The organism is Nostoc sp. S13 (assembly GCF_029379315.1).
GTDB lineage: Bacteria > Cyanobacteriota > Cyanobacteriia > Cyanobacteriales > Nostocaceae > Nostoc.
In genome coordinates this window covers 1-40,664 of sequence record NZ_JAQYWQ010000063.1, presented here as the reverse complement: position 1 = coordinate 40,664, position 40,664 = coordinate 1, and the positions used below count along the sequence as shown (strand labels likewise).

Genomic DNA, 40,664 nt, shown 5'->3' with positions numbered 1-40,664 from the left:
AAACCTCTCCGTATTCTCTCTTAGTCTTGTTCAGAAATCAAATAGGAGTCCTATAGTCTATGCCTGGATGTTGGTGAGATGGGTAGTTGGGCTACTTTTAATATTTTCTGGAATCTTGTATCAAAATCCAGGAGATTTGTACAAAGTTATGTGGGTGCTTTTTTGGATGGTTCCACCCGCCCTTACTTCCCCAGTTTTATCAGTACTCTGGGGCGGTAATCTTTATCCCTCGGCTATCTTATCAAGGACGTTATCAATCATCGCTCCAGCTGCACTGATTGTGACATTTGGCTTGGCAAAACAATTACCAATTAACAGTTCAAGCCTGATATTTTTCGGTGTGATTCTAATTGTTGGTTTGGCAATACCGGGAGCTTTGGCCCAAGTGTGGCGTGACAAATCTCCTGTTGAATCAAATCACCACAGTAAGAATTGGAAATTTATTGGAGTGCTTGCTGTCGCATTAATGGCTTTGGCAACTGGGTTTCAGTTTACACCATCAACATTCCTGGGCGATTTATTTTTCTCAACGGATGCAACGCGATCGCTAGCTTGTCTACAACAACTAGCAGTGGCAACATTAATCTTTATCTTAATGCGCGTCTTTATTGACGCGATGATCCTGACACAACTAGAAAAATTCCGCCAAGCTGTCTATGATTGTTTGGGGAAGGCCAAAGATGCAGTATTTGAATTGATGGATGCAGTATTGACAAGTCCGAGCATCCCATCATTTGTAAGCTTGTCACAAAGCCCAGTATTTCGGCGGCAATGGTCAAGTATTTATGCAGCACTGCATGATAGTCGTCTACCGAAAATGTTGCTGATGAAGCTACTGGTACAAGAGGTAGCGACAGATGAACAGCCATTTCTAGCAGGAGATCATAGCTTTTGGGCACGACCAGAAGCGAAGACACTAAAAGAAAGAACTTTTTATGGAAATAGAGGGGGAAGCATAAGGATCGGACAAAGTTACAGTACAGAATGGCACTAAGTTAAGCTGAAGGGTATACAGCGTAAGGATTGCAGAGGAGCAGGGGTGCAGGGGCGCAGAGGGGAATTTATAAATATCCGAACGCAAGCTTAAAACTTCTTCTTTCTCCCCTGCTCCTCTGCTCCTCTGCACCCCTGCTGCCTCAACGATTTTCCCTTTTCTTAGTGCCATTCGTTACAGTACATTAGCCTGGATACCAGAGGCGGATGGGAGTTGGGCATTGCCGTTGAAACATGAACGGATAACCAGCTTTGAAACGCCCACAAGTAAAGCCGCATTCCAATTAAAACTTGTAACCCGTGAGTTAGGAAAAAGACCACTTGCCGCTTATGACCGAGGCACTTGTCTTTGCCAAATTTGTCCAGGCCACGGAGGAGATTAACGCAGACCTGTTGTTGCGTTTAGCATCTAACCGATGTGTATGGGGTACACCCGGTACTTACAAAGGACGAGGCGCACCTTGTAAGCATGGTCATAAATTTAAGCTCAATGACCCCCAAACTTGGCCAGAGGTAACTGAAACTCTAGAAGTTGAAGACCCGCAAGTTGGTCGAGTTAAAGTAATGCGCTGGAGTGGGTTTCATTTTCTTCAATCCCCAAACCGGGCAATGGAAATCATTCGCGTCGAGGTTATCCAACCAGTTGGACGCAATCGTAAGTTCCAACCCTTATGGCTAGCTTGGTTGGGTCAGACAATGCCTCCATTAGAGAATCTCTGGCAAAAATACCTACGCCGCTTTGCTCTAGAGCATTGGTATCGATTTGCCAAGCAGAGGTTATATTGGACACAGCCTCAATTGAGTTCTACTCGGGCGGCAGAGCGATGGAGTGACAGTAAAGCCCCTGCTAACTTGGCAACTCTGGTTCGCAAGAGTTGCCTGTATTGATTCCCCCTTGCCCTGGCAATCGACTCAGGATAAACTCTCTCCAGGACGTGTAGCACAAGCCTTTCCTCTAATTTTAGCCACTATTGGCACTCCTGCTCAACCCCCGAAAACTCGCGGTAAATCACCTGGGCGTGCCCAAGGGCATCAGCCACCTCAACGTCCCCGTTATCCCACTGTCAAAAAACACTCATCTAAAAAACCTAAAACCGAAGAATCACTTAAGAACGCTGATCTAACTGCTGCTTAGTTTCTGCTTCTTTTTCAAAGATTCAACTTAACTCAGCCTCTAAAAGAAGTTAGGTAACTTTTTCTTGCTTTCTATTCATTGCTGCTAAATGCCAATTAGTCCAAACTCAAGTAAACTATCAATATATAACATCAATTTATTTGTTGCATACCAAGTGTCCATCAAGACAGCTTGAAATGGTAAAGCCTTATGATACACAAGGTTTTGCAGCATCTCTATCACATGAACTATCTTTGTTTTTCCATCTCTGTCTGGGTCATAAATACGATAATCAACTACCCAAAACTTTCCAATCTCATGATTGACATATACAGCAGTTTCCGCTATTGTGAGGTACGTGTTTAGTGCTGAAAGGGTCGAAAAATAGGGAATGTGGAGAGGTAGAAACTGTACTTCATAACAGCAGGAAGCGCTGTATACAATTGATTAACCCAATTCCTTGAATAAGGGACTTCCAAGGAATAAAATCACCAAACAAAAGAATGATAATCATTCTGATGGGGGGAAGGAGAAGCAGCCGTCGGCTGCTTCTCCTTCCCCCCTTTTGTAGTAAATTCAATTTTGAGTGGAATTTTTGGGTGTTGGAAGTGTTGTTCTCTTGACTTGATACGGTAAATATATAATAAAAACAGCCATCTAATTGGCGCTGCTTGTGAGTGAATGTGAAAAAGTCTGCGAGCGGTTTTATAGCTCGGGCTTTGTGAACAATGGCAGCACATTATCGCTTATGAACAAAGGATTACAAAATGAGCAAGAACACCGCACTTGTTGTGGGCGGGAATGGCATCGTCGGCGGCAATATCGTTCATTATCTGGAAAACTCGAATCGATGGGATGTCATTGCCACATCACGCTCATCGCTGGATTACGAAACGACCGCATACGTTATTCAGCTTGATCTCACCGATCCCACGGGAATTTCAAAACATGAAACTGCGCTCAAGGGCGTAACTCATGTGTTCTTCGCCGCCTATATTGAACGTAAGACACTAGCCGAGCAAACCTCAGCCAATTTAGCCTTACTGAAAAATTTGATCGACGGGCTTGAGCCAATCGCCACTGGGCTTAAGCATGTTAGCTTCATTCAGGGCGGCAAAGCCTATGGAGCGCATCTCGGACGCTATAAAACCCCGGCGCGCGAAAACGATCCACGCCATTTCCCACCCAATTTCTATTACGACCAGGAAGATTATTTGCGGAATAAATCGGTAGGCAAGGCATGGAGTTTTACCGCATTGCGTCCTGATATTGTGATTGGTTTCGCGGTTGGCAATCCCATGAACCTCGCAACCATCATTGCCGTCTATGCCAGCTTCTGTAGGGAACTGGGCGTTGCCTTCCGCTTCCCAAGCACCCTTGCGGCTTATAACGCCGTCGTAAACATCACGGGCGCAGACATTCTGGCGCAAGGCATGGAATGGGCAGCGCTTCATGACAAAACAGGAAGTGAGATTTTCAACATCACCAATGGCGACGTGTTCCGCTTTAGCGAAGCCTGGCCTAAAATTGCAGGCTATTTCAATGTGGAAATTGCCGAACCTCTTACTTTCTCACTGGCCGAATATATGGCTGATAAAGAACCTCTATGGGCTAGCATGGTGAAGAAGCATGGGTTGCAGCCCCATACGCTGGCCAAGCTGGTGCAATGGCCGTTTGGCGATTTTATTTTCAAGAACGAGCATGATGCGTTCTTCGATGTCAACAAAGCACGGCGCTTCGGGTTTCATGCAATGAATCTTGATAGCGTCGATCATATGCTGGCGACGTTTGATAAAATGCGAGTAATGAAAATCATTCCTTAAGCAGAGGTTTGGCATGCATACCTGGAAGGGGAACTTCGACATAGGAGACTTCCAAAAAATAAAATCAGCAACGAATAGAATGATAATCATTCTGAAAAGGGGAGGGAAGGAACAGCCATTGGCTACTCCTTCCCTCCCCTAGTTGTAGTAAATTTAACTTAGATTCAAATTTTTGGGTGTATAAGAGTGTTGATACAATTAACTGATTCATTGAAAAATCTTCTCAAAGAAACAGCAACTCAATTAAAGGGTGCAGCAAGACGGCGTTTTCAAGCCCAAACTGTACTCGGATTAGGTTATGGTGGACAACTACTAGCTCAAGAGGAGTTGGAGTGGGATAGAAATACTATTCGTAAAGGGATTAAAGAATTAACTAATGGGATTACTTGTGTAGATAATATGAGCGCGAAGGGGCGTTATAAGGCAGAGGAACATTTACCAAGTCTGTTAGAAGATATTAAAAAGTTAGTGGATTCCCAAAGTCAAACCGACCCCAGTTTTAAGAGCCAGAGACTGTATACGCGCCTAACTGCAAGCCAAGTAAGAAAGCTATTAATTGAAAAATTCGGTTATAATGATCAACAGTTACCGACCGAAGAAACAATTCGCATCAAATTGAATTATTTAGGTTATCGGCTGAAACGGGTAGCTAAAGTTTTACCTCAAAAAAAATCCCGGAAACTGACGCAATCTTTGAGCGGCTAGCAATAGTCAATCAATCAGCTACAGATGATAAGAGCGTTTTACGTCTCAGTCTTGATGCGAAAGCTCGTATTAATATTGGCTCCTTTGATCGAGGTGGTAGAAACCGACTGACCATTAAAACTGACGACCATGATTATAATTCAAAAACAACCATAGCTCCTTATGGCATCTTTCTTCCAGAGTTAGATGAACTATTTTTATACTTTACAGAGTCCAAAGTGACAAGTGATTTTATTGTTGATGTGTTAGCGGATTTTTGGAAAAGTGAGAGTTGGCGATTTCCAGATATCAAAACACTTATCTTTAACCAAGATAATGGTGGAGAAAATAATTCACGACGCACCCAGTTTATGAAACGTATAGTAGAATTTGCTCATGAATATAAATTAAATATACGTTTAGCTTACTATCCCCCATATCACAGCAAATATAATCCGATTGAGCGAACATGGGGTATTTTAGAAAAATCTTGGAATGGCAGTATTCTAGATGAAGTTGAAACAGCTTTAAACTTTGCTCAAAATATGACATGGAAAGGGAAACACCCTGTCGTTAAGTTAGTAAGTCAAACTTATGAGACTGGAGTGAAGCTGACTAAAGAAGCGATGTCTGTCATCGAACAACAAATCGAGCGTCTCACCAATTCGACACATGAGAAATTCCCTAATTTAGGTAAATGGTTTATTGATATTTGTTGTGAAACCACCTAAATTTAGTGAATTTTTATAAAAGCTTGAGACTAAAAAAAATCAATAATAATTCTCATTATGCATCTGAATCTGCCTACAGAGTGCAAAGTTTTTCATGGATGCTTGAGGCGGTTGCCGACGGCAACCGCCTCTTCCCCCTCATAATGATTATCATTATTGTTTAGATTTTGACTCTTGATTTTTGTTGAGTAATTTATTCCTTGGAAGTCCCTAAATAAATCCCACAAAAGCCACTAGAATAATTGCTTTTGTGGGATTTAGCGATCAAATTCACTCAAAGCTGCTTTGAGAATAACAATCTTCATCTATGCCTAATTTCCAGTGCTTAAATCATTTGTCGAAAGCAACTATATTTCTCATCCCCTTGCTGATAATTGATCCAGTACATTCACAAACAGTAGCTTCAAGCCAAATCCGAACTATACAAGAACCTTGGAAAGTTCCTAGACCTTTACCTCAAAGACTTGACCCGACAGTACCATACCCTTCGGCACCACCAATAAGAGAAAATACGCCTTCAAATCAGCAAATCATCAAAGTGGCGAGTTTTGTCTTTAAAGGTAATACAGTAATTAGAACCCAAGAACTAGAAGCGGTAGTTGCTTCTTATTTGGTCAGAGAAATTACATTTGATGATTTGCGCCAAGTTGCTAAGGCAATTACAAAATTCTATGTGGATAAAGGTTACATCACTTCTGGGGCTTTTTTGCCGATTGCAGAAAATCAAGGAATTAATCCTCATGGGGCAGTAATTACCATTCAAGTTGTAGAAGGGCAGCTCGATAAAATTGAGATTATTGGCGGCGGACGATTGCACAATTACATTCGTCAGCGATTACCAAGCACGGTTGAAGTAGTCAATGAAAAAAACCTACTAGAGGCTTTGCGACTCTTACGACAAGATCCTTTGCTCGAATCAATATCAGCACAATTAGATAATGGTTCTTCAGTAGACAGAAGTATTTTGACTGTCAAAGTTACGGAACGTCAGTCATTCACGATTGAGACTGCTCTAGACAATTCTCGTTCACCTGCTACCGGAAGTTTTCAGCGTCTCTTTGAGATCAAAGATGCTAATTTGCTTGGTATCGGTGACAAGTTAAGTGTTGGCTATCGAAATACAGACGGGAGCAATACTTTCTCAACTAGTTACTCTGTCCCCCTCAATCCACAAAACAGTACAATCGAGTTTTCATACATCAACTCTTCGGACAACATTATCGAAAATCCTTTTAACTCTCTAGATATTTTGTCTAATGCTCGTGGCTATGAGTTGAGTTTTCGACAGCCGCTAGAGAGCAAAGCCACTGCCACATCAACGCAAGAATTTGCTTTAAAACTCACGGCAAGTCGTTTAGAAAGTGAGTCATCTTTGTTGAATATACCTTACCCCTTAAATACTGGGGCAGATTCTAATGGAAAAACCCGCATTTCTGCGATTAGATTCTCGCAGGAATGGCTCTCCCGTAGCAATCAAGGAAGTTTCTCACTGCGTTCGCAATTTAGTTTTGGCATTGGTGCTTTTGGTGCAACTATCAACAATTCTGCTCCTGATGGTCGTTTTTTTGCTTGGCGGGGTCAAGCTGGGTGGGTCAGGAAATTGGGCATCGCTGCCCAATTCATTGCGATCGCAGACCTTCAGTTAGCTGATAGACCTCTGGCCTCACTCGAACAAATTACGTCAGGAGGTGCAGGTTCAGTACGGGGTTATCGTGAAGCCACTTTCTTAACTGACAATGCATTTTTATTTTCAACCGAGTTACATCTAGCAGCTTGGACACAATCCAATCAGCAATTTTCTATTATTCCCTTCTTTGATTTGGGAACTGCTTGGAATAATAATACTGTCGAAACACCAAACTCAGCAGGGACTTTAGCATCCATCGGCTTGGGTTTACAGTACCAAGTAGGAAATCGTTTCAATGCCCGTTTGGACTATGGCTTTCCTTTAATTAACGTTGACACCAATTCAGATAAGCGAACATGGCAAGAAAACGGAGTTCTTTTTTCTATCAATTACCACTAGAGAAATGGACAAATCTTACAGAGGGAATTTTCTCCGACCAAAAACAATTAATTCAGCCATTACTCCAACAATTATTGAGTCTCAATAATCAATTCGATAATTTCCCAGCCATTGACTCTATCTACGCTCGTTTAAATTTGGCTGAGAGTTTAATACAAGTTGCTCAAAACGCTAAGTTAAATAAACTCAGTTCTTCACAAGTACAGAATCCACTATTAACTGCCCTATCTATTTCTCATCAAGCACTTGAAACTGCCGAAAAATTAAACAATACACGCGCTAAATCTTATGCTTTAGGAACTATTGGTAAAATTTATAGTTGCTTAGAACAGCCACTGGAATCTCAGAAATATTTAGAACCAGCAATGGAATTAGCCCAATCAGTAAAAGCTTGGGACATTGCCTATCAGTGGCAGTGGAGATTAGGACGTTTATATCGACAACTCAAACAAACTCAAAAAACTGATAAAGCATACGCATCTGCTATTAACAGTCTTGACCAAGTTAGAGGTAATATTCTAGCGATGAATCCGGATCTCCAGTTTGATTTTAAAGAAAAAGTTGAGCCTGTATATCAAGAATACATGGAGTTCCTATTCTCTCAAGAAACCAATTCTCAACGAGCAGTTGCCATTCAAGATAAGCTGAGAATTGCGGAAATAGAGAATTTTCTCCAATGTGGAAGATTAACTACATTTTCTGCTCCTGCTAATAGCCAAGACTTATTTAATTTTCCACCCATTATTTTTTTTATAAAATTAGAAAACCAAATTCAAGTAGTGGTTCAGACTTCCAAACAGTTTCATCAGTATCAAATAGATAACAAATTAGCTCGTAATTCTATCGATAATTTTCTCAGGGTTATTCACAATCAAGAATTCGTTAAAGTTCAAAGTTACGATTATATTACTTATGCTCACAATCTTTATAATTTGTTAATCGCCCCCATCAGACAGTATTTACCAAAATCAGGAAATTTAGTCTTTATTCTCGACAGCTATTTTCAAAATATCCCTTTTGATATGCTCTATGATGGCAACAAGTATCTCACTGAATCATACGCTATTTCAAATGCATCCAGCTTACAACAATTACAAGCTCAATTTGAAAAACAAAAACAAGTCAAGGTTTTATTTGCTGGCATCTCTGAAGCTGTCACTCTTTCCGAAAAAACTTTAGTCACGGAAAGTTTTCAACCTCTTCCTCAAGTCAATCAAGAGGTGAAAAATATAAAAAAAAGTATAAATTATGTGTCAGTGTTGCTTAATGATGAATTTACTAATCACAATTTCCGAGAAAAATTTGAAACTGATTCATTTCCTATAGTTCATCTGAGTACCCATGCTCAGTTTAGCTCAGATCCTGACAACACTTTTCTCTTAACTTGGAAAGAACTCCTTAAAGTCCAACAATTAAAATCTTTGTTAAAAAATAAGCAATCTCCTATTGATTTACTTGTTTTAAGTGCTTGTGAGACTGCTAAAGGAGATCGGCGTTCAGCTTTGGGAATTGCTGGCATTGCTGCACAAGCTGGAGCGCGGAGTACCTTAGCTACTCTTTGGTTGGTAGATGACGAATCTACTGCCCAACTCATCTGAGAGTTTTATAAGAACTTGAAAAATGGTCTTACTAAAGCTGAGGCATTAAGACAAGCACAATTAAGCCTGATATCCAGCAATAACTACTCTCACCCGTACTATTGGGCGGGTTTTATTCTTGTTGGTAGCAGCTGGCTTTGAGCTATAGCCGCAATTTTTGATCCAGCTTCTGCCAAGGCTAATTCGTCGGGATTGTTAACTTTTTGGGCTAACACGATCGCACTTTTGTATGCACTACTAGCAGCAAATACTGAATTCCCCTGTAGGTAGCGTTCGCCTAACAATCGATAAATAGCTGGGTTTTGGGAACTTACTTTAGTTCGTGCAGATAACACCACAATCGACTCATCTATCAATCCTTGTGCATTGTATACAGCATCCATATCGATCGCCAATTCATCTGGGGACTCTTGGAGAGTTTGAAGACGTTTGATTGTTGTCGCTACCTGCTGCGCTCTGTCTTCTGGTAATAACAGCAAGATGCTCTGACCTGCTATGAACTTTTCTCCTCGCTTGGCAATTATGTTTACATCATAAACATTTCCCGCCTGCAATCCTGGCTGGTCTTTCGGGTAGGGTAATTGCGTATTTGGAACTGACAACGACCAACTTACTCCTATGCCCTCTACTTGCACTATGTAACTACTAGCTCCCGGTGTCGTAGCCCAGGATAACATCGGACGGGGATTGATACTCGTAACTCCATAAGGGGTAATTAATTTCGGCACATCTGGATCGTCATTTGGGCCTTTAATATTGATGCAATTGTGTTCATTTTGTAGACTACAACCACTTCTTTCTCTCGCAGAAAAGGGTAAGCATTGAGCGCCAATAGTGCCAGCAGAAACTTGTAAAATACTTCCCCTTAAATAGCAAAAAACTTCAACTGTACCCCCCGGTTCTGGATTTATTTGAGCTGACTTACAAACTTTGCTCAAGCTTGCCCAATGGCGATCGCCTTCGATGATTTTGGCAATTGGCTCACATCCACCAAATTGTAAATTTGGCGTTGTTATCGGTTGAGTTTGTCCTGATGTGCCCAAATTTAAAATTAATAATATTGACGCAATTGCTGCTACTTGAATTGGGATACACTTTTTTGTTCTCTTTACTGATCTTAGTACAGTCCGCATCACATTTATCAGATATTCTCTAATCAAATAATTTCACCACATTCAAGGATTTTAGTCAATTTTACTGAAAAATCCTCTGTAATATTTCTTGCCTCCATCCTTGCACTTCTGGCAGAGATGAATTTACACTATTTTCCATTAAGCAAATCTCCCAGTACGCTTGTGCATATTTTAAATCACTTAATGCTTCTTGTGTCTGTGCTAACAAGCAATAAGCATCTACTCTTTGAGGATCTAATTTAACCGATTTTTGTAAATATTCTTTTGCTTCTGCATAACGCTGCTGCTTAAATCTCGCCCAGCCTAAATTTTTGTACAACCCCGCTTGCCATTTAGGATAAGAAGTGTTTTTTAATCCTTCAACTGCAAGTGTTGCAGACTCTGAATATTTCCCTTGTCTATTTTTCAACCGTGATAAATTGCTGACAGCATTCATTGCTTGGTTCTTGCTGTATTGAATTGCTAATTTGTACTGCTGCTCTGCTAGGTCGTATTTATCTTGTTCATCGTAAAAATTTCCCAAATTATAGTGTACTTCCCAACCTAATGGTCTTAAATTTAAAGCTTTTTCATAGTTTTTGCTTGCACACTTGAAGTCTTGTATCTGCTGACAAGCTACTGCTAAATTATTATATGTTTTCTCATCTTTAGAATTGTATTTTGCCGCTAATTCATAATATTTTTTAGCTATTTTCGGCTCATCCTGTCGCGCAGCTTTGTAAAAATAGTAACTAGATAAAGCTAAATAACTTCCTTGACAAATACTAAAAAGTATGAACAAAAGGAATCCGGTTCCTAACCATTTAAATAGACTAGATTGAAAAGCTCGGTTTAGCTTCAACTTAAACGGTAATTCCTCCAGACGCTGTAAAATGACTTGTGTAGATGGTGGACGTTTCCCTGGAGCCGGAGACATTAATTCATCTAAGAAGTCAGCCAAGGGTTTTTCAATCTGCCGTGCTTTATTTCTCCAAATAAGTCTTGTTGTTTTTGGGTCGGTTGGCAGATTAATTACATGAGTTCCAGTTACTAAATATGCTAATGTTCGCCCTAAAGCATAGAAATCTGATTGCGGTAACGCTTGCCCGTTAATTTGTTCTAAGGGAGTAAAGCCAGGCGTTACAAGTGCTGTAATTTCGTGATGACCAAGCCCCATATCATTTCCCCCACTTCCGCTAACTTTCGTTAGATAAGTACGAGTTACTTGTCGGACTGCACCAAAGTCAATTAAACCCAACTGACCATCAGGTTGAAGAATAATATTAGAAGGTTTAATATCTCTATGAAAAAAACCACTTCGATGTACTTCATCGAGAATTTTTACTAGTTGTATAAGCCAATCCAGAGCCAAAGCTTGAGAGATTCTTCCATTAGCTTTCGCCCATTCTTCTAAGTCCTGTCCCTCAAATTTCTGCATAACTAAGCAATGCAGTGTCCTGTAACTTTTTTCAGGAATAACAGTCAATAAATCGTCTATCACTCTAGGAATCCCTGGATGGTCGAACAATTGAAGCGTCAGCGTTTCTCGTTCTAATAACTCGATTTCTTTAGATTCCTGCGATTTCAAAACCTTCATCACCTTATGGATGCCTTGATCATCCACTACTTCAAAAATTTCTGTATTGTAACGAAAGTCTAAAGGGCGTAATGGCTTAATTAACCTAAACCTCTGCTCAATCAGCAGTTCCGTCCCGCAATCAAGGCATTTTTCACTATCATCGGGGTTTTGCCTCTGTTTACACTTAGGATTGATACAATAAATCACCTTTGTAAGTTATGATAATAGATTAAGCTGCTGATTTAGAATTTTTCAATCCATAACGATATCCTTTAGAAGTATATATAGAAATGTACTTTCTTACTTGAGGTTGTAAAGTCAAAAATATTTCTTTCTCAGCACTAACTTTTCGTTCAATTAAAGAACGTTCATCTAAGGACTCCAGAGCTTCGATTATTTCCGTAGTCGTTATTAGATATTCATTTGGTTTCTGTCTTAAGTGATTCAGCAATTGATTAAAGGAAATTGAATCAACTGGTAAGATAGTTAGCTCTTCTGACAAATAAGTTAAAATCTCCTTTTCTAAATCAGTCAAGCGTCCATTTCCTTTAAACATCCTGTCCAAATTATCTTGAAATATATCTGTAATTAACGTCGTTTTATATCTCAAAAATTCTTTAACACTTCCACCAAAAAAGTTCTTAATTCTCTGAGAAACCATTTCTAGAGATAAAGGATTTCCACGATAAATTTCAACTAAATCTCCCCACTCATCCTCGTCAGCTAAACCTTTATTTTTGAGAATTAATAACGATTCTTTTCCCACTAATCCTTCAACCTTCATACTTCTAGCTGGCTGACCCTTGTGTTCTAAGCGATTAATATCAATAAATGGTTCACGGCTAGTTAATACTACACAGCTTTGATGTTGTTTCTCTATTATGCTTCTAAAAAATCCTTCATAATCTGCATATTTATCACCATAAGGGCTGGAATCAGTATTCCTATCTCCCTGTAATAAAGCTTCTGTTGAATCTAAAACCACCAAGTAGCGACGTAATTCGAGTTGTTTAAAAAACATTAAAGCCCTATCTTGAGTGGATTCGGGCAAGTCTAGCTTCTGATTTTCTGAATCAGCCAGAAGCTTAAGGAGATCGGCAAGCAACTCTGGAAGTAACGGACTATAGGAAACTGACTTCCAAATAAAACTATCAAATTCAATCGACGCCACACGCATAACTTCAATCAATTTAGCGATTAAAGCACTTTTGCCGATTCCTGGCTGGCCTATAAGTGCTACACAACGTTCCTGAGTTAACAATTCTTTTAACATGGCCATCTCAGGCGTCCGACCGTAAAACTTAGATACGTTAGGCAGATGTCCCCCAATAACGGCGAGACCAGTAGATGCTTCATCCGAGATGGCTGACCTAAGATCAAGCATTTGTTCTTCTAAAATGCGACGCAACCGTTTCTTTGTAACTTTTTCTCCGTTACCGAGTATCCCTGTCAACAACACCCACAACTTAGGTGCTACACGACGCTGCAAAAAATCAAAGTTACAAGGTACGTTCTCCGCTATCTCTTTATAATCTAAATCGAGCCAAGCAGCCTCAATTACAATTTTTTCAGCCTTCTCTAGCCACCTGCCTTCTTTTGCAAACACTAAGTCATCTATCACTTTGATAACTTGTTTAACATCCACCTTTTTACAAACTCCTTTACGTGTTGCTTAAAGATCAGCATTTATGGTGCTACAGGCAATTTCAACTATAACAAAAAGTTGAGACTTTTTGCTATATGCCATGTTAAATACATATTTTATTAAATTTGGTAAGACAAGTTGAACCTGAAAAACCCGCATAGTCATACAATCCTGCCGTAAAGTCAGTAGTCTCAAATGGGTCAGTCGTTAGGGCAAACGTATCTAAATTATTCTTGACCACGACCAAGATTAAGAATCAACGAAAGAATCAGTATTTCTCACTTGGTTCAGTTTGCATAACTCAAAACGATGCCTGCGGCGGGCTACGCCAACGCCTAAAGCTTTATCAATAAGCTTAGGTTATTGAGATTAGTTTAGCCTCTCTTGAGAATATACTGCTCTTGTTAACATGAGGTGTCCCCACTGGGTCAGTCGTATCTTACATTTTGCTGATATACTAACGAAAATATTTGGTTGTTCAGCGACTTTTCATCCAAAATTAACCATAAGATCAAAACTTAATGAGATCACAAACAAGTAAAAGTTCTGTATGATCAGGTTTATACCTAGTTAAAGAGGAAGAGGCAAGTGAATCCACGTCAATACCAAAATTTAAAGGACAAAGTGCCACTAAGGAGTAGCACTTTGCCCTAAAGTCAAACAATTTCATATTTTCAGAGCAGGGGTTGATCTCGAAGGAACAAAATAAGTGGTGGTTAAAGTTTGGCTACTAAGATTACCAACAAAAATGTCCGACTGAGTTTAATCCGCGCTGCTTCCCCCATTATACATGGGTTTTCACCAGAACGGCTATTTTTTGGTAGCATATTTTTGGCTGTTTAAATTCTTCAGGGTGAAATGTTAAATTTAATTAATAAACATTCAGAATTTTGTAGCTAAAAAAAGTAGCAGCGCGAATAACAGTTACCAGTTACCAGTTATCAGTCAGAGTCTTTGATAACTGTTAACTGTTGACTGATAACTGATAACTGATACAGCCCCCTCTGAAGCTTGTAAACCGAGTTATCAGGGAAAAATATCGTGAAAAATGACTTATGCCCAATACACCTTGGTGTCGGGGTTAGGGTGACATCAAAATTTGTTTCAAACACCTCTCCTAATGATAATGACAGGAGAGAAATATGCTGACACTTGATAGAGAAACCAAATCAGCAGTTGATTACGACTTACTTAACAGCAGTATCAAAGACACCTTCGCTACTCTTGACCAATTTGAGTTGCAAGCAGTAGAACTCTTTCGCATCATGCATGACGAGCGGATGTACACAATCGCTGGGTACAAAAATTTCTCAGAATATTGCCAAGGCGAATTGCATGTATATGGTGGCTATCGGCGTATAAATCAACTCTTAGGAGCATCAAAAGTTATTGTCGCCGCAGGGGAGTTGGGGTCACAGATTAAAAATGAGCGCCAAGCCCGTCCTCTTTTGAGGTTAGCCAAAGAACCAGAAAAACTTATTGCTGCTATAAGACTGGCTCTTGAATCAAACCCAGACCCAACTGAATCAGATTTTGCAGCTGCGGCTAATATTGTTGCTCCAATGCCAAGAGGAAAAAAGCCATTCCATTCAGAACCATTGGTTCCCAAAAATCAGGAACCATTGGTTCCCAAAAATGTCAAAGTCACAATTTCATCACCAGAACATCCCCGTTATGGAGAATCAGGAGTGATTTGTGCAGACGCACCGAATAATTCGCAGCAGATTGTGACTTTTCCTGATGGTGAAAGGCTGTTGATAAACAACACTGATTTGGATGCCGCGATTGTGTCCGATTCGACTGAGCGCACATATCCTAAAGAATACACCGAAGCGATCGCAGCCCTCAAAGAGCAACACAAGCTTGAGTTAGAGCGCCTCTCTCAGGAATTGAGAATTGGACTACAAGCAGAAGTTAATGCTAGAGCCGAAGCCCAGGTAAGTGAGCAAATCCAATCCTTGCAAAATCTATACAAGGAGCAGAAAGAGCAAAATATCCAGTTGCAGCAGCGATTGGATGAAATGGAAGGGTTGAGAAAGCTAGAAACTGAGAATCAGCAACTCCACCAACGTATCCAGGAACTAGAACACGCCTTACAGGAACGCCCTCAACAGCAGTGGGGAAATACCATGACCCAGCAAGCGACTAAAGCGTTGAACAAGCAAGTGAAACTTGCTTTTGAGAAAACCATTGACCTACGCGAGCTAGCTCAAGAAGCGCCCAAAGAAAATGCAACTGAATGTCTACGGCTCATGGGCATGGCACTGAAAAACCTAAGCGTTGCCATGAACAACACCCAAGCTCTTGAGGCGGCGGCTCTCATTTTGGGTACTAGTCCTACACAATCAGCTGTTGCAACAAGGACAGAGCAATTACAACTATTACCCCAGGCTATTAGGGAAATTAGGCAAGTACTTGCTCGTCTTCAGTTTACATGGCTTGACTTTTGGGCTGTGGCTGAAAAATACGAACTGATAAAAGCAGACTACTGGGCAGAACTTACTACCAAGGAGACTGATTTAATCACACAAGCTCGAAAAAACAGTGAATAGTTAACAGTTAACAGTTAACAGTTAAGCTAATCGTCATTTCTCCCCTCCAGGTTGATTTGCTTGTAGTAAGGACAACTCTACGGGTTCAGATCCCGCAGTACAGAAGGAGCTTTTATGCAACTTAAATGCTCCGTCCTTATCGCTGCTGATGCGGATACTTAATGACTGATAACTAATAACTGATAACTGATGATGCGGATACTTGATGACTGATGAATGCGACATTGCACCTATGCCGCTCACATTGTCATGGAACAATAAAGGTATTGAATGTGAATACAAATAAAAATGCTTTTAAGTGTGGCAACTTTGAGATCAAAGAGCCTAAACCAGATCGCAAGGTATCAGTTGAGCATCAGCGACACCAATGTGTTTACCCAAACAATCTCACGGCGGCTGAATACCATGATCTGACAGTTGGTAGTGCCATTCATCCAGCACTGATTGAGAGGAACTTCTTCCACATTGAAGGAGAATCAGTTTACGACTACCTGTTCATCTCCGACAAAATCCCACGCAAAAATGCAGGCAGAGTCACCGATGCATACATCAGGCAATATCAGCATCTATTACTGGGTGGAACCTGGATTCAATCACTTGACCCATTGAATAATTGGCTCCCAATGGAGTGGAGACGCATTAAGCCCAACTTCCCTCGAATTGATTGGCAATCACAGAAACCTGTTAAGTACGAGTCACCCCCCAAGACAGCTAACCGAGTTACTTACTTCGATATTCCCAACTGTATTTTGAATCTAGTTGCACGGCGCTACAACATCCCTGATATTCAAAAAGTGCTTTTTGCAAAACGTGGTCACAAGCTGCATATTAAAAGTCGAAGAAAAAACGCTCTCTATGCTGCAAACTTCCGGAATTCGCTCTCATACGCGCAGTGTAGTTCTCTTTTAGGACTGTGCAGACAAGACTATCTCAATCCCCTAATGTTTTGGTTATGGGTAAAGCAGCACAAACTGAATTTAATCGACTCTCAGCACAAAGATATACAAATTACCTTCTGGGAGTGGGTAAAACAACAGAAAGAGATTCCGATTATCTTATGCGAAGGGGAGAAGAAAGCCGCTTGCTTGCTTTCGTTAGGGTTTGTGGCGATCGCACTCCCTGGAATTTGGAACGGGCGCGTGGGCAAACAAGATTTTGACGAACGGTTGCATCCTGACTTAGTACCAATGGCTCAGGCGGGGCGCAAGTTCATTATACTATTTGACCACGAAACGAAAGCTAAAACCCGGTGGTCAGTTTTTCAAGCTACTGTTCGCACAGCAAAAGCAATTGAGTCTGCTGGTTGCGAATGTGTTGTTGCGCTGTTACCAGGGCCAGAAAAAGGCGTTGATGATTTCGTGGTTGGTCGCAGTGTTGATGCTGATGCCTTACTAACTGCAATCATAGACGATGCCAAATCACTCAAAGATTACCAGCGCTCCTATCGGGCTAAGAAATGGGGACTTTCTAAGTACCAGCCTGATGTCACAGTCAATATTAAATATTTGACCCAAGCACTCTGCATTCCTGAACTCGAGGAAAAATGTTCATCTGTCCCACCACTTTATGATATTGCACTTGAAAAATTATTCAGTCCAAATCTTATACCTACGGACTGTGATTTAGATAAAGGGAAAAAGGAAAATGTTGAATTAATAGATTCTGATTCCCTTAATCCCAAACCCAGTACCCAAAATCCCAAAAAATCTTTCCGTTTTCCTGAAATTGGACTGGTTGTACTCTGGAGTGACATGGGTACTGGCAAAACTCAACTCATGCGTTGGTGGCGTGACCAAAACCCCGACGCGCGGTTCCTTAACAATGGACATCGCGTTAACTTGTTGAAAAATCTTGCCGAACGCTTGCAGACTGCCATGTATTCAAACTTGGGTTACACCGGGTTAGCCCAGGCTCAAGCTCTTAGTATTACTATTGACAGCTTGCATAAACTCAATACTCAGTCTCTCACCTACGGTTGCATCTTTATTGATGAAGCTTGCCAGTATCTCACACACCTACTACATAGTAATACGTGTAAGGAGCATCGGGCAGCAATTCTGGAAGTCCTTGAATATATAGTATACAATGCGCCCCTGGTCGTCATCGCTGATGCCCACATGGATGACCTGACAGTGGACTTCTTTCTTGCAATGCGACCGCATGGTGAAATTCCTTACATCGTCAAAAACGAGTGGCGCAATGGAGGACGCACTATCTATTGGTATGAAGGCAGTAATTCTAGCGCCCTAGTTGCCCAGATTTCAGCCGCCTTGATGCAAGGTGAGAAACTCATGGTTGCCAGTGACTCCAAGCGTTTCATCAAAAAACTCGACAAGTCCTTCACTATTAAGTGCGAACAATCTGCGAATTCTGACCAATCACATACACCCCAAGAATGGCGGATTTGGTCTATTCATTCCGATAATTCGGGAAGTGATGAAAATGTCGCTTTCATCAAAGATATCACCAACGCCGTCAAAAACTTCGATGCTTTGTTCACTTCTCCCAGTCTCGGTACTGGTGTCGATATTTCCGAGTATCATTTTGATTTAGTCTTTGGTGTGTTTCATGCTGTCAGTCAAACTGCTACCGAATGCGCCCAACAGCTTTACCGCTATCGCCCGAAAGTCCCCTTTCATATTTGGGTGGCAAAGCGTCCCCCATTTGGTTACAAGGATACAAATCCAACCAAGATTAAAGAACGGCTCCTCCAAAGCAATCAAGTGACTGCTTTTCTCTTGCGGATTGACCGTCAAACAGGCTTAAGGGGAGCCGAGAAAGACTGGGCGCTTGAGGCTTACTGCCAAATTTTGGCTAACCGCAATTATTCTCTCAATAATCTGCGTGATGATTTGCGTGAGCTTCTTACCGAAATGGGCAATACATTTATATGTGTGGGTAGCGATTCGGATTATGAATCACAAGAGAGCCTCAAATTTGCAGCAGATGCAATGGATAGCGCCCACAATTCTCATGTTGCCAAGGCGAATGATATTACCAGTTCTGAATATCGCGCCCGTCAGAGCAAAGATTACTTATCACAAAGGGAAATTTTTGAATGCGAAAAAAAACGCATTTTTGATTCTTACGGCATCGAAGTAACCGAATCACTCGTAGAAATGGATAAAGGTGGTCGCTTAATTAGAGCAATTGCTGGACTTGAGGCCATTTTAGCCCCACCCGAAGAATCAATTGTTGACCCCAAAACTGGGCAAAGTTATCCTACTCCACCAACAATTGTCACCCAAAAAGACCGCACCGAGCGCGACAATCTACCTTTGTGCATCGACTGGGGCAATTACTCAGCACGGTGGCTTGCTAGATTTAACCTGGGGCTGCATCAGATTCTTAAATGTTTAGTGAGGGGTGATGAAGTTACCGCCTCGGATGCCACCTTACTTAAGATGACAGCGATAGCCAAAAATTGTGCTGCTCACGTCAAAGCAATTCTTGGGTTTACCATCCCCAGTGACTGTAAGCCTATTTGGTTGCTAGCAACAATGGTAGAGCAGTTGGGGTTAAAGTTGACCTGCCGCAAGCAGGGTAAGCGGGGCCAACAGGTGAAAATTTACTCACTATCAAAGTCGGAACTGGACTTTGCACTCCAGGTAATTGCTCATCGCGTCGCAAAGCGTAATCAAAAAGAAAATCGAACTGATTATGCAACCCAAACCACTGCTGTGTATAGTGCAAACTTGAATCAGCAGCCCGTATCCATCCCTCCCCTTCATGCTATAGGGAACCCCCAGAAAGGAGGGGAGGATACTACCGAATTTGAGTCGCCTCCGACCGATCGCACTACCCTACTTCATTGCGTGGAAATACTTCGCTCTGGTATAGCCTTGGGAGTAGACGCGATTAAAGGCATTCTCAAGCGATGGACTGGGGATTTACGGTGGGAGACGGTGCTGGAACTTGAAGCGATCGCTCTTGATGAACTGCGACTTGTGGAATCTCAAGTTCCTGAATTTTATGAATGGCTATCGCTTGAAGTGTTGCCGATGTCGGAGGCTGGCTAGGGAAAAAATCTTTTTGGCATTTGAAAGCTGTTTTTTGTTTCGTTGACGGTAGCAAGCAATTGATGCCACTGGTTTCAATTTGTGCTGTATTTGAACGAAGTCATGCAAAATGTCAAAGATCCATCAAGTTGAAAGCGCTACTGTCATTAGGTCTAGCTTTGAGATAGCGATCGGTGATGGCTAAATTGGCATGACCCAAAGTTTCTTTCACCAGTACCGGATTAGTCCCGCGCTCAATCGCGTGAGAACCGTGGGCATGACGTAACCAGTGAGCAGAAACCAGTTCGCTTAATCCGGCTTCTTGTGCAATTGCTTTGACAATCGGGTGCAAGTTTTGACGGTCGAGATGTCCCCCTTTTTGACTTCGGAACACTGCGTCTGTAGATAAAGCTTGACCTTTGAACTCCATTAGTTCCGCCCACAGCTTCGGCTTAATGAGAATTGTGCGATTTTTGCTCCCCTTGGCTTTTCTCACGTACACCTGTCCACTATCACTGCGGGGTGTCAAATCTACCCAAGTTAACTCACAGATTTCACTTGCCCGTAACCCTGCCTGATACAAGAGTTTGATAATTAACAAATTACGTAGGGCTGTGTACTGTCGTTTGGGAGTTTTCGCCAACGTTAAATGCTTATTAGCTGCCCGTACCAACAATTTAATATCAGCTTCATCAAGATAGCGTTCGTTGATTACATCTGGCAATTCACCCAGTTTTAGTGCCATACCCACATTAAAAGGGAGATATCCAATTTTATGAGCGAAACTAATCAAGCTTTTAGCACAAGCTATGTATATCCGCTTTGTGTTTTCTGCATTGCCCCTAAAGTCAGTGGCGTATTCTACCAAGTCTTCATAGGTCACTTTTTTGAGGGGTTTGTCCAAAAATTCCAGAAATCGCCTAATGTATCGTCGGTAAGAGATGATAGATGATTCTGCTTTTCCCTCCAACCACAGCGCAATCAACTTCGCCTCCGCCTGTGCTACTGGCAAGGAAGCAATCGCCTTTCTATGCGCTGTTATGTGGACTAGAGAGAGCGTCATTTTTATTACTCCCTTAATAATCAGACACAATAGTAGTTTCGTCTGGTTTTATAGTGTCTGATTTTTATTGTCGCTCAATGAGTGCATTTCAACTCACTGTTTCACAACGCAAAAATTCTCATTTTTTGCGTATAGTACACTCATAATACCCAGAATGATGATACAAGCAATACTATTATTGACTATTCATTGCGGATTTAGAGCCGGGTATTTCCTCCGAGTATTGCCGTTTATACACGGGCTTTCTTGTAGTAGAGGGAGGTGCTATTTCTGGGGTTACGCACTTTAAGGCAGAAGGCAGGAGGCTCAGTTGGCAGAAGGTTTTAAAACGTTTTCTTATCCGGGCGTGGGATTTGTGACTTCACTCTTGCGATCGCTTACGGCTTTCAAGTGATGCAGATGTTCTATAATCCAAGCATTGCTTCAATTGTGGGAATTTTTACTTCCTCTTCCTACTGCCCTCTGCTGTCAGCATAGATGCCTTACCCCAACCAAGATCACCAAAAGTTGCCAAGAACCTATGGTGTGGGGAATTAAGAAAAAGATTTGCAACGGCGATTGCTGAATTTAGCTAGCAGGTTGACTATTTAAAGTTTTGTGAGCTACAAAAAATGGAACCGAGCGATTATAGAGATGAGCAGTATGGGTATTTTCGGAAACTAGTGGAATCGCTGAGAATATTTAATACTTAGTGACTGGCGAAGATGGTTGATGCTGGAATTGCTACGGGGTGATGTCTATATTTATTTGCAATCGTCAATGGTAGCCGTTGGCAGTAGCATCTCTTTACAAAAGCCATCGCTTGAAGAATGCGCTGACACATTTGGCGATGATAGCATCAAGGTAATTCATCATGATGAATTACACGATTTAATAAGCGTTCACAGTCCCAGTTTACCTAGATGATACGTGAACATGAGCAATACAGGGCGCAAAAAAAAACTGGCATCTTTCAACTGCGATCAAAGGAAGTGGGAGCAGTTTATCGCCTGTTGCAACTCGAAAGGCACAACAGCAACAGCCACGCTGCTCGAATTTATCGATCTCTACTTAGGCGATTCCCAAGATAAAATTGATGCAATAGGTGGTAACGATTTAGACGAACGCCTAGACTCAAAGATTAAGGCAAGTGTAGATAAGTACTTAGTTGTTAGTAAAAATATTAACAGCAGTCCCACCAATGAAACGATAAGAGCTATTTGCGAAAGACTTGATAAGCTGGAGTCAGAGTTTTCAAATGAATCTAATAGCAACCAAACCACAGTAATTGATAATCTCGCCAATTTAGAACAAAAAGTGGAGAAGATGTATGCCCGAATGACACAGTTGGCTGAGGCGATCGTTAAAATTCAAGACTATCTCAACAACCAACAAAAGCGGGGACAGAAATCGTACTACAATAATTCATCATTCAAAGGGCATACTCCCCGAATGCAACCATTAACTGAAGAAGGTTTAGCCAACAGACTTGGTGTAAGTCCTGAAAGTGTACGCAAGGAGCGAATTAATCTTCCCCCACCGCTTTTTGTAGCATGGTGTAAGGGCAAAGATAGATCCGGTATTGGGTGGGAATTTAACGAAAATACGGGATTATATCAGCCAGCAAGTTAGTATTAACTGTAACAAGCGATTGGGCGTTTTTTTGCAGTCTTGGGGAGTTTTACGACGTGCATGGTCTGCTTTAAAAAAACCTGCCTTACGGTCATATTGAATGGCGCACTCTAAAGCAGGAATGTAAAAATCAGTGATGGTGTTGTGGGTGTTGCTGGTGTAACTAATTTTCCAAGAATATTCACGCAGGCTTTTCAACTTTCTAACCAGTTATCTAATTTTAAGTTGGGAATATTGATAAAATCTTTGATATTGTTAGTAACAAGAATATCGTCACGAGAACGAGTTACAGCAGCAATCAAAGCATCAAATTCTCCGGTTGGTTTCCCAATTTTTCTGAGTTCGCTTTGAATCTTGCCAAATTCGATAGCTGCTTCTATTCCAAATGGTTCTACTGGTAGTAATTCAGTAAACTGTGCTAATATATCTAGATTTTTGGCCACCTGTTGAGAACAATAAACGCCTTTATATAGTTCTGCAACTACAATGATAGAGAGATAGCATTGGCTGAAAAAGCGATTAAATTTAGTAACAGCTTGGGGATTTTCGTTCAGCAGTGCAATGCAAATATTGGTATCTAGCAGATACATTAGCCTAAATCCTGATTATCAAGTGAGTCTATGGTTCTGCCTTGATAAGCATGGCGCTGTTGGTCAATCTCTGTAAATATTTCTCCTAATTCCGGTTGGTTCTTCCAAACCCCAAATAATTGATTGAGTTTAGCTAGTCTCTCCTCGTTTGTTAATGGTGGTTGTGGTTCTATAATTTGATTGGCAATAAATTCTACGTCTATGATTATCTCTGTCCCATCTGGAATATTATTAAGTTGTTCTAGAATTTCAATATTTTGACCACGTTTTATCCCTCTAACCTTCATATTTGATTATCTCCTATAATTATTAGTTGACGGTGAACAGCCCTCAATCATCAATCTCTAAATTAAAACTCATTTGTCCATAAATTAAGGATAGCTCAGGTTACACATAAGACACTTTTGCTTTGATTTCATCCATAGCCAACCACAAATCTAATAACGCTTTTTCTTCAGTCAGGCGTTTCTTTTCATCACCAATGCGTGGAATTACTTTTAACGCTACTTCAAATATCCGCATAAATAAGTAGCTTTATCAACATAGGTAAAACCATCATCAAGCGGTAGGCTATCACTTGCCCAACGGAGATTTCCAACGACTGGATACCCTGAACTTGATTATCTTGGATGCGATCGCCTAATTCATTAAATACCGACTCAACAGAATACCCAAGTGAATTCTGACTCCTGACTCCTGACTCCTGACTCCTGAATTCTGTTCGATAATTAATCGTTTCTACTTGTTGAGCAACTCTAAGTCCCAGGTATAAAAACCAATCTGCTTAGGAACCCTAGTGAATCGCCCTGTGCGATGACCCCGTGATAACTCATTCAACACCTTGTTTTTCACTTCTCTAATCTCAGTCGCAGTGAGTTCGCCATAGATTCCGTTGGTAATTTCTGAAACCCCAAAAACTTTACCCGAATTATTTTCTAGAAAAGTTGTTAGTGCATCAATTAAAAACTGACCTTGAAATTCTTCGAGCATTGGTATGTCTTTGGGCTGGGGCGGCAAAACTTGTTTCTTACTTTTGCCTTTGACTCTGGTGGACGAATTTTTCGTCTCCGGTTTTGGTAGCAAAGTTAAAGAGAGAGTATAACATCCCGGTTCTCTTGGGACACTGAACCATTTGTTAGTTTCCTTGCCATGAGTGAGGGATGATTGAACTCTGCCTTTGATGACCTTGAAGGCATCTGGCTCTAACTCCCCATAAAGCATTTTGACAATAAAATCGATGTGAACAATTGTGCCAATGTGTTCTGCCAAAACCTGTTCAATAGCTGACGGGCGAGACAGCGATTGGAAAATAGGGAGCATGGCCGTCTCGGTTCCATCTTGCGCTCGGTGTTGAGTTGATGTTTCTATCGGTGGCTCTAGCAGTACTGGAGTGTTTGTAGCTGCATCAGATTCTTCACTTGACCAAGCTTGTATAAGTGTAAATATGTTTGGTTGAGTGGAGTCTGACGGCTGGGTTGCGACTGTTGATGAATAATCCTGTGAATTGTCTAACTCCAGATGTGTAATAGGTTCAACGTCGTGATTAATAGATTCCTCACTCAAGAATAAGAAGAAATTTTTTCCTTTCTCAGAGGTGAATTCTTCATTATCATTATCCACCTCCTCAGTCAAAGACCAGTTAGATAATAGAGCTTCTACATGAGTGAGATTTGCTTTGGCTAGGGTATATAATTTTTCGTACTCTTCTACAAGAGGTGCGTAGTAATTTCGCAATGCTAATAATGACTCGATTGCTTTTTGGGGAGGTGATAAAGGAAAGAGGCTATTCATAAAACTTGGAATTAATTATACCTTGCGACACTCGTATAGTTATGAAACGACATCGAGTGAATTGCAAAAGAATTGACAGTTTCAGACCCATTGTAAAGTATTTGAGTAAGTTGAAGCTCCGCTCTGCTTTTCATGTTGTCAAAGCGATTCATGCTATAAGAGGATCGCGCTACCCAAAAAGCAATCGAGTGCATTCCCCCTTGGTGTTATGTGAGGAACTGCACTCGTGGAATTTTACTTATTTAAGCAGTTGTGAATTTATAAGTTTTTCCATTTTTCAAGGGTGAGACAAGGTTGTTTTGCAGCACTCGGCATGAATCCAGTGGAAGAAACACCGAAATTGTTTAAAGAAGCAATTTCATTTTCGGCATTATTAATGGCTACTCGTATAGCTTTGGTCTTATATTCAGGGGAAAGTTTATCAATTTTAGCGCTGTCGGGATTTGGAAGGGCAGAACCTTGTCTGAGTGAAAATTCGTGTATTTTGTAAAACTGATCTCCTCCTTCGGGTTTACCCAATTTTAAGCAACCTTTAGATTTGACAAACAAACCAACACTTTGCATATTGGGACTAAAATTACGCTTAGTGACAAACTTCACCTCTTGAACAGGGCCCCAAACAAGGACGGCTTCAGGAAAACCAATAGATCGGACATCTCGACTTTCTTTACAGCCGTTGTTGTCTCGATCGAGAAACCCTTCACTACAAACTTTCCAATTAACTCTATACAGATCGGGAGTAGTGTCAACAAATTTTTTGACTTCAGCTGCTTCTGCTTTCTCCTTTGCTGCAATCAATTCTTGCTCTTTTTCTAGAGCAATCTGCTCAGGCGTTTTACTCTGGCAAGAGATAATACCGCCACCGACGAACAAAGCTAAAGTAATGGCGATTTGTGAAGTTTTGAAAAGCATATTATTCTCACTTAATTTGAAGAAGAATTCAATTATTCTGAATGGGCCAAACCATAGCTATCTGCTAACAGGAGTCAGAATAAAGAGCGTGGGGAATTCAGATCCACTACTCGTATAGAATTCATACCTATTTTCTGAATTCTGACTCCTGACCCTTCGACTGCGCCCTTCTCCTTGGGAGACGCTACCGCGAACGACTACGCTTAGGACAAGCTCAGGGCATCGCTTCTGAATTCTGTTTTGATAACTATTTATTCTCGAAAAAATCGGATAGTAAAAAAGCTCAATTTAGCTCAATTTGGAAAACTAATCTTATATATTTCTGAGATTAATGGGAGCTAGATATCACTCTAGACAATATATAATAATTCGATTTCAAATAGCAAGCTAAAATCAGCAATTAACTATTAAAAAACTTGAACTTTTGCGATGAATTTATTTTGATTGAGGCAAAAGGGCTAATTCTATAACAGGATGTCAACAAAAAGCAATAGCCAGAAGTACGATATTTTTTTAGACTTCGAGCGATTCCTTTAAAGTGGGGGAATATGCCATAGTGTCTAAGTAAGAATTCAGCATGGGCTACACTCATTCTGGCAAAGTGAATTTTGATGTATTTAAGGTATCTTCTTATGGTAAAAAGTTAGCTTTTGCAGTAAGAGGAGGGAGAACAAAAAAGTTAGTGGAGAAATGGTAGAAGTTTGGCGATATTGGGAATTTGAGCATCCATCAAGTTCTGTAGTAAGAGTGATAGCAACACCAACAGGGCTAGAGTTATTTGCAGTGGATGTATTGCAAATAGTAGCTCCAATTTTAAATGATGATTTCGTGAGATCAATTGAAGTTCAGAAACGATTAGTGATGATGGAGAATAATCAAGTGAGTTTGGTATCGACACTCAGCGCTCTATCGATTCACTCATTAATATCACGAACAAGTGTAGTAGAACATAATGTAGTCAGGCAATTTATGCAATGGGTAAGAACAAATGTGATGCCAGTATTTAAAAAGGATGTCAGGGTGATTGCAGTCGAGCAACCCAAATACTTATTTCAAGAAATAGATTACTCTCAAAAAGATTCTTTGATTAAGTATCTGTATTTTCAAAATAGTGAGTCTTGGTCATCAAATAGTATTGATTTATATTTCAAGTTTCTTTTTAAAAAGCTCCCATTGCCAGCTAACTGTCCTCCGACTATTGACTTAAATGGGATTAACTTCAGAACTAAATATTTTCAAGTATTAAAGACAGTACTAAGGTCAGTCAGCAGTTATGAATATGTTTATGAAGATTTGGTGATAAGTTCGGCAAATTTGTTGATAGCTCAATCATTAGATTTGTTAGTTTATTACCATTTAAATAAATTCAATGAGTCGGATTTAAATCAGGTACTAGAACAGGGATTAATATTGCAAGCTCTGGGAACAATGGTTAATAAATCAATTGAAAATTTCAAGGATTTAAAACCAATGTATTTAAACCTATTAGACTACTTTTCAGCAGAGATGCTAGCACTGGAGTGAAGAAGGCAGGAGGCAGGAGGCAGAAGGTTGCAATACAGTGTAGACTTCAGACCTACACTGATTGCAGGACACCAAATCAGAGATTTTGGAGTGGGGCTTAAACCCAAGACCCGTTTGGTCGCAGCAGAAGGTAGAGGGCAGTATTCCTTCTGCCTCCTGCCCTCAGCATAGATGCCTTTCTTGCTAAACCCCGAAACTGATTAAACATGAAATAGAGGAGAAAATCAGATGACAGATATTTTAAACGATGAGGCAGAGATCCTTAATGGAGTAGAAGAATTACTCTTAGTAACAGATGAAACAACAGAAGCAGAAAGTACAGAAGATATACAGCAGATGCCAGAAGCAGTAACCGCAGGTGAAAAAACAGAAGCAGGAAATACAGTCCTGCCACAAACAAAAACCGCAGTCACCAATAAAAAACACTGGAGTCGGAGATTAGTGATAGTGACAGGAGACAAAGGAGGAGTAGGAAAAAGCACTTTCGCTAGAGGATTAGCGCAAACATATTTGGATATGAAAAAAGAATTTTTGGCTTTTGATGCGGACATATCTAATTCTCATTTAAGCAGATTTTATGGGGATAAATGTTTAGTGAGAGAATTAGATTTTTTTACAGAAGGGAATGTAGACCTTTTTCTAGATGATTTGAAAGAGTTAATAGAGGATAGTCTAGACACAGAAGGGGCAGTTATAAGAGGAAAGTCTTTATTCTTATTGGAATTACCACCACAGTCCATGAGAATCTTAAAAGATGTTGTACAACAAATGAAATTTTTGTCTACAGTTGATGAATTATATGATATGCGAGTAACAATTGTAGTTGTAATTAGTCGAGTAATGGATTCGGTAAAGCAGTTAATAACTTTATATGATTTTTGTCAAGACCAAGTAGATTATGTCGTAGTAAAAAATTTGTTCTTCGGGTCGCCATCAAACTTTGTCAGATATAAAGAGTCTTCAGACGTAACAACAATTAAGGATTTATTAAAAGAAAGTGAGATTCCCTTTCTGGAAATAACGATGCCAGATTTAATAGAACACGCTTATGATTATTTAGATAAAAATAGCTTGACATTTAATCAAGGAATAGAGCAAAAAGAAAAGCCATCAGTCAAAGGTAGGGTAAGTACTTGGATTAGCAAATTCCAGGAACAAGTTTGGTTGGCAAAAAGCATTTTAGGATTAGAAAATGTCCCCCGTTTGTAGACGTGTAATTATGACTGTAGGTGACTCGCGTGTGGGAAAGTCTACAGTTATCAAGTTATTGATTGAACTATTCCTTGGCCAACATCAAGCTGTTAAGATTTATAACCATGACAACCGTAACAAGTTCAAAGCTTATGCAGGAATAGTGCCAATCGAAAGCTTAAACTTTTTCACAGACAATCCAGATTTGGTATTAGACGATTTACTCAATGACTCATTAGATGTGCTTTTTGTAGATATGCCGGGACAATATATTCAAGAAATCTGTAACTACATATATGAGGCTGATTTTTTTACTGTTTTGGCTGAACTCAACTGGAAACTAACATTCTTACAGCCAATTTACCATAGAAGTGATTGCATGGAATATTTCTTGCAGCTATTAGATTTTGCAACGGACAATGCTAATTATGTCATAGTCAAAAATCAACATTTTGATACGAGGTTTAAAGAGTATAAGCAATTAATCCAGCAAAAATTGCCATTGATTGGGGGCACAGAAATTATATTAACAGCCTTGCACAGAGATCATTATCAAGCAATGGAGGATTTAGCCAAACCTTACTCACAATGTTTTCATGAGCAATCCCTATATGTGTTGTATCGCTCATATATTTATCACTGGCTAAAAAATTTCTTTGAAACTGTAAAAGATAATCAAATCGCAAGTATTTATTTAGGAGTATCAGCAGGTGAGAACATCAGAAATATTGCAGGGGTATTCTGAAGCCGAACAACAGAGGATTGTTGAAACAGCGCAGCAACTGGGGTTAGCAGAAGATGACCCGATGTTTCAAGTCATGGCAACACTTGGCAGATATGAAGAGACAATGATTTCATTGCAAGCACGAATGGAGGCAATGATTGAAGCTTGGGTACTAACAGTCGAAGAGAAAGTGGCGAATACTTCTAAAACAGCCCAATCGGTGAACAACACTGTAGTCAGTAATGCTGTGCGTGATGTCTTAACTGAACAAATGCCTCTTCTGATACAACAATCATCGACATCATCTGCATCATCTGCATCCTCGCCACCAAAAGAGATGCGATTATCTACAGGAAATTCTCGGATGCATTTTTGGTCTATCTGCGCTCTGGTAGGAGGAGTGACAGCAGCCGGTGCGATGCTTGCTTCATTTACAACTTGGAATGTGATGACTAATTTGGGTCAAAACCAATCAGTCATGTTGTCAAACAACGACCTGAAGATTTTACGTGGCAAAGGGATATCACGAGTAGCATGAGCATTAGCAGCAGAATTAATTGTTGGGATTTGGAGTTTAGTTGCCAGAAGCCTGAGTTTGTCAATTTCTAATGAGTTAATAGCCAGAGAGTGAACTTGATGCTTCATTTGTCCATCAGTTCGGCTCAATTCTAAGTGAACAGCAACTCTTGTAGTGCCGTTATATTCAGTTTTTAAAAGCTTGACATCACCACTATTTTCATTATTAGAAGTATAAGTAATCCGATAATTACCTAATTCTAAATCGTGAGAATTAAAGGTTTTTAAGGTACTTGTAAGTATTTTGAAGACTTCTAAAGATTTAAAACTTTCAAGGATTTTATGAGTGCCATCAGGAGAAAGAGAGCTTAGGGTGTTAGCAATTTTCCTGAGGTCTTCATCAAGTTCAGGTAGCTTTTTGGCTTGCTTTAAGGTATCTGCAACGGTTAAAAACTCCTGGCGTTCTATAGGTAAAAAGTTATCTAAAGGTTTTTGAGTAATATTAATATGATATTGTGAGGCTTCAAACTCCATAATTGGATTATCTAAGTTTGTCGCTTGACGACGATGAATACTATAAGTAGATTTATTCTTTTTAATTAGAAAAGCATCGGCACGATAAACTGTAGAGCCATCATCTTGTTCAACACCATAACTCTTCACAAGCTCTTTAGCAGCAAAGGCAATGTCTTGATTTTGTTTGGCTTCTAAAAACCTTCGAGGAATTGTTTGTTTATAAACTGTTACCTGTTTGAGATTGACCCAACTGTTACGAGTAGGTATGCTGTTAGATTCCAAGAAATCTTTGTTAGTAACAGAAGGTGTTTCTACAAAAGTGTTTTCGCTTTCTGTTGTATCAGAAATAATTTCGGATTGGCGACGACGGCGTTTCAATAGGTCTAATTCATCTAATTCGTCTAATTCATCGACTGATATTGATTCCGTGTTTTGTGAGTTATGAGTGCTGCTCTGTTCTGAAGGCGAACTAACTTGAGATTGAGGGGCTTCGGGAATAATTACTTGATTATTTGTTTGGGAATTAGTTTGTGGAAGAGGCGCAATTTTTTCCTCTATTTGTTGGGTTAATAATGCCTGTTGTATTCGTATGGATTTGATAATAGCAGCATACAGAGGGCGAGTACGGGATAAAGGAAGTAGGGGAGGCAGGGGAGATAGAGGAGGTAGGGGAGGTAGGGGAGGTGTGGGGAGTGTAGTAAGTGTAGTAAGTGTAGTAAGTGTAGTAAGTGTAGTAAGTGTGGGAGGTGTGGAAGTTGTAGCAGGTGTAGGAGTTGTAACAGGTGTGAGGAGAATCTCACTTCTCCCCACACTCCCCACCCCGACCACACTCTCCCCACTCTTAAGCTTTAACTCTTGTCCATTTTTGAGAAAAATAAATTGTCGCAGGTCAGGCAAAGGGTTATTTTGCTGCCAATCTTCAAAAGAAACCGCCAAGGCTTTGAGCTTTTCATAAACGCCTGCCCCTTGTGCGGCAATCAAATCGTCAACACCTTTTTCTGGCCCGGGTAAAGTGATTATTTTGACAAAAGCCCGATGATTGACCAAAAGTTGACTAGTTTTAATCAAAGCTTTGCCGACGTTGACTTGAGTTTTACTTTTGGAATCATGGTCAAAGCAGATTCTCATTTCTCTGTCTGGAGTCGCAAACATCGCAATTTCTGAGCGTAATTTGCTCTCAATTGGATTATCTTGGTCATCTTTAGAGCGATATGCAGCATTAACCCCTGGCAAGCCGATGGCAGCATCGCCTTGAGTCAAAATACTAGCTGCTTTCTTAGCCCCTTCAGCAAGGGTTACAGGTATATTGTGTTTCCACACAGAAAACCAGAAACCTGATTGGCGATCGCTGGCGCTTGGATCAACGCCAGCTTTGAAGTAAATCAGTTCAGCAATTTCTTTTGGTACTTCTAGTAAGAAGATACTAAGTTCAGCTTTGTAGGGATGTTCATATTTGATAAATTTCCCAGGTTTTTGAGGATCTGGTCTAGGAGAATCAGGCTTGTAACAGCCCCAAAGTTTCTCTTTTGGTTTATCCCCAGGTTGTAAATCACAGAAAGTGCGGGGGTCAACTCCAGCATCACACCACCAACCATCAGTAGAATCAAGATATGCGTAAGTTTGTAGAGTTTTATCACCTAAGCGACCAGCATTTTTACGTTCAATCTGGTCACTATACATCAAGTATTCCCAAGATTCATGGGATTGCTCTATGGAATCATAATATAAAGACTTAAAATTGGCAGAGGCAATAATCGGATGAATGGCGCTATCAACTACCAGTTCATGCCAGTGTTTAGGCTCGATATAATTTGGGCGTGAATTAACGAATTCATCCATGTTAAAACTCTATTTCGGAGCGAGAATCATCAGAAGTTAAAGAATTGTTTGTCCGGGAGTTGGTTGGAGATGTATTTGTTGATAATGATTCTGTAGAAGCTGGCGACTGTTGATGAGCGTTTGTATTTGCTAAGGATTCTTCTACAATTTTTTCGACTTTCTGTGCTTCTTCTGGATCTACAGGTACAAAGTTATTGGTTTTGGGATCTACTTTTGCCCAAGAATAACCTCCGTCCCCATCAAGTTTAAGAGCATAAGTATCTTTTCCAAGTTCAATTATTGCTCTGTTATTCCATTGTTCTACGGTTTGGGCGCAAACATATTTTATTAAAGGTGCAATAATATTTCTGGCAAAATAATCGCTGCTTTTAGCATAATTAGAAACCAATTGTAAATGCTGTTCATCAAACATACTTCACCTCAGTTCTTAAGTTTGTTTAGTAAAAAATAAGTCAAAGTTCAGAGCATCGATCCTGACTCCTGGCTTCTGTTTTAATAATATTTATTAAAGATTTCTGTAAAATATCATACTGCTGCGATTTAGCACCGAGACAATTTAAGTCAATCACTTCTCCCGATGCCATCACCCGATTAAAAATAAGATGGAATTCTAAAGAGTCTTGATGAAATTTCAGGAAAGTGACATATTGTAAATCATCCCAGCCGATGCCTTGAATATATTCATTGAGAATTTGTTCAGAAACGTCTAATGATAAAGTAATCGGGAAACTTTTCAAAGTAATATGAACATAAATTCCGACCTTTTTTAATTTTGGTCTTTGCTTAGTTAAAACCTGATAACTATTAATTATCCAAGTGGGAGCATGAATGTTAACAAGATTACCGGAGTTAATGGTCAATGTCTGCATTAATTGGTTAATTATCTCAAAATCAGAGAGAGCATATTCCTTAATCATCATTCTCATTGTTTGCTATCCTTGGAATTGGGAACTGAGTATCTTTGTCTAGAATTGATTTGATTTCTCCAACACTTAAAACTTTATTATTAGGATTATTGTCTTGTTTGACAGGTAAAGGGAAACGCTTATTGACATCATCCACTCTCAAGTCTAAGTCGTGCTGAGTCGGATATCTTTGGGTACTTCTGCGAGCTAATCTACTGACAACTGGCTTCCATTTTTTTTCGTTATATCTATCGATATCGCGGAGAAATTGAGGAATGTTGATGCTTTTTAACTGAGGAACAGACCCCTCTTTTCTATTGGAGTATGCAGGATTGATAAAAACACACTTCCCGGCTGGAAGTTTCAAAAACTGGGCGGACTCAAAGAGCTTTTTAGTTTTCTCTTGATCGCTAATGGTATTATTGCTCTTTCCACCACCAGTAGAACGGCTTTTATGCTTGTACCTAATTTCTTCATCCCCCAGGAAGCTGGAGAATAATTGGGCCGACTCGTTCTCCCCAGGGTTGAAAATAAATTTTGTACTGCAAGCACCAAGGATAGTCTTAGCAACTTCGCGTCCATAATTCTTTTCCAACTGCCCCATGTTCTGCCAGCCGAGGATGCCGCAGAAACCCTCACTTCGGGATTCATTAAGCCATCTGAATAAATCAGGTAAATAAAGAGAAGGCAGTTCATCTAATGCAACTATCAAAGGGTCTTGCCTTTTTTTTGCAATATTTCGGGCGATGGTCATGTGGAGAACGCTAGTCATCAAGGGTGTAACAGCATCGCGGCGCTCTCTATCTAAACCAAAGATAATCATTTGTTTACCCTTGATTGACAGTGGTAAAGTCGTTTTACCAATAAAGCAACCGAGTGTGTTTTTGGCCATGAAGCGGGTAAACATGATACTAGCTGTGGCAACAATCCCGGCAACAGTTTTCTCACTTGCGGCGGAGCTGAACAACTGACCAAAGGCAATCTTTACCCAAGGGTTGAGATTAGCAGACATTAACCGGGCAATCATCTGCTCACTAGACAAGATGGCAGCACTGGTCATGACATCTGCTCTATCTCCAAACTCTTTGGTTAACATCAAGACAGCTTGGGTTAACTGATCCCCAGAGGGACCAAAAAATCCATCTTCATTAGAATTATTCAGAATGCGGAAGTTTTTATTGATGACCGTGGCAATTTGACGAGCGTTTTCAGCGTCAGAAGAATCTCTTAAAAAGTCCAATGGGTTACAAACTTCTGATTCGGGAAAACCAGGGGCAAAAATATGAACATCGTAGCCAAGAGCTTTAGCATAAGCAGCGATTTTCGCCTGAGATGGGTACTTAAAGTCATAGAGTAAAATAGGGAAACCTTGGTCAATTGCGGAAAACAACATGGGGTTAATAGCACTGAAAGTTTTCCCACTTCCGGGTGCGCCAATGGTAGCAGTTCCCCTTTGTACTTCTGGAACATAAATCGGTACTACTGGGGTACCAACTTGTTTTTTTGCACCTTTGAATTGATGTCTACCAATATACAAAGCAACACTATCACATCGGGGAGATTGTATCTGTTGCAATGCTTTTTTCTTCGCTGTATTACTCTCCTTTCTTCCTCCCCAATAGCTAGTAGCAATCTTATTTTTACTACTGCCATCTCCGAAACATATTCTCATCAAAATGTAAGCAGCCAATATACTTATAATTGCTAATCCACTTGGTTTAAATAAATGATGAGTGTACTTGCCAATGTTGCTATGTGGATTTTGAAGCTGCTCAAATCGAAATGGTTGATTGTTTATAGAAGTAGTCAGATTATTGCTCATCACGTAAAAGCTTAAGAATAGTTAATTAGGAAGAGCAGAAGGACTACCAAAAATAATTGGGTCTTTTTCATGGTAAGTAATGAATGGCACTGGACCAATAAAATAGGGAGTACAAGTGCGACCAACAAAAGGAATATTTTTGCAGAAACGGAAAAACATAGCAGTGTTAACGGAACCGCTTGATTCATCTATATCCCAAACAACTTGTTTAAATGATTTACCAAAGGGATGACGACCTGTTGGCTCAAGACCACCATTAGCAACAGCTAAAATTCCATAGCCCCCTTTAACTTTCTGGACTTGACCCGAAATCCATTGCGCTCCAGTGGTCTGACCAAGACCTGAAGCTTCAAAGTGGGCGCAATTATGGGACTTGCAAGGGACATTAAAACCCTCTTGATAACTGCCACTTATGCTGCGAATCCGGTTGGATTCTATATCTCCCAATGGCAAATCTACTTGACCAATAAAAGAAAGATCCGGCTCTGGTACACTAGGAAAATTATTCCAAGATAAATCCTTCAATCCGGGGATGTCTGAAATGAGAGTATCTTGCCAATTAGCAAATTCATCAAATGATGAGTTTTCAATTCCCGGAATCGATGTCAGCTTGTATTTAGATAAATCAATTTCATTGCCGAGAGGGATATTGTCGAAGTTGTAATAATTAGCAACATTACCAATTGTTTGATTAGTGCTGATACCCATTTGGCGAAAAAAGTCAGCTATTGGTGCTACACTCCTGGCTGATTGATTAGCTAAATCAGGTATAGCTTTGACTAAATCGCTAAGGGTTTGAGTTTTGATGACTCCAAAATCGTCAAGCTTTAAACCATCTAAATTAATAGCTAATGCCTGAGATATCGCCCGGAGGTTAAGCTTTTCAATATTCAGATTGGCATCTTCAAAATCCCCAAGCTCCATAAAGTCGCCAATACTTTGTCCAGCTTGCCAAGTTCTAGTCTGATTACCTCTCACGGATGGGTAAGTCACATGACCAGATTCAGATACAATCATGTCTTGAAACTTCATTTTTGACCAGTCTGGAATCAAGCCATTGTTGCTACTGACAAATGGAACTTGTGCTGATGCTTTAGGCAGAATTAACAGGGTAACTTGGTTGAGAATTCCATACTTCCAAAAACTGTGAAAAAACAATCCTCCTAATAATCCAAACAATATTAAATAGCGAACCATATCAAAAGTAATTTTAGGCAAACGCTTTGATGATTTCATATTTTCTCCATATCTACATCCTATTTTTTTGCCCAAGCTCTATTAATTTGTTAATTAATTTAAGTGAGACACCTGCTTTTGTTGCAGCAGTAGGCATTTGCTCACCACCTTGGAAATTAGTCAAGAATTGCTCAATCCGATTGTGAAGTTCATCATTAGAAGAGAGCCAACCACTAGTAATTGCTAGGCTCATCCCCGCTCTGATTTGTTTGGTAGTGTTGATAGTTTGTACTAAGGGCGATAATCGCGGTCGAGTTACTAGAGAAGATGAAGATAGCTGATCGTCAATAATTGACACTTCACTGTATTCAGGACGAGAATTAGATGGCGTAACTTGAAAGTGGTAAATGTGCTTTGAACCGTCTTGGGTTTGAGTAACCACTGTAAGCAAAGTTGCACTTGTTTGCGGCAGTCCTGGAACCGGAAGCTTTTTGATCCGGCGTAAGTGAAGTAGTCCAGCACTACTGTTTTGACAGTTCTGGTCGATTCCCTCTAAACAACCATCAGTGTCAATCAGAACTTGGGAGGGATCGTCAATCCAGACCCGCTTCACTATCTCCTTGACTTCATAAAATGAAATTGATACACCCGAACCATTCCAAATGTTAATTTTTTGCAGCTTGGCAGTACTACCAGTAACCTGAGATTGCTTTATAGTGCGGACTGTGTTTTGAGCATAGGTTTTGACTGGAACTAGACACACTGCCAAAAAAGCGACAACCCCAAGGTGGAACGCTGTCACGAGTTTTAACTTCTTCACGGCAACTCCAGAGAACGATTCACCAAAAAGGTAATCTTCGTCCCTTGTGGGATATACCAAACATTGGTCCGAGCGGTGATTTCTTGGTTAGAAGTTTCTGCACGACGAGCAATGATGTCACTAAGCTTGCCAAAAGCACCTTGTAAGAATGCCCCGCCAATATTGCGCTGGCTGTTTGAAGTCGTGCTAGAGCTAAATGTCCCAGTAGCAGAATTAACTACACTGGTACCCGAATCAGATTGATTCAGGATTGCTCCTACTTGACCCAAACCACTGACTAATCCCACAGTCAAGTCATCACCTGCAATTCCCCTTTTCTGATCTTGGACAGGGTTAGCTAACAATGGTTTCCCGCCTTCTCCTAATACAGAAATTGCACCGCTACTGATTAGGTACTCGGTGTTATCTTTGATAATGCTCGTGACTTGCACAGTTACATAAGAGCCACCATCAACCTGTAGGGGTTCAACGGCCAATAAAGTGCCTTTATGAATTGCCACATTTCCATAGTTGTCATGCAAATCAGCCGTTAATCTAGCAACATAGCGTTTACTATCATCTGGATTTTGCTGTTGTTGGAAGCGATTTTCGCTTTGCTGCTTGACGACTGAAGTCACTAAAACACCATTTGCGAATTCCCCAACAACTAAATAGCGAGTTTTACGCTGTTGCAGAATTTGGTCTTCTTGAGACAAGTAATTACCATCTGCTATTTGTTTATCAGATTTAGAATCGGCTAACCAACGAGGACGAATTTTCTCAATTTCTGTGGATGTACTGTTAGAGAAGTTAGGGCGTGTTTGCTGTATTGTATAAGCACTATTGGGTGGCTGTACTTGAATTCGTGTTGTATTTGGTGTTTCTCTTGATATCTGCTGGTTATTTGAAGTAGGTGTATAAGCGATTTTTCCGTAAGATCCTAAGCTGCGAAGTCGATTAAATTCAGCGTTCACGTCTACTGGCGTTTCTGTTTTCGGCGTAACAGTCCTAACAGGATTACTAATTCTTGGCAATATTTGATTACGAGGTGGTGATGAAATCTGGAGTTGAGTTCTACTCGGAACGTAATCTCGTCTAGGGCTAGGACTTTGTGTTTGTGCAACAGGTCTAGCTGTTGATGGTGGTGGTGAAGCTGTAACACTTACAGGTTTATTATTAACTTTGACTTCCTCCTTACTCTGATTAATTTTATTCAATTCATCTTCTTGTTTATTCAAGGCTAATTTGGCATAAACATCACCATCTGTTTGATCAACTTTCTCCAAAGCAGGGGATGTTTTATCAGCTTTAGCAGTTATCGCTTCTGGACTTTTACTAGGATTGAAAATGCTATTGAGAAAATAAAATATCACTAAAAACCCTAAGCCAAAAGGAATAGCGATTATCCCCAATCTTGACCAAGGAGAAGTACTGACAGTGTGCCTGGTAATCAATGGAAATTCTTCGGAGTCTTCCCGATTCGGCTTTTCTCTCCTTTGCCCATCATTTGTATCCTCTGAAAATCTCAAGATTTGATCTATAGTCAAATTCTGGTGTTCATTTTTTAGTGACATAATTATTAAGGTTTTAAATCATTAATTTGTGTAATTTCTAAACCAGCGCTCCGAGCTTCATAGATTTTCCGAGAAAGTTCAGTTAGATGAGTAATTTCTTGTGGCGTATTCACTGCTTCGACAGTCACAGTCTTATTGAAGGTAATTCCTTGTCCAGTATTATCAGAAGTTGTAAAAGTCACAATAGTTGCGACGATATCTACTTGCCATACCCCATCTTTAATTAATCGCGGCTCTCCAATATAGCGAGGAATTAAAGACGCTTGCATATTTCCTTCAAATATTCTGCTGGGAGTGAGTTCTGCCAGCTTTTGTAAAAAGGCTGCTCGAAAGTTCTGATTTTCACTAATTGCAAAAGCAGCTTCATAAGCCTTAGTTGTAACTTTCTTTTTTCCACTTGCTGCGTCAATATCTATTCCTTTGTCTTGCTTGGTGATTGGTTCTCCCTTGTCGTTGTAAATTTTCACTAATCCATCCCAGCTAAACATTCTAGTGAACGTATCGCCAACAAATTTCTTAATTACTTCCGGCGAACGTTGATTTTCGTCTACTGATTTAGCAGTAATAGTTTTGCCATCATCTAACTGTACTAAAGCTAATTGCTTTTTACTTAATCCTCTGATTGCTCCATAGTTGAGAAATTGCAAGAGTAATGAAAGTACTGCACAAGAAAATCCTACTAATGAAATTATTCCAATTCTTGTTGGGACTGATTTATTAAATTGCAGCAGTTGTAATGGCTCTGATTTTCGGTTTTTTGTGTTTACCATATCTCTTATTTCATAAATTTCGCCAAACTAACACCTCTAGTGATTATTGCAATGCCAGCTTCTGCGGCAATCACACCATAAGTTTCTGAGGCTTTATTAATTTGTTGCAACAGTGCTAAACCACCACCTGCGGCTAATCCCGTAGCCAAGAAGGGAGCGCAAATGCCAATTGTAAACAGGAAGAACATGGGTTGCTCTGCTTGAGAATCAGAAATTAGTTGTCCAGCAAAACCAACGATCATGTTAAAAGAGAGTTTACCTATGCCAATACTGAAATAACCAATCAGCCAAGTGTAAATTGATTTCGCTCCGTAAGGTAACAAAGAACCTCCAACAGCAAGCGGCCCTAAGAATGCTGTAACTAACATTGTTAATTCAATTGCCCATTGATATGAGCCATTCATCGACAACATCACCAATGAAATTGTTGAAGTTACGCCGGAACCAATAAAACCACTAATGGAAGAAAATAATATCTGAAGTGGATTTCTGTTATTTTTAATTGCATCAATCGGAGCGTCAACCACTTTATCTATCCCATCCATAAGCCATTTAAAAGGGCCACTATTTTGATCGAAAGCATCTGGATATTTCTGGCTTAAATCTTTTTTGGCCTGTTGTAGACAAGCAATTGCTTCATTCGGTTGTAATGAAGAACTCCGACATCTTTCAATTGCTAATCCGATAGCACTACGAGCTACTGATACCCCTGCTGCTTTCTGAAATGCGACTCTTAAATCTAGCCCATCAGCCGTTTGTACCAACACCATATTATTTACATTGTTGATGTAGTTCCTAATCCCTAACGTCGAGTTTCCTAGCACTTTGCCATGATTTGACAACAACACCACCACAATCAACGGCCAAATAAAATCAGTGAAAGCTCGTTGCTCATCACCATTGATCATTTGCTTTGTCCACTCAATCATGAAAAAAGTTAATGTCGCAACTGCAAATAATGCCCCGACTGTACATATACTGTTGTACAGTTCCCCAGCTAAAGTTTTATTCCACAAATCATCAAATCCTGCTGATATTGATGCAGAAGTTTGAGATGCTTGTCTGGCTAAATCACCACCAATCGCTTGTTGTGCTAAAAAATACATACAAGAATCCTTGATTTTGGGTACGAGGGGGTTAAACAATTCGCAATTCGCAATTCGCAATTCGCAATGGGCTTCGCCCCGCTCCGCTAACGCAATTCGCAATTCGCAATTGTGAATGCAATCGAATAATTTATTCATTCGGGATATAAATCCCTAATATGAATTATGAAATAAAACAAAACACGTAGTATTAATATTCAACTACAAACTTTAGTTGTAGGAAAAGAAAAAGCGAATTGAGTTAGCGAGTCTTTTCCCTTGGCGCTAGCCTCTCCCTTTAGACTCATCCGCGAATCATGAAAGCTTACCAGAAGAGAGTTACAAGGATTTGCACGGGAGGAGCGATCGCCATCTGGCTGTACGAGGAAATGAGGGTTTGA

30 protein-coding genes and 4 pseudogenes are annotated in these 40,664 nt (G+C 40.2%); 14 read left to right on the top strand and 20 right to left on the bottom strand.

Annotation, left to right across the window (positions count from 1 at the left end):
* Together PUQ00_RS19290 and PUQ00_RS32870 are read left to right on the top strand one after the other, a co-directional pair.
* A pseudogene (locus PUQ00_RS19290) lies at positions 1 to 994 on the top strand (hypothetical protein); the annotation flags it as partial.
* Between the two features lie 175 nt (positions 995 to 1,169).
* Positions 1,170 to 2,128, top strand: a pseudogene (locus tag PUQ00_RS32870) (transposase); the annotation flags it as partial.
* A gap of 111 nt (positions 2,129 to 2,239) precedes the next feature.
* Here the strand turns inward: PUQ00_RS32870 and PUQ00_RS19275 are convergent.
* Positions 2,240 to 2,440, bottom strand: a pseudogene (locus tag PUQ00_RS19275) (transposase); the annotation flags it as partial.
* Positions 2,441 to 2,874: 434 nt separating this feature from the next.
* Here PUQ00_RS19275 and PUQ00_RS19270 point away from each other — a divergent pair.
* The 4 genes and pseudogenes from PUQ00_RS19270 to PUQ00_RS32865 all read left to right on the top strand — a co-directional run bounded on the left by PUQ00_RS19270 (position 2,875) and on the right by PUQ00_RS32865 (position 9,110).
* On the top strand, positions 2,875 to 3,930 hold the full coding sequence (locus PUQ00_RS19270) for an SDR family oxidoreductase (protein ID WP_300419554.1): 1,056 nt from the start codon (positions 2,875 to 2,877) through the stop codon (positions 3,928 to 3,930).
* A 192-nt stretch (positions 3,931 to 4,122) separates the two neighbouring features.
* Positions 4,123 to 5,345 (top strand): ISAzo13 family transposase gene (locus tag PUQ00_RS19265; protein ID WP_300419565.1). Its coding sequence is split into 2 segments (ribosomal slippage): positions 4,123 to 4,603 and positions 4,603 to 5,345, totalling 1,224 coding nucleotides; the frame shifts between segments, so codons are not numbered across the junction.
* 307 nt (positions 5,346 to 5,652) lie between these two features.
* Positions 5,653 to 7,371, top strand: coding sequence for a ShlB/FhaC/HecB family hemolysin secretion/activation protein (locus tag PUQ00_RS19260; RefSeq protein ID WP_300419552.1), 1,719 nt, complete (start codon positions 5,653 to 5,655; stop codon positions 7,369 to 7,371).
* Positions 7,329 to 9,110 (top strand): annotated as a pseudogene (locus PUQ00_RS32865) (CHAT domain-containing protein). The gene PUQ00_RS19260 and the pseudogene PUQ00_RS32865 overlap by 43 nt, the downstream one beginning before the upstream one ends.
* Here the strand turns inward: PUQ00_RS32865 and PUQ00_RS19250 are convergent.
* The 3 genes from PUQ00_RS19250 to PUQ00_RS19240 form a co-directional block, all read right to left on the bottom strand.
* Complete coding sequence (locus PUQ00_RS19250; RefSeq protein ID WP_300419549.1) at positions 9,068 to 10,012, bottom strand: hypothetical protein; 945 nt, start codon at positions 10,010 to 10,012, stop codon at positions 9,068 to 9,070. The pseudogene PUQ00_RS32865 and the gene PUQ00_RS19250 sit on opposite strands and share 43 nt — an antisense overlap.
* A gap of 151 nt (positions 10,013 to 10,163) precedes the next feature.
* Positions 10,164 to 11,867, bottom strand: a complete 1,704-nt coding sequence (locus PUQ00_RS19245) for a serine/threonine-protein kinase (RefSeq protein ID WP_300419547.1) — start codon at positions 11,865 to 11,867, stop codon at positions 10,164 to 10,166.
* A 22-nt stretch (positions 11,868 to 11,889) separates the two neighbouring features.
* Positions 11,890 to 13,305: an NB-ARC domain-containing protein gene (locus tag PUQ00_RS19240; RefSeq protein WP_300419544.1), complete on the bottom strand. Its 1,416-nt coding sequence runs from the start codon at positions 13,303 to 13,305 to the stop codon at positions 11,890 to 11,892.
* Between the two features lie 1,142 nt (positions 13,306 to 14,447).
* Between PUQ00_RS19240 and PUQ00_RS19235 the strand changes: the two genes are divergently transcribed.
* Together PUQ00_RS19235 and PUQ00_RS19230 are read left to right on the top strand one after the other, a co-directional pair.
* Entirely contained in the window at positions 14,448 to 15,857 is a 1,410-nt protein-coding gene (locus PUQ00_RS19235; protein WP_300419542.1) for a hypothetical protein, read from the top strand.
* A 314-nt stretch (positions 15,858 to 16,171) separates the two neighbouring features.
* The gene (locus PUQ00_RS19230; RefSeq protein WP_300419562.1) at positions 16,172 to 19,876 is read left to right on the top strand and encodes a plasmid replication protein, CyRepA1 family; all 3,705 of its coding nucleotides are present in this window, start codon (positions 16,172 to 16,174) and stop codon (positions 19,874 to 19,876) included.
* A 112-nt stretch (positions 19,877 to 19,988) separates the two neighbouring features.
* Here PUQ00_RS19230 and PUQ00_RS19225 read toward each other — a convergent pair whose 3' ends face one another.
* Positions 19,989 to 20,918: a tyrosine-type recombinase/integrase gene (locus PUQ00_RS19225; protein ID WP_300419539.1), complete on the bottom strand. Its 930-nt coding sequence runs from the start codon at positions 20,916 to 20,918 to the stop codon at positions 19,989 to 19,991.
* A gap of 711 nt (positions 20,919 to 21,629) precedes the next feature.
* Here PUQ00_RS19225 and PUQ00_RS19220 point away from each other — a divergent pair.
* Both PUQ00_RS19220 and PUQ00_RS19215 read left to right on the top strand, forming a co-directional pair.
* Positions 21,630 to 21,824, top strand: coding sequence for a hypothetical protein (locus PUQ00_RS19220; RefSeq protein WP_300419537.1), 195 nt, complete (start codon positions 21,630 to 21,632; stop codon positions 21,822 to 21,824).
* A gap of 9 nt (positions 21,825 to 21,833) precedes the next feature.
* A complete protein-coding gene (locus PUQ00_RS19215) occupies positions 21,834 to 22,529 on the top strand; it encodes a hypothetical protein (protein WP_300419535.1) in 696 nt (231 codons plus the stop codon).
* A gap of 194 nt (positions 22,530 to 22,723) precedes the next feature.
* Here the strand turns inward: PUQ00_RS19215 and PUQ00_RS19210 are convergent, their stop codons facing one another.
* The 5 genes from PUQ00_RS19210 to PUQ00_RS19190 form a co-directional block, all read right to left on the bottom strand.
* Complete coding sequence (locus tag PUQ00_RS19210; protein ID WP_300419532.1) at positions 22,724 to 23,119, bottom strand: type II toxin-antitoxin system VapC family toxin; 396 nt, start codon at positions 23,117 to 23,119, stop codon at positions 22,724 to 22,726.
* Positions 23,119 to 23,406 carry a hypothetical protein gene (locus PUQ00_RS19205; RefSeq protein WP_300419530.1) on the bottom strand — a complete coding sequence of 96 codons (288 nt, stop codon included), beginning with the start codon at positions 23,404 to 23,406 and terminating at the stop codon, positions 23,119 to 23,121. Before PUQ00_RS19205 ends, PUQ00_RS19210 begins: the two co-directional genes overlap by 1 nt.
* 100 nt (positions 23,407 to 23,506) lie before the next feature.
* Positions 23,507 to 23,641 carry a hypothetical protein gene (locus PUQ00_RS19200; RefSeq protein ID WP_300419528.1) on the bottom strand — a complete coding sequence of 45 codons (135 nt, stop codon included), beginning with the start codon at positions 23,639 to 23,641 and terminating at the stop codon, positions 23,507 to 23,509.
* A gap of 216 nt (positions 23,642 to 23,857) precedes the next feature.
* Positions 23,858 to 24,910 carry a hypothetical protein gene (locus PUQ00_RS19195; protein ID WP_300419525.1) on the bottom strand — a complete coding sequence of 351 codons (1,053 nt, stop codon included), beginning with the start codon at positions 24,908 to 24,910 and terminating at the stop codon, positions 23,858 to 23,860.
* 258 nt (positions 24,911 to 25,168) lie between these two features.
* Complete coding sequence (locus PUQ00_RS19190; protein WP_300419523.1) at positions 25,169 to 25,822, bottom strand: hypothetical protein; 654 nt, start codon at positions 25,820 to 25,822, stop codon at positions 25,169 to 25,171.
* 690 nt (positions 25,823 to 26,512) lie between these two features.
* On the opposite strand from PUQ00_RS19190, the gene PUQ00_RS19185 reads away from it, so the two are divergent.
* The 4 genes from PUQ00_RS19185 (at position 26,513) to PUQ00_RS19170 (ending at position 29,799) form a co-directional block, all read left to right on the top strand.
* Positions 26,513 to 27,346, top strand: a complete 834-nt coding sequence (locus PUQ00_RS19185) for a hypothetical protein (protein ID WP_300419520.1) — start codon at positions 26,513 to 26,515, stop codon at positions 27,344 to 27,346.
* A 228-nt stretch (positions 27,347 to 27,574) separates the two neighbouring features.
* Positions 27,575 to 28,555 carry a hypothetical protein gene (locus tag PUQ00_RS19180; protein WP_300419518.1) on the top strand — a complete coding sequence of 327 codons (981 nt, stop codon included), beginning with the start codon at positions 27,575 to 27,577 and terminating at the stop codon, positions 28,553 to 28,555.
* A gap of 10 nt (positions 28,556 to 28,565) precedes the next feature.
* Complete coding sequence (locus PUQ00_RS19175) at positions 28,566 to 29,282, top strand: hypothetical protein (protein WP_300419516.1); 717 nt, start codon at positions 28,566 to 28,568, stop codon at positions 29,280 to 29,282.
* Complete coding sequence (locus PUQ00_RS19170; protein WP_300419513.1) at positions 29,248 to 29,799, top strand: DUF6753 family protein; 552 nt, start codon at positions 29,248 to 29,250, stop codon at positions 29,797 to 29,799. The genes PUQ00_RS19175 and PUQ00_RS19170 overlap by 35 nt, the downstream gene beginning before the upstream one ends.
* On the opposite strand, the gene PUQ00_RS19165 is transcribed toward PUQ00_RS19170, so the two are convergent.
* From PUQ00_RS19165 to PUQ00_RS19120, 10 genes are all read right to left on the bottom strand, one after another.
* Positions 29,724 to 32,132 carry a DUF3854 domain-containing protein gene (locus PUQ00_RS19165; RefSeq protein WP_300419510.1) on the bottom strand — a complete coding sequence of 803 codons (2,409 nt, stop codon included), beginning with the start codon at positions 32,130 to 32,132 and terminating at the stop codon, positions 29,724 to 29,726. The genes PUQ00_RS19170 and PUQ00_RS19165 overlap by 76 nt on opposite strands.
* Before the next feature lies 1 nt (position 32,133).
* Positions 32,134 to 32,544: a hypothetical protein gene (locus PUQ00_RS19160; RefSeq protein WP_300419507.1), complete on the bottom strand. Its 411-nt coding sequence runs from the start codon at positions 32,542 to 32,544 to the stop codon at positions 32,134 to 32,136.
* Positions 32,545 to 32,584: 40 nt separating this feature from the next.
* A complete protein-coding gene (locus PUQ00_RS19155) occupies positions 32,585 to 33,052 on the bottom strand; it encodes a hypothetical protein (protein WP_300419505.1) in 468 nt (155 codons plus the stop codon).
* Positions 33,042 to 34,859, bottom strand: coding sequence for a type IV secretion system DNA-binding domain-containing protein (locus tag PUQ00_RS19150; protein ID WP_300419503.1), 1,818 nt, complete (start codon positions 34,857 to 34,859; stop codon positions 33,042 to 33,044). Before PUQ00_RS19150 ends, PUQ00_RS19155 begins: the two co-directional genes overlap by 11 nt.
* Positions 34,860 to 34,880: 21 nt before the next feature.
* On the bottom strand, positions 34,881 to 36,095 hold the full coding sequence (locus tag PUQ00_RS19145; protein WP_300419501.1) for a hypothetical protein: 1,215 nt from the start codon (positions 36,093 to 36,095) through the stop codon (positions 34,881 to 34,883).
* 13 nt (positions 36,096 to 36,108) lie between these two features.
* Entirely contained in the window at positions 36,109 to 36,855 is a 747-nt protein-coding gene (locus PUQ00_RS19140; protein ID WP_300419499.1) for a hypothetical protein, read from the bottom strand.
* On the bottom strand, positions 36,852 to 38,408 hold the full coding sequence (locus PUQ00_RS19135; protein ID WP_300419496.1) for a TrbI/VirB10 family protein: 1,557 nt from the start codon (positions 38,406 to 38,408) through the stop codon (positions 36,852 to 36,854). Before PUQ00_RS19135 ends, PUQ00_RS19140 begins: the two co-directional genes overlap by 4 nt.
* Positions 38,409 to 38,413: 5 nt before the next feature.
* Complete coding sequence (locus PUQ00_RS19130) at positions 38,414 to 39,178, bottom strand: hypothetical protein (RefSeq protein WP_300419494.1); 765 nt, start codon at positions 39,176 to 39,178, stop codon at positions 38,414 to 38,416.
* Positions 39,179 to 39,183: 5 nt separating this feature from the next.
* Positions 39,184 to 40,284: a hypothetical protein gene (locus tag PUQ00_RS19125; RefSeq protein ID WP_300419492.1), complete on the bottom strand. Its 1,101-nt coding sequence runs from the start codon at positions 40,282 to 40,284 to the stop codon at positions 39,184 to 39,186.
* A 197-nt stretch (positions 40,285 to 40,481) separates the two neighbouring features.
* On the bottom strand, positions 40,482 to 40,664 hold a 183-nt coding region (locus tag PUQ00_RS19120; protein ID WP_300419489.1), incomplete at its 5' end, for a hypothetical protein.

Bases quoted from the DNA above. Each gene is read 5' to 3' on its own strand.
- PUQ00_RS19270 (WP_300419554.1), top strand. From the start codon at position 2,875: ATGAGCAAGAACACCGCACTTGTTGTGGGCGGGAATGGCATCGTCGGC.
- PUQ00_RS19260 (WP_300419552.1), top strand. From the start codon at position 5,653: ATGCCTAATTTCCAGTGCTTAAATCATTTGTCGAAAGCAACTATATTT.
- PUQ00_RS19235 (WP_300419542.1), top strand. From the start codon at position 14,448: ATGCTGACACTTGATAGAGAAACCAAATCAGCAGTTGATTACGACTTA.
- PUQ00_RS19225 (WP_300419539.1), bottom strand. From the start codon at position 20,918: ATGACGCTCTCTCTAGTCCACATAACAGCGCATAGAAAGGCGATTGCT.
- PUQ00_RS19220 (WP_300419537.1), top strand. From the start codon at position 21,630: ATGCTGGAATTGCTACGGGGTGATGTCTATATTTATTTGCAATCGTCA.
- PUQ00_RS19215 (WP_300419535.1), top strand. From the start codon at position 21,834: ATGAGCAATACAGGGCGCAAAAAAAAACTGGCATCTTTCAACTGCGAT.
- PUQ00_RS19210 (WP_300419532.1), bottom strand. From the start codon at position 23,119: ATGTATCTGCTAGATACCAATATTTGCATTGCACTGCTGAACGAAAAT.
- PUQ00_RS19205 (WP_300419530.1), bottom strand. From the start codon at position 23,406: ATGAAGGTTAGAGGGATAAAACGTGGTCAAAATATTGAAATTCTAGAA.
- PUQ00_RS19200 (WP_300419528.1), bottom strand. From the start codon at position 23,641: ATGCGGATATTTGAAGTAGCGTTAAAAGTAATTCCACGCATTGGTGAT.
- PUQ00_RS19195 (WP_300419525.1), bottom strand. From the start codon at position 24,910: ATGAATAGCCTCTTTCCTTTATCACCTCCCCAAAAAGCAATCGAGTCA.
- PUQ00_RS19190 (WP_300419523.1), bottom strand. From the start codon at position 25,822: ATGCTTTTCAAAACTTCACAAATCGCCATTACTTTAGCTTTGTTCGTC.
- PUQ00_RS19185 (WP_300419520.1), top strand. From the start codon at position 26,513: ATGGTAGAAGTTTGGCGATATTGGGAATTTGAGCATCCATCAAGTTCT.
- PUQ00_RS19180 (WP_300419518.1), top strand. From the start codon at position 27,575: ATGACAGATATTTTAAACGATGAGGCAGAGATCCTTAATGGAGTAGAA.
- PUQ00_RS19175 (WP_300419516.1), top strand. From the start codon at position 28,566: ATGACTGTAGGTGACTCGCGTGTGGGAAAGTCTACAGTTATCAAGTTA.
- PUQ00_RS19165 (WP_300419510.1), bottom strand. From the start codon at position 32,132: ATGGATGAATTCGTTAATTCACGCCCAAATTATATCGAGCCTAAACAC.
- PUQ00_RS19160 (WP_300419507.1), bottom strand. From the start codon at position 32,544: ATGTTTGATGAACAGCATTTACAATTGGTTTCTAATTATGCTAAAAGC.
- PUQ00_RS19155 (WP_300419505.1), bottom strand. From the start codon at position 33,052: ATGATGATTAAGGAATATGCTCTCTCTGATTTTGAGATAATTAACCAA.
- PUQ00_RS19150 (WP_300419503.1), bottom strand. From the start codon at position 34,859: ATGAGCAATAATCTGACTACTTCTATAAACAATCAACCATTTCGATTT.
- PUQ00_RS19145 (WP_300419501.1), bottom strand. From the start codon at position 36,095: ATGAAATCATCAAAGCGTTTGCCTAAAATTACTTTTGATATGGTTCGC.
- PUQ00_RS19135 (WP_300419496.1), bottom strand. From the start codon at position 38,408: ATGTCACTAAAAAATGAACACCAGAATTTGACTATAGATCAAATCTTG.
- PUQ00_RS19130 (WP_300419494.1), bottom strand. From the start codon at position 39,178: ATGGTAAACACAAAAAACCGAAAATCAGAGCCATTACAACTGCTGCAA.
- PUQ00_RS19125 (WP_300419492.1), bottom strand. From the start codon at position 40,284: ATGTATTTTTTAGCACAACAAGCGATTGGTGGTGATTTAGCCAGACAA.